This window comes from Leuconostoc carnosum, assembly GCF_014207505.1.
In the GTDB taxonomy this organism is placed as follows: Bacteria; Bacillota; Bacilli; order Lactobacillales; family Lactobacillaceae; genus Leuconostoc; species Leuconostoc carnosum.
Window position 1 is genome coordinate 39,644 of the sequence record NZ_JACHGL010000002.1, and the last position, 57,671, is coordinate 97,314.

Sequence of the window (57,671 nt, forward strand, 5' to 3'; positions counted from 1 at the left end):
ACAGAAACAGAAACAGAAACAGAAACAGAAACAGAAACAGAAACAGAAACAGAAACAGAAACAGAAACAGAAACAGAAACAGAAACAGAAACAGAAACAGAACAGCAAGTTTATAATAAAGGGTTAGAAAAATCTCGTACAGGTTTTGCAGCACGATTAAATAAATTTTTAGCTAATTTTCGTTCTGTTGATGAAGACTTCTTTGAAGATCTAGAAGAAACATTAGTCGGTGCCGATGTTGGTTTTGATATGGCGATTAAAATTTCTGATGAGTTGCGCGAGGAAGTTAAACTACAACATGCCAAACGTAAAGAAGATGTCCGTGATGTAATCATCAAAAAAGTTGTTGATATGTATGAAGCAGATGGTATTAATGAAGATGCCACAATGCATTTTAATACCAACGGGACCACGGTTATTTTATTGGTAGGTGTCAATGGTGTTGGTAAGACGACCACTATTGGTAAGTTATCGACAAAATATCAGCAACAAGGGAAGTCTGTTTTGCTAGCTGCGGCCGATACATTCCGTGCTGGCGCCACAAAACAATTACAAGAATGGGGTGATCGGGCACATGTGCCGGTCGTTGTTGGTAAAGAGAAAGCTGATCCGGCTTCAGTTGTGTTCGAAGCTGTTGCTAAAGCGCGTGATGAACATTATGATGTTTTGTTTGTGGATACCGCAGGACGTTTGCAAAACAATGTGAACTTAATGCAGGAATTAGAAAAAATGAAACGTATCATTCAGCGTGAAATTCCAGATGCACCACACGAAGTTCTGCTTGTACTAGATGCGACAACAGGACAGAATGCTTTACAACAAGCCAAGTTATTTAAAGATTCATCTGATGTTACTGGCATTGTCTTAACCAAAATGGATGGTACAGCGAAGGGCGGTATTGTATTTGCTATTCGTAATGAGATGCATTTACCTGTTAAATGGATTGGTTTTGGTGAAAAGGCAAGTGACTTACGTGAATTTATGCCGGAAGAATTTGTTTATGGCTTATTTAAGGACTTAGTTGAATGAAGTTTGAAAAAAAGAACTATATTAATGCCTTATTTGGTTTTTATGGCGAACTATTGACAACAAAACAACGTGATTATTTACAGTATTATTTTGAAGATGATTATTCAATTGTTGAAATTGCTGAGGTTGAAACTATTAGCCGTCAGGCAGTTTCAGACAATATTAAGCGTGCCATTGAACAGCTTGAAAAGTATGAATATGTTTTGCATTTGATGAAAGATTTTCAAGCGCGATCAGCCATTGAAAATCAGGTACGAGATTACATTGAAATGCATTATAATGAAGATATACAGTTAAAACAACTCGTGTCACAATTAATGGCACATGAAATTGAAGATTAACAAACTACTCTAAAAAGGGGAAGTGTGACATCATGATTTGTGATAACACACACTGATATTATGGCATTTGAAAACCTAACTGCACGCCTGTCTAAGGCAATGAAGAATTTAACAGGCCGTGGTCGCGTGAGCGAAGAAGACTTACGTGCAACAATGCGTGAAATTCGTTTAGCGCTACTTGAAGCCGATGTAAATTATGATACAGTCAAAAAATTTGTAGCCAATGTACGTGAAAAAGCGAGTGGCGCAGATATTTTAACTGGTTTGAATCCCGCCCAACAAATTGTTAAAATTGTTAATGATGAATTGACAATTACAATGGGAGAAGAAGCGGTACCATTAAATAAGTCGCCTAAAATTCCCACTATTATTATGATGGCAGGGTTACAAGGTGCTGGTAAGACAACAACGGTAGCAAAATTAGCTTATAAGTTAAAACAAGAACAAAATGCACGACCGTTGTTGATTGCTGCCGATATTTATCGACCAGCAGCGATTGATCAATTAGAAATACTAGGTCGTGATCTTGATATGCCTGTTTTTCAAATGGGAACGGATGTTAATCCGCGAGAGATTGTTCGCCAAGGTTTAGCCAAAGCTGCTGAAAATAAAAATGATTATGTGTTTATTGATACTGCTGGTCGCTTACAAATTGATCAAGAGTTAATGCAAGAACTAAAAGACATTGTTGAGATTGCGCATCCAGATGAAATTTTGTTAACTGTTGATGCGATGACAGGGCAAAATGCTGCTGAAACGGCCAAAGGTTTCTCCGAGGCGCTTGATTTAACTGGTGTTGTATTGACTAAATTAGATGGTGACACACGTGGTGGTGCGGCACTGTCAATTCGTGATGTGACAGGGAAACCAATTAAGTTTGTCGGTCAGGGTGAAAAACCAACTGACTTAGACGTCTTTTATCCAGAACGTATGGCTTCACGTATCTTGGGTATGGGTGATGTGCTAACTTTGATTGAAAAAGCGCAACGCGATTTTGATGAAGAAGCACAAGCTAAGCAACTTGAAAAAATGCGACAAAATACGTTTGATTTCAATGATTTTGTGGCACAACTTAAACAAGTCCAAAGTATGGGGCCCATGGAAGATTTGCTTAAAATGATTCCAGGTATGGCTAATAATCCAGCATTGGCGAATGTTAATATTGATGCCAAACAGTTTGCTCATTTAGAAGCTATTGTTAGCTCAATGACACCAGCTGAACGTGAAAATCCAGATTTAATCAATCCTTCAAGACGACGTCGATTGGCAGCGGGAGCTGGCCGTCCTATTGTTGAGGTAAATCGCATGATTAAGCAATTTGAACAGATGCGTAAAATGATGAATCAAGCGACAAATGGTAACTTTGGCGGTATTGATAAAATGATGGGTGGCGCTGGTATGGATATGTCATCTATGATGGGTGGTGCCGGAGGTGGGATGCCATCTGGTAACTTCGGTCAAAAAGTCCAAAATTTTGCAATGAAACAAGCAGCACGTCGTTTACAAAAAGCTAAGAAAAAGCGCGGTAAGAAGTGATGAACCGCTTAGAGTGGGTATTGCCCATATTTGTATTTGTGGTGATGTTGGGTTCAAATATCATCAATGCCGATCACCTAACGATATCATTATTTTTGATTGCCGTAATTGTAGCAGCAATTCCAAGTGTGATCGTGTTTGGTTTAATTAAATTTTTGGAGTGGTGGGTTTTCCACTAGACCATAGCTACCGTTTTTCTAGTTGATATGATACGAACAAATTGATTTGAAATTGAAGGAGAAATATGTCAATTAAATTGATTGCATCTGATCTGGATGCTACTTTTCTAAAGAATGATAAGACTTTTAATGAAGTGTTGTTTCAAGAAGTACTTGATAAATTACATGCACAGGGTGGTCAATTTGTCGTCGCAACAGGTAATCATGTTCAGAAAGTACGTGAATATTTTAAAAATTTTGACGGACAGTATCAGATGATTGCAAATAACGGGGCAGAAGTTATTTTAAATGGTGAGTTGACACATGTCTGGGCAGTACCAGAGAATGTGCCAGCAGTTGTTGATCAATTAGCAAATAAATATGTTAATCACTTGCAATTAGGTGTATCTTTTGTTGCGGCTCACAAAGCTTTTGCGATTATTAAACGTCCTAATGATGAACAGCTCGAATTTTCAAAAAAATATTTTGAAAATTTGGTTTTAATTGACTCAGTCGATGAAATTAATGAACCTATTTTAAAGATATCTCTCGTTTTGCCTAGTTTAGAATATGAATTTATGCGCGAAGTAAAAGCAATGCTTGGTAATAAAATTCATGTGACAACATCAGGCTATGGCGCTATTGATATTGTCAATCCTAATGTTAACAAAGCAAATGCGCTATCGTACATTGCTGATACATTGCAGATAGCATCATCTGAAATTATGGCCTTTGGTGATGGTTTAAATGATTTAGAAATGTTAGAGTATGTTGGGCAACCTGTTGCCATGACGAATTCGGACGAAGAACTATTTAAACATGATTTCGAACTTAGTGTAACAGACAATGATAATGATGGTGTTTTGAAGACAATTCTTGAAAAATTATAACACGCCTTGTGGCGTGTTTTTTATTACCACAAAATTAGCTATATAATTGTGATTATCAATGAGATGATTATTTCCGCAAACATGTGGAAAACATTTATCTAGAAATGTAAGCGCTTTCCTGATACACTTTGGGTAGTATAAGGAGGAATAAAAATGTCTAACGGTTTATCGAAAGAATTTCTTTGGGGTGGCGCTGTTGCAGCTCACCAATTAGAAGGTGGTTGGCAAGAAGGTGGCAAGGGACTGAGCGTGGCTGATGTCATGACAGTGGGTAAGCCAGGTCAAGAACGTGGCATTACAGATGGTATTATTTCAGGAGAGTACTATCCTAACCACGAAGCAATCGATTTTTATCATCATTATAAAGAAGATATTGCACTCTTGAAAGAGATGGGATTTAAATGTTTCCGGACATCTATTGCCTGGACAAGAATATATCCTACAGGGGAAGAAAGTGAACCAAATGAAGCAGGATTAAAATTTTACGATGATTTGTTTGATGAACTTTTGGCAAATGACATTGAGCCAGTTATTACATTATCGCATTTCGAATTGCCTTATCATTTAGTGACTGAATATGGTGGATTCCGTAATCGACAGGTGATTGATTTATTTGTTAAATTCGCTGAGACTTGTTTCAAACGTTATCAAGATAAAGTTAAATATTGGATGACTTTTAATGAAATTAATAACCAAGCAAATTATGATAGTGATTTCTTGGTATTTACTAATTCTGGTCTGCGATTTAAACCAGGTGAAAACCGAGAGGAGGGTATGTACCAAGCGGCACATAATGAGTTGGTAGCTAGTGCACGGGCGGTTAAATTAGGTCATGATATTAATCCTGATTTTCAGATTGGCTGCATGATTGCCATGGGACCAGTATATCCTGCAACAATGAATCCTGATGATGTTTTGGCGGCTCAGAAAGCGATGGAAAAAAATTATTTCTTTGCTGATGTGCATGTTAATGGCGTTTATCCAGACTTTTTAACAAAATATTGGGCACGTAAGGGATTTAATATTAATATAACGGCAGAAGATGAGGCCGATTTAAAATCAGGGACAGTCGATTATATTGGTTTTAGTTACTATATGTCACATGCTGTTAAGAAAGATAGTGAAATAGCATTTGATGATATGACGCCACAAAATAGTCAAGTACGTAATACCTACTTAGAGGCAAGTGATTGGGGGTGGCAAATTGATCCAAAAGGGTTACGCTATGCATTAAATTGGTTTACTGATAAATACCATCTGCCTTTATTTATTGTTGAAAATGGGTTTGGTGCTTATGATAAAGTCGCAGAAGATGGGGCCGTGCATGATGATTATCGTATTGACTATCTACGTGAGCATATTCGTCAAATGAAGTTAGCTGTTGTAGAAGACGGTGTTGATTTGATTGGATATACACCTTGGGGCTGCATTGATTTGGTATCAGCTGGAACAGGAGAAATGGATAAGCGTTATGGCTTTATCTATGTCGATAAAAATAATAAAAATGAAGGAACACTAAAACGTAGCAAAAAAGACTCGTTTGATTGGTTTAAAGAAGTTATCGCATCCAATGGTGAAAACTTAGATTAGAAAGGAAACGATTATGAAGAAAGCATTAATTATTTGCGCAGCTGGTATGTCATCGTCAATGATGGCTAAAAAAACAACAGATTATTTTAAAGAACAAAATGTTGACATTGAAATGGACGCGATTACAGCTACAGAAGGGGAAGAGGCTATTCGAGACGGAAATTTTGACTTATTTCTAATTAGTCCACAGACAACGATGTATCTTGATAATTTTCAAAAAATTGGTCAAGAGGTTGGTAAACCAGTTGTTTCGATACCATTTAACGCTTATATTCCGATTCCGACAGGAATTGAAAAAATGGCAAAATTAGTTGAGGACAATATTTAATAGTGTCAAGTGTAGGTTGTATGAGGTGTAATAAATGAAAGAAAAAGAAAGTGAGTTACTACGTTATTTATTAAATAATCAAGAACGCTTTGTGACCGGTGACGAATTAGCTAATATTTTGTCATTATCTTCAAGAACTATTCGAAATTACATCAAAATACTCAAAACAAAACTAAATTCACATGGTGCAACATTTGAAGCTAAACCTAGTTTTGGTTATCGACTACACATTTCACATCCTGTGACATTTGATCTATTCTTAAATAAGAATTACCAATTATCCCAATGGCAAGCCGACGATTCTGATGAAATTGATATTTCGGACCGTCAAAAATATGTTCTTAATAAACTGGTCATTGAAGATCAAACCATTCTAATTGATGATTTGGCTGAACGATTATTTGTTACGTCTGCAACGTTGTCCAAAGACTTATCCATGATTAGAAAAGAATTGATACCATATGATTTAACAATCGAAAACAAACCGAATAAAGGCCTTTTTATCCAAGGCTTAGAACGTGATCGATGTCATTTCATTTTGAATTATTTTTTCAGCCACAGTGGTAATTCATTTCAGCATTATATGGCTAATAAATCTTTTTTTAAAAAAATAAGTTTTGATGAAATAACCATTATTGTCCTTGATGAGTGTCGGGAAGCTGATATTCATTTAACAGATTTTACGATTCAAAATATTGTTTTATACATCGCACTTAGCGTACAGCGGATGGCTGGTGGATTTGAATTACAAACCATTCAACTTGATGATAATGCAGAGACTAAAGGTGTGCATGCTGTGGCTGCAAAAATAATTCATCGTATTGAAACGAGTTATCATTTGCAAGTACCAGCAAGTGAAGTTGCTTACTTAACAATTCAATTATTGTCCAAGGGGAGAAACATTCAAACAACTAGTGATGAATCACTGCCCAAGGATCTTCATGACGTGCTACAACAAATTGAATTGGAAACTGGGTATCCTGTATCTCAAGATTATGAATTACGAAAAAATTTGATTGAACATTTAAAGCCTATGATAATTAGACTTGAGCAGGGATTGCAGTTAAAAAATCCATTATTACAAGAAATTAAAACGAAATATGCCAATTATTTTTCAGACATCAAACGCTATGTTGCTTTATCGACTTATTTGTCTAAATTTGAAATAAGTGATGATGAAATTGCTTATTTGGCACTACATCTTATGGCAACAGCAGAAAAATATCGAGATTTGAATAAGCCAAGAGTTTTGATTATTTGCGCCACTGGTTATGGATCAGCGCAGCTGCTAAATAATCGTGTTGAAAAAGAGTTTGATAATGATTTCAACATTGTTGGTATCAAGGGCTACTATGAAGTTAATGACGCAGTACTAAAGGACGTTGATTTGATTATCAGTGCTATTGATTTATCGACACAATTTTTTAAAATGCCGGTGATTCAAGTCAGTGTTTTCCTAAATGAAATTGATATACAGAAATTACATCAATTTTTAAATGGCTTACGTCATCATGACAGTTCACATAGTTTGAGAACTAATGATGACTCAGATACTAATAGTAGTGAGAAATCAAATTATTTTGACCAATTTACATCTAGTTCGCGGTTTAAAATTTGGCATACACCAACTAACCGAGCGGAAGTTTTGGACCAATTAAGCGATATGCTATTAACGGATGAATCTGGCGAGTTTAAAAAAGAATTACTTGAACAAATTACGCAACGTGAATCCCTTAGTGCAATAACATTTAGTGACGTAATTGCGGTGCCACATCCAGCAACAGCAATCAGTCGCATTCCTAAAATTGCTATTGGCGTTATACCGGATGGCTTAAAGTGGTCTAATGATTATTCCCATATAAAACTTGTGTTTTTGTTATCACCGTCGTATTGGCATAATCAAGGACTGACCGAGATGACACAAACTATTGTTAAACTAGTAGAAAATCCACAACAACAATCAGACTTACTCTCCGCAAAGGGATTTTCTGATTTTCGACAAAAATTTATGTTGTTGATGAAAAGAGGTAAAAATATATGAACTCAGAAGAAATTCAAGTCATTGCATTTGAAATCATTTTACACAGTGGTAATTCACGTACAAATATACACGAAGCTTTTGCGGCTATGCGACACAAAGATTTTGAGTTATCTGAGAAGAAGTTAAAGATGTCGAATGATGAATTAATGTTGGCACATAAATCACAAACAAAATTACTCCAAAACTATGCTGCTGGCACTAAAATTGATATGGAAATTATTTTAGTTCATGCACAGGATCATCTCATGACTACAATGACTTTACGTGAAATGGCTATTGAAATGCAAAATCTATACAAGGAGGTAAAAGCTATTGAAGACAGCAGTCCATCAAGCGAAAAAAACATTACAGCCTAAAGAAAAAATATTAGCGGATAAAATTGAGAAAAACCGTAGAGATATGAGCCTTAAAAGTATGCAGTTTAATCGATTTATGCTGATTCGTTATTCAACGGCTTTCTTTTTCTTTGTTAACCTGTATTGGGCATTATTGATGCGGCAAACTTGGGTAATTATCATACCGTTAACAATTATGTTTGTTTCTGGGTTTGCCATCGTTGAACAAATAAAATTATTTGGTAACCATACCAACCGATTAATTTATTCAAAAGCATTTTTCACTGTACAATTAATTGTCAATATTTTTTTGATGATTAGTATCATAACACCCTTGTTTACACCATTATTTCAATTTGTAAATGACACGAATCAAAATCGATATATTGTTCTATTAATTTTGTTACTCGGTACTGGTTTGACACTGTTAGTTCGTAGGCGATTAGTTTTAATTGCAAGTAACCAAGATAAGTATTATTCGCGCTTGGTAGCTTATCAAGTGCTGTTTAAAAATAGCAAGGAGATGAAGTAGTTATGGAAAATGGACGTTTGTTTAACCTTCTACAAAAAACACTGCTTAAGCCGATGACAAAAGTGGCACAATATAGAATTGTGCGTGCCATTATGGCGGCAGGAATGGCTTCCATTCCGTTTACCATTGTAGGATCTATGATACTGGTTTTAAATATATTACCAACAGTATTTTCACCCCTAAGCAGTTTTTTCAATGCCACATTTTTTAGATTTAGTGATCTTTATATGATTGCTAATACGGCAACTATGGGTATTTTAGCAATGTACTTTAGTTTGGCTATTGGCTTTGAATTGACACGTATTATTCAGACAGAAGACAAGCTGAAAGTTGCACCACTGAATGGCGCTTTTCTGTCATTATTTGCTTTCTTCATGTGTTTACCTGAATTGGTGATGAAAGATGGTAAAATTGTTTTACTTAACGTCATGAATGATAAAGAGAAAGTCATTAATGGCTTCAGAATGACTGCTACAATTGATAGAATTGGAACGAGTGGTATTTTTACAGCGATTATTATGGCAGTTTTGGCAGTCTGGTTATATAGTTTCTGTGTGAGACATAATTGGACGATAAAAATGCCTGATGCTGTTCCTGAAGGCGTATCACGTTCCTTTACGGCTTTAATCCCAACATTTGTTATTGCCTTTGTTGTGTTAGCTATCAATGGTGGTTTGGTGTTACTTGGCACAGATATCTTTAAGATGATTGCTATCCCATTTGGTTTTGTTACGAGCATGACCAGTACTTGGTTGGGTATCATGGTGATTGAATTCTTAATCCATGCACTTTGGATTGTTGGTATTCATGGGGCAAATATTATTTCAGCATTTATTACACCCATTTTCTTAGCTAATATGGTGTCAAACTCACAGGGTGCTAATATACCTTTTGCCGGTGAGTTTAATAATTCATTTGCTATTTTAGGCGGTTCTGGTGCCACGTTGGGCTTGTGTCTGTTTATTGCATTACTGGCACGTTCAGAACAATTAAAAGTACTAGGCCGCGCTTCAATTGTACCGTCGCTGTTTAATATTAATGAACCATTAATATTTGGTTTACCTATTGTCTACAATCCTTATCTGGCTATTCCGTTTTTCTTAGCACCAATGGCTACGGCATCAGTTGCTTATGCAGCAATTAACTTTCACCTTATTCGCCCAATTGTTACGCAAGCACCTTGGCCATCACCAGTTGGTATTGGCGCTTTCCTTAGTACCGTCGATTGGCGTGCTGCGATATTGGCAGTACTTTGTGTGATCATTGCCTTCATAATTTATCTGCCATTTATTAAAATATATGACACAAAACTATATAATGATGAGCAGGGTGTGACTCAGTCTTAAATTCAACTTCTGCATTGTTAACTTGACAAATTATTTGTTACAATGTCCTGAAGGAGAGATAGTAGATGATTAAAAAAGATGGACATACGCATACACGCTATTCACACCATGGATCTGATGAACCATTGGAGAAATATATTGAACGTGCAATTGCATTGGGTTTCACAGAATACGTTGTCACAGAGCATGCACCGTTACCAACAAAATTTTTAGACAATTTTATTGGACCAGCTGGGGCACATGAAAGTTCAGCGATGCTATCCACAGAATTAGCAGACTATAAATTAGCAGTTGCACGTGTTCAATTAAAATACGCTAATCAGATCAAAATCAAAAGTGGATTTGAAATTGATTATCTACAAGGATATGAAAAAGAAATAGTCCAATTTATCATGTCACAAGTTGATTGGATAGATGAAATCGTTTTATCGGTTCATTTTTTACCAACTATGGATGGCTTACTGGCACCGATTGATTATGAGGCGGATACATTGGCTACTTATTTCCCGGAGATTAATGACAATCCACAAATTGTTTTTAAAAACTATTTTAAGGCAATACAACAAAGCTTAAATTTTGCTGAGACATTACCTGACGCATTTGTTGTTAGAATTGGGCACATCACATTGATTCGGAAGTACCAAAAATATTTCAATTTACCAGCATTTGATACTAGTAATCAAGCATATATTAACGAACTTTTATTACAAATTAAACAAAACCATTTTCAGCTGGATTTCAATACAGCAGGTATTAGCAAACCTTACAATGGAGAGGCTTATCCAACACCAGATATTGTTGAAAAAGCACAGCGCCTTGGTATTGAATTTGTTTATGGTTCGGATGCGCATCAAGTGAGTGCAGTTGGACAATTTTATGATATTGCAGAATCAATTGTTTCCAATGTTTAAAATAAGTATTGACATATAAAATAATGGGTGTATGATTAGTTTAATCTAATAAAAAACAGAACTGAAGTTGGACAAGTAATCAAAACCACATAGTACAGGAAGCGCTTAAGCTAACGCATTGAGATGAGCGCCTGTGTATTTGATGAAACACACCAATGAGTTGGATAATTAAAATTTATTCCGGAGATTCCCGATATCGAGTGCACCTGTGTTAGCAGGTGATTGAGCAGGTAAATGTAAGTTTATCTGAAAACAAGGTGGGAACACGTGAAAACGTCCTTTCAAATTATTAATTTAATTTGTGAGGACGTTTTTTTATTTGTTTTTAATGAGAAAAGGAAGGGATATATGAGCGAAAAAATGTTAGCAGCAGGATCGCGTGACGAATTTGGTGAGCGTTTAGTACAAAAACAACAAATCTCACAGATCATTAGTCAAACACTGAACGAAAAAGATTTTACCGCCATCAGCACACCGTTAATTGAACGTGAAAGCACCTTTGAACAATATCATCGTCGCAATATTTTTCATTTATATGACCAAATTGGTGAGAACTTAGTCTTACGTCCAGATTTAACATTGCCTATTGCGCGTTTCTTAGCTGCAAATCGGAGGCAAAGTCAAGTGACACAGCTTTATTATATAGGAGATGTTTTTCGTCAAACAGATCATTTATCTGGTGCTTATAATCAAGAAACGCAGGCAGGCATTGAACTAATTGGTGATGCGACATTCAATGCTGAAATGCAGGCATTAGATACGATGCTAAATTTTGCAGAACAATTTGGTATTGCAGAAGTACAAGTGGTTTTAAGTGATGCACGCTGGATTGATACTATTTTAAAGCAGTTGACAATGTCAGAGCAACAACGTCATGGGTTAAAAGAGGCTATTGAAGCTAAAAATCTAACAGCATTTGAAAAATTACGTGAAACAATTCCTGATTTTCCTGAAACATTGAAGCGTTGGCCATTGGCGTTTGGCGAAGATGGTGAAGATGTGATGTGGCAATTACAATACATTCCAGCAGCCAAAAAAATTATTGATAATTGGTTGCGACTTGCTGAATTTGTACACCAACATTATCCTGAAGTCACAGTAACAGTTGATTTAGCCGCTTCGTCTCCACAACCTTATTATACAGGTGCTATTATGCGTGGCTTTATTCCAAGCTTAGGCCGATATTTATTTAGTGGTGGTCGCTATGATCGCTTGTTAGAAAATTTTCAGAACGAAACGTTGCCAGCAGTTGGTATGGGTCTAGATATCGAAACAATTTTAAAAAAGTGGCGCATGGCACCAACAGACGATATCACAAGAGAACCAATTATCGTTGTGTTAGGTAAAGGCCGCATTGCCAAGGATGCTCAGAAATTATTGAAATTAGCAGGTATTGATACCTCACCACTAGATAAGCCTGAACGTAAATTAATCTTTTCAAGTCCTGATGGTGTCTATCGTTTCATTTTAGTTAAACCAACTGATGTGATTAAGTATTTAGATCGTGGTATTGGGGATATTGGTATTGTTGGTTCTGACACAATGGCTGAACAGGACCAAAATCATTATGATATGTTAGATTTAGAAACTGGTCAAGCGACCTTTGTAGTCGCAGCACCACCAAAATTTAATTTAAATGCAACACAAAGAAAACGCATAGCCACAAAATATCCGACTGTAACGACACAATATTTTTCAAAACGAGGGGAAGATGTGGAAATTATCAAATTAGAAGGCTCAGTTGAGCTTGGACCATTAACTAATTTATCTGATGCGATTGTCGATATCACTGAAACAGGTAATACGTTGCGTGAAAACAATTTAGTAATTTATGATAAAGTCGCTAAAGTATCGACCCATTTAATCATTCGTTCGGGCGCGCTCTTACAGTTTCAAACAGAGTTAAAAAGAGTTATTGAAAATATGATGACTATTTTAGGAGAAAAACAAAATGAAAATTATCCAAAATGAAACGCTTGATCAGATTAAAGCACGTATTCGACAACAAACGGAAAAAACCACGAATCCAATGATTGAATCGCAAGTTGCAGCAATCATTCAACAAGTTCGAGAGTTAGGTGATGAGGCATTAAAAGCGTATAGTAAAAAGTTTGATGGTGTGGTAATTGAAAACCTCAAGGTATCAGAAACAGCCATTGATGAGGCGTTTAAGACAGTTGATCCAAAAGTTATTGCTGCTTTAGAACAAGCTGCTGAAAATATTAGTAGTTTCCACCAATTAGAAGTGCAAAAATCATTTGAAGATACACCAAGAGCAGGTGTTTTACGCGGGACAAAAGTGACACCATTAGCAGCAGTGGGACTTTATGTACCAGGTGGTACGGCTGCTTATCCTTCCTCTGTCCTAATGAATGCTATTCCAGCTAAAATTGCAGGTGTTAAAAATATTATTATGGTGACACCACCACAAAAAGATGGTTTGAGTCCAACAGTTTTGGCAGCAGCTAAAATTGCAGGTGTCGATCATATTTATCAAGTAGGCGGTGCGCAGGCTATTGCTGCCTTAGCTTATGGTACCGCATCAATTCCGCGTGTGGATAAAATCACTGGTCCGGGTAATGCTTACGTGGCAACTGCCAAGCGTGCGGTCTATGGTCAGGTAGCAATTGATATGATTGCTGGACCATCTGAAATTGGTATTTTGGCTGATGAATCGGCGAATGCTAAGGATGTGGCTGCTGATTTATTATCACAAGCAGAGCATGATAAAAAAGCACGTGCCATTTTGATTACAAATTCGGAAAAATTGGCGCGATCCGTTTCAGATCAAGTTGAAAAGCAATTACAGACCTTACCGCGTGAAGATATTGCTAGAGCTGCAATTGAAGAAAATGGTTTTATTTATTTAGTTGACACAGTGACTGAAATGATTGATTTAATGAATGATGTTGCGCCCGAACATTTAGAAATTCAATTAAAAAATGCCTATGATTATGTGGATCAAATTCAAAATGCAGGTTCTGTTTTTCTAGGACGCTACGCTTCAGAGCCATTGGGTGATTACTTGGCAGGTCCAAATCATATTTTACCCACTGGTGGCACAGCTCGATTTAGTTCGGCATTAGGCGTTTGGGATTTCCAAAAGCGTATTCAGTACTTGCAATATTCACAAGAAGCTTTAGCTGATGATGCGAGCAACGTTGCAGTTTTGGCACGAGCTGAGGGCTTAGAAGCCCATGCTAGGGCAATTGAAAGTCGGGAGAATTAATCATGGTAAGATCAGCAACGATTAAACGTGACACACTTGAAACGAAAATTAATTTAACGCTTAATCTTGATGAACAAACGACTAGTGAGATTGATACCGGAATTGGTTATCTTGATCATATGCTGACCTTATTCGCAAAACATGGACGTTTTGGTCTGCAAGTTAATGTGAAAGGTGACTTAAATGTTGATTCACATCATACCACTGAAGATATTGGTATTGCATTAGGGGATGCTTTTACTCAGGCGCTGGGAGACAAGGTCAGCATCGAACGTTATGGGGCGCAATTTGTCCCAATGGATGAAACTTTAACACGTGCAGTAGTTGATTTATCAGGACGTGCTTATCTCGTTTTTATAGCTGAATTATCTGCACCAACTTTGGGTACTTTTGAAACTGAAGTGGTGGAAGACTTTTGGCAAGGGTTTTCTGATCAGGCTAAAGCCAATGTTCACATCGAAGTACTTTATGGTCGCAACACGCATCATAAAATTGAAAGTATGTTTAAAGCCATGGGAAGAGCAATGCGTCAAGCAGTGACACTGAATCCAGATATTCATGGTGTTAATTCCACTAAGGGTGTCATTTAGTTAATAAAGACACATTGGATGCTTAATATGTTAAGCAGAAAGAAAGGTGACTGTATGTCAATTGTAATTGTTGATTATGGTGCGGGTAATGTACGTAACGTCATTAAAGCAATGGCCTATGTTGGTTTATCAGCTAAATTAACACAAAATCCAACAGATATTTTATCAGCTGATGGCATAGTAATTCCTGGTGTTGGGGCATTTAAGTCAGCAATGGATCAAATTAATGATTATCAATTACTAAAACCTATACAACAAGCAGCTAAAAAAGGAATACCCATACTGGGAGTTTGTCTTGGCATGCAATTATTATTTGATTCATCGACAGAATTTGGGCAAACGACAGGATTCGGATTAATTCCTGGGACAGTCGAGCAATTGCCCAAAAATACGCCATTTAAGGTGCCACAAATGGGTTGGAACCAGAATAATGTGTCCATCAATAATGTTATGACATCAGGTATAAAAGATGAATATACTTATTTTGTACACTCATATTATGCTAAAACTGAAGCTAAATATATTGCTGCCAGCGTTGACTATGGGGTTATTGTGCCTAGTCTTGTGATCAAGGACAACATTATTGGTGCTCAGTTTCACCCAGAAAAATCTGGGGATGTCGGGTTACGTGTTTGGCAAGCTTTTGCTACGTTAGTTCAAGAAAAGGTGGCATCATCATGATTATTCCAGCAATAGATTTATTAGACGGGCAATCTGTTCGTTTGTTAAAGGGTGATTTTAATGCAGTGACGAAAATTAACTTAAATCCCGTGGCACAGGCCCAAGAAATTAATCGTGCTGGATTAAGCGCACTGCACGTGGTTGACCTAAACGGGTCAAAAGATGGGGCAGCAAGGAATTTTGAAACAATTTTAGCTCTGCGAAAAGAGTTTGTTGGTTTCATGGAAGTTGGAGGTGGTATTCGCACGCTAGAACAAATTGAAACATACTATCGTGCTGGTATTGATCGTGTGATTCTAGGTTCCGTGGCATTGAAAAATCCAGTTTTAGTAAAAGAGGCAGTAGCAAAATATGGTGATTTTATTGCTGTTGGTATTGATGGCGATAATGGCCGTGTGGCAACAGAAGGCTGGCTAGATCAATCGGATGTGACATTTGAGGCATTACTTGATGCCATGCTCACTATTGGTGTTAAAAATTTTATTGTCACAGATGTTGCCCGAGATGGTACATTACAAGGGCCAAATTTGTCAATGTTATCTGAATTACAGCATCAATTCTCAAAAGCCAATATCATTGCTAGTGGTGGTATTGCGCAAGTGAGTGATTTAGCTGACTTACATGATATTGGTATTCAAGATGTTATTGTTGGTAAAGCGCTAGCCACAGGAAATATTAAACTTGCAGAGTTAGTGGAAATGGAGGACTAGTGTATGGCATTAGCAAAACGCATCGTCCCCGCTTTAGATGTTAAAAATGGTCGCGTTGTGAAAGGTATTAATTTTTTGAACTTACAGGATGTTGGTGATCCAGTTGAAATTGCCAAAGCCTATCAAGATGCAGGTGCTGATGAACTCGTATTCTTAGATATTTCCGCAACCCTAGAAGGTCGTACAACAATGATTGATATGATCGAACGTGTGTCATCAGTCGTATTTATGCCATTGACTGCAGGCGGTGGTGTAACTGACCTAAATGGTATACGACAAATTATTAAAGCTGGTGCTGATAAGGTATTTTTAAATTCAGCAGCTGTCAAACAACCCAAATTAATTTTGCAAGGTGCGGAAGTTTTTGGTTCACAAGCAATTGTTGGTGCCATTGACGCAAAGTGGGACGAACCAGCTGGTATTTATCGTGTCTATATTGCGGGTGGGACAAAGCCTACAGACTTAAATGCATTAACGTGGGCACAAACCATGGTAGATTATGGTGCTGGTGAATTACTAGTGACAAGTATGGATGCTGATGGGACGAAAGATGGCTATGATGTTAAGCTTTATCAAGCATTAAATGATGTTGTGAAGGTGCCAATTGTAGCTAGTGGTGGTGCTGGTAAAATCCAAGATTTCACTGAAGTATTTCAGGATGGGCATGTAGATGCAGCCTTGGCTGCATCAGTATTTCATTACAATGAAATTGCTATACCATTTTTAAAACAACAATTATATGATGAAGGGATACCAATGAGAAGATGATGGAACAGACACCAAACTTTAATAAGGCCAGTCAAAACCATTTAGTTCCAGCCATTATCACTGATGTGGCTACCGGTACTTTTCTGATGCTAGGTTATATGAACGAAGAGAGTTATCAACTGACAAAGTCAACGCAAGAAACTTGGTTTTGGTCGCGAGAAAGAGCTGAACTTTGGCATAAGGGCGCAACAAGTGGGAACACACAACAAGTGGTATCAATGACTTTGGATTGTGATTTAGATACATTGTTGATACAAGTCAAACCTAATGGCCCAGCTTGTCATACTGGTGCTTATTCTTGTTTTTTTAATACAATCACAGGGCAAAATTTCACCAATAACAACCAAGCATTGGTCAAAAATCAGTGGACAACTGGTGGTTTTCCAATAAATTATCCCACATCATTACAAGAAAAATAAAATGAATTAGGAGGTCATATGCTCACCAAATAAGATATGGTGTAGTATAAAAAATATGCAACAAACAATTGAAGCACTTTATAAGCAAGCATTAGAACGTAAAGATAATCCGCAAGAGGGTTCTTATACAAATTACCTATATGACAAAGGATTAGATAAAATTCTGAAAAAAGTGGGGGAGGAAGCGACAGAAGTTATTGTCGGTGCTAAAAACACTAATGATGAATTAATTTATGAAACAGCTGATTTATTTTTCCATTTAATGGTATTATTAGTTGAAAAGGGTGTGTCCTTTGATGATATTAAGGATGAACTTGGTTCACGCCAAGGGCAACAATCAATATTGCATGAACGTGAAAACTGGCGTTAAAGAGAATGATAATGCTATTACGTGAAAATCCACTGTGCATAGGAAAGGCAACATGATGAAAGAATCGATTAAAAATCTGGCAGCATATGAAGCAGAAATACCAGCAGAAGTTGTAAAAGCCAAATATGGGTTACAACACTTAGCACGCTTATCAGCAAATGAGTCAGTGTATGGACCATCTCCAAAAGTAGCACAAGCCATCAAAGCGACCTCTGATGATATTTTAGGTTATTACCCTGATGGACAAGCTACTTTATTGCGGCAAGCAGTCGCCGAATTAGATGATGTTGATCCAGAAAATTTGGTTTTCGGTGTTGGTGCGGATGAGCTGATTCAATTATTAACGCGGACAATCCTGACACCCGGCACAAACATGATTGTGCCAGATCCGACTTTTGGAGAATATGCCTTACATGCACAAATTGAGCAAGCAGAGACTAAAAAAGTACCTGTTAATGTTAAATCAGGGCATGTTGATTTTAAGGCTATGCTCGCAGCGGTTGATGATAAAACAGCGATGGTTTGGCTCGCTAACCCAAATAACCCCACGGGTGTATTTGAACCAGTAGCAGATATCCTTGCCTTTCTAGATAAACTGCCAAAGTCCGTTGTATTAGTTGTGGATGAAGCTTATTATAACTTTGCAGACGAATCAGATGCAACAGTGGCTCAATATGTTAAAGATTATGCTAACTTAGTTGTTTTACGTACTTTATCAAAAGCCTATGGTTTGGCGAACTTACGCGTTGGTTATGGTATCATGACAGATCCATTGTATCCTGTCATGCAGGCAGTTAGACTGCCTTATAACCTCAACACTTATCAAATAATTGGTGGTACTGCTGCTGTTAAAGACCAAGCATACTTATCTGAAGTTGTTGCCAAGGTGCAGTCAGAGAGAATTAAGTTTCAAAAGTTTTTGCATCATAATGATGTGACGTTTTATGACTCACAAACTAACTTTATTTGGATTAAAGTTGGTGACACTAAAAAAGTTGGTGCTTATTTGTTGTCAAAAGGCTACCAAGTCAATGACAGGTTAAATAAAGAATGGATTCGCATAGCTTTAGGAACGCCAGAAGACAATGAGGGTATGCGACAGGCGCTACTGGATGTTATTGAATAATAGAATTGTATTAAAGGATAATTAATATCCTTTTTATTTTGTTATAAAAATATAATTGATAGTATTTTTGCCGTTTTTTTATATCATAATTTTACTGTGTATGTTAAAATAAAAAAGTAAAAGGCGTTTATTTATTTATTGTTCGCATTTTGCTAAAAATAAAATATATAATCTCAGAGGGACACTCACGGATAGGCGCAAACAAGTCATTGTTGATTAATCATCTCAGGACTTTCTCCGACAAACCTATCCCGTCTGAAAGCAGCTGGGGATGTACTAGGAGAAAGATATGTCTGGTGTAATTGTTGTTGGCTCACAATGGGGCGACGAAGGTAAGGGAAAGATAGTTGATTTTTTTGCGGAAAATGCTGATGCAGTTGTCCGCTATCAAGGTGGTAATAATGCTGGGCACACAATCTGGCATGGTGATACAAAGTTTGAATTATCAGCTTTGCCATCTGGTATTTTAACGCAAGGTCAGTTGGCTATTATTGGTAACGGTGTTGTTGTTAACCCTGAAGCACTACTAGCCGAAATCACTGAGGTTGAATCCAAGGGGATTTCAATTGATAATTTGCGTATATCCAACCGTGCACACGTGATCTTGCCGTACCACATTGCCCTTGATAAAGCAGCAGAATCATCATCAAATAATCGTATTGGGACAACCAAAAAAGGTATTGGACCAGCTTACACGGATAAAATTTCACGTGTTGGCATTCGTATGGCTGATTTGATTGATCCAGAAGTATTTGCTAAATTACTAAAAGAATATTTACCTTTTAAAAATGCGCAATTAACAAAATTATATGGCGAAGAAGCCTTGAATTATGATGATATATTCAACACCTATGTTGAATATGGGCGTCAACTGGCACCGTATGTTACTGATACATCATATTTGCTTGGTCAATTAATGGGTGATAAGAAACGAGTTGTTTTCGAAGGTGCTCAAGGTATTATGTTGGATGTTGATCATGGAACCTATCCTTACGTTACCAGCTCAAATCCAACTGCTGGTGGTGTCATGAATGGCGCAGGTGTGGGACCTAAACAGATTCAGGATGTTGTTGGTGTCATTAAAGCTTATACATCACGTGTTGGTGAGGGGCCTTTCCCAACAGAATTACATGATGATATTGCGGACCACATTCGCGAAGTTGGTCATGAATACGGTGTTGTGACGAAGCGCCCACGTCGTATTGGCTGGTTAGATGCTGTGGCTTTACGCCATGCTGTACAAGTTTCTGGGTTGACTAAGTTAGCTATTAATTCACTGGATGTTTTGTCTGGTTTGAAAGAATTAAAGATTGCAACATCATATACTTATAAAGGTGAAGAAATACATCATTTTCCAGCATCTGATACATGGTTTGAAGGTTTAGACATTAATTGTGAAACTTTACCTGGTTGGGATGAAGATATTACAGGTGTACAAACTTTTGAAGCATTACCAGTAAATGCTCAAAATTATCTTAAGCGTATTTCAGAATTATTGTCAGTCGACTTACTAAGTTTTGCTGTGGGACCAAAACCCGAAGAAACACATTTATTAAGCGAAGTTTGGGAATGATATTTGTTAATAGGGATTGTTTAAAGTGAGTAGTAATATGAAAATAAAGGCTGCAGACTTACTATTTGTTCGCAATCAACATGATGATTTGGATGAAGCGATTGCTGCAGCAACTGGTGATTACATTCATGTTGGCATTGCGCTAGACAATTATTCTGTTATTCATGCAAGTGGTCGTTATGGTGTTGTGATACAATCTTTAACTGAATTTATAGAAAATTCTGGACATGCTGACATCTATCGTCCAATGACCAACCAAGTTGATCGTGTGATTTCTCAAGTACAAGCATTTGAAGGATTACCGTATAATTTTTCATTTTATCCAGATGGTCCGGGGCTTTATTGTTCTCAATTAGTAGCTCTAGCTTTTAAGGGTGTGATTACATTTAATGAACAACCCATGCAGTTTGGTGATGGGCAACATGATATATCAGATTTTTGGTTAAACTATTATTTCAAATTAGGGCTTGCTGTACCTTTAAATCAACCTGGTACAAATCCTACTGATATGTCACATTCTGATCAATTAGAATATATTGGTCGAATATAAAAAAGCACGTTCTTAGAACGTGCTTTTTTTAAGCTTTAACATAGTCATTTTCAGAAATAACAATGTCGCCGGTTTCGGTATTCACATCTGCAAATAGTGTTGTACTTTCAGGGTGTGCGAGATAGTGGTCAGCCAAAGTATCGGCAATTTTATCTTGTAATACACGACGTAATGGTCGGGCACCAAGAGCGGGATTATAACCAAGTGCAGCTAATTTGATTTTAGCAGCATCACTGACGGTGACGTTTAAATTATTATCGGCCAAATTAGCATTCATATCAGCCAACATTAAATCAACAATTGTTAAGAGATGTTCTTGAGATAGCTGTTGAAATTCAATAATATCGTCGAAACGATTGAGAAATTCAGGTCGGAAATAGTTTTCTAGGCGTTGTAATAATCGACTTTTGGGGTCAGCTTGATTGAAACCTACTGGTGTGTTACCGGTATCTGTTGAACCAGCATTGGATGTCATAATAATTACTGTATCCTTAAAGCTGACAATATGACCTTGAGCATCTGTTAAACGACCATCATCCAAGATCTGTAAAAACATATTCATGACATCTGGATGTGCCTTTTCAATTTCATCAATCAAGACTAATGAATAAGGATGACGGCGAACTTGCTCAGTTAATTGACCGGCTTCTTCATAGCCAATGTAACCAGCTGGGGCACCAATCATTTTAGAAACAGAATGCTTTTCCATGTATTCTGACATGTCAAATCGAATTAAGGCATCTTTGCTACCAAACATTTCTTTAGCAAGTTGTTTAGCTAGCTCAGTTTTACCGACACCGGTTGGGCCGACAAATAAAAACGAACCTATTGGTCGACCTGATTTTGTTAAACCAATGCGATTTCGGCGAATAGCCTTGCTGACTGTTTGAACAGCTGAATCTTGACCAATCACATGTTTTGATAACTGTTTATCGAGATCTTGTAATTGGTTGACTTCATTTTCTTTCAAATCTCCAACTGGAATATCAGTTTTGTCTTCGATGATTTTCAGAATATCTTTTTCAGTGACGGGTTGTGGTTTAAACATTTCAGGATGAGCTTCAACTTGTGCTTTTTGAGACTCAAGTTGGTTTGTTTGATCCCGCCAGTAGCTGGCTTTTTCGAAATCTTCTTTATCGATGGCTTCTTGCTTTAACTGCTCAGCATTATCAATCTTAGTTTGAATAGATTTAGGATCAGCGATTGTCATTGTTAGGTTTTTACGTGAGCCGGCTTCATCAATCAAATCAATCGCCTTATCAGGTAAAAATCTTTCAGGAATGTAGCGATCAGAAAGTTCAACAGCGGATTGAATAGCGTCTTCTGTGAAGACGACGTGATGATAGTTTTCGTATCGCTTTTGGATACCTTTTAAAATCGTAACGGTTTCTTTCTTAGAAGGCTCTTCCACTTGTACAGGTTGAAAACGCCGTGCAATAGCACCGTCTTTTTCAATTTTACGGTACTCGTTGAGTGTTGTAGCACCAATAAGTTGGAATTCGCCTCGAGCCAATGCTGGTTTTAAGATATTACCGGCATCCATACCACCTTCCGCATTCCCGGCACCCATGATTTCATGAACTTCGTCAATGAATAGAATGACAGTATCATTGCTGCTAACTTCTTTCATCAATTGGCGCATACGTGCTTCGAATTGACCACGCATTGAAGTACCTTGCACGAGCGCTGACATATCTAAACGAATGACGTCTTTTGATTGTAACTTTTCTGGGACTTTATTGGCAACAATTGCTTGGGCCAAGCCTTCAACAACGGCTGTTTTACCAACACCAGGTTCTCCGATTAAGACAGGATTATTTTTGGTGCGGCGATTAAGAATTTCAATTGTCCGTGCGACTTCTTTATCACGTCCAATCACTGGATCAAGCTTACCTTCACGCGCCTGTTGTGTTAGGTTAATACCATACTCTTCCAAAAATGTTGGCCGTTTATTATTTTTGTTTTTGTTATTTTTTTGCTGTGGTCCAGTGGTATTTTGACCACCATTTTGTGCGTCTTGCATTTGTTCATTCATTGCGCGCATCATGTCATCAAAATTAATATTGTTAAAGCCAAAGGGGTCTTGTGCTGCCATAATTATCAGTAGTTTTTGTAGTGGTTAAATCATGTTGAAGATCGATATATTAGAGTGATTTAACACTACAAGAACATTTCCTTTCTATATATTATGTATTAATTATAACAGTTCAACATTAAATTGCAATTAAAGTTAGCACTCTGATAGTTTGAGTGCTAACTTTAATTATTGTATACTAGAAGTGAGGTGTATTATGGATTATAAACAACTATTAAATGATTTGCGTGATGGTAAAATTGATGAGATTAACATGACGCCAGAGGCATTTCCGGAATTTCAAAAAGTTTGGCGGGAATTTCCATCACAGAATCGTATTCGTGGTATAGCGGGTAAGCAGGGTCAAGTCAAGTATGTTCGTGTAAATTAATTAGTCAAAAAATGTGTTTCTATGCTACAATACTATCAGTTAAACATAAAATAAAATTGCGCATATTTTACATTCTAAGTATAAAAGGGGCAGCATTGTGGCATTTTCATTTGGACAACGTAACGTCGGTATCGATCTTGGTACGGCCAGTACATATGTATATATAGAGGGACGTGGTATCGTATTGCGTGAACCATCTGTAGTTGCACGTAATACAGAGACAAACGAAGTTGTAGCCGTTGGTTCTGAAGCAAAAGATATGTTGGGTCGCACACCAGCTAGTATTGCTGCAATTCGTCCAATGCGTGACGGTGTGATTGCCGACTATGATACAACAGTAGCAATGATCCGATACTACCTACAAAAAGCACTTGGTGGGCGTATTGGAAAACCATATGTGACAATTGGTGTACCATCAGGTGTCACAGCGGTTGAACGTCGTGCAGTTATTGATGCGGCTCGTGTTGCAGGTGCACGCGATGCGTATGTGATTGAAGAACCTTTTGCTGCAGCTGTTGGTGCAGGGCTACCAGTGATGGATCCAACAGGATCAATGGTTGTTGATATGGGTGGTGGAACGACTGATGTGGCCACTATTTCATTGGGTGGTATTGTGTCTAGTCGATCAATACGTATTGCTGGTGATAAACTAGATGAATCAATTGCTAATTTTGTACGTAATAAGTACAATGTGACAATTGGTGAACCAACTGCTAGTCGATTGAAGGTCGAGATTGGCGCTGCTTCTTTGGAATTAGCTAGAACTTTGCCAAATGCTTCCGTGCGCGGACGTGACCTGTTGACTGGTTTGCCAAAAACAATTGATGTGACTGCCGAAGATGTGGCAACTGCTATTCAGGAACCAGTTCAAGAAATTGTTGCTGCAATAAGAGAAACGTTGGAATCAACACAACCAGAATTAGCTGCTGATGTAATTGATCATGGTATGGTCTTAACAGGTGGTGGTGCATTACTTCGTGATATGGATAAAATTATTCAAGAAGCAACTAAAGTACCTGTTTTGATTGCTAATGAACCATTAGATGCCGTTGCAATTGGTACTGGTGAAGCACTAAAATCAATTGATGTTATGCGTCAAAACTAAATATAAGATGAGCTTAATTGAACACTAGCGTGGCGCTTGCGCTACGCTTTTATTTTTAAAACAAGGGGACAACAAAATGCGTAAAATATTTTCATCACGCACCGTTGTAACAATTATTATTGCCGTCATTGTGATTGTAGGGTTAATTGCGGGATCGAACTGGTGGGCGAAAAGAACGAATACACCACCATTTATACAACGCTTTGGTAATGATTTAGCTGGTGGCGTAAGCCGAGTGATTGCTATGCCGACAAATGCTGTTGGACGAACAGCTAATAGTATCGGGAATTTATTGGATACTTTTTCGGAAAATCGTGATTTGAAATCAAAAATTGATGAGTATGCGCAAAACAAAGTACGTTTGCAAACTATTGAAGAAGAAAATGCGTCACTTAAAAAGCAACTTAAGTTACAAGCAACGTTAACTGATTACAAAACAGTTTCTGCTGTGACGATTAGTCGTTCACCAACAACATGGCAATCACAGCTAGTTATTAATAAAGGATTAAATTCTGGGCTGAAAAAAGGCATGCCAGTGCTAGCTGGAGCAGGAATTATTGGTCGTATTAGTGAAGTAAATACCACGAACGCTAAAGTGGCTTTGATTTCTGATACGAGTGAAGAAGCTAATCGTTTTGCTATTACGATTAAAGGTGACGATGGCGATGTTAATGGTATTGTGACTAATTTTAATAGGGAAAAAAATCAGTTGATCATGGGCCAAGTTACCTCTGATAACAAAATTAAAAAGGGTGATTTGGTAAAAACTTCGGGTCTAGGTGGCATCATTCCAGCAGGCATATTTGTAGGAACAGTTACTAGCGTGACGAAAGATGATTATGGTCTATCTAAGCAAATCAATATTGAACCAGCAGCAGACTTAGGTAATATTACAACAGTTGTTGTTGCGGTATCAGAGATTGGAGCGCAATAGATGGCATTTTGGCAGTTAACACGCTTACGTGTTGTATATCCAATTGTATTATTGTTTTTATTATTTGTTGATGGTAGTTTAATGTCTGGAATGGGTGGTATATTTACTGCGTTTCCATGGCATATACTACCTGTATTAACCCTAGGATGGTTATTTTACGCTGTACAATTTGATGCTGAAACAGATATGCCATTCTGGTTATATGTCATCTTAATTGGCGTGCTGTTTGATATGTATTATACTGGTATTTTTGGGACATATACATTAGCATTTGTTAGTTCAGTGGCTGTCATGATGCAGCTTCATAAAGTATTAGATGAGCGCCTATTAAGTGGATTATTTATGTTTTTAGTTGGTCTGATTGTTTATCTGTTGGTCACTTATGTGGCAGGTTTTATTACAGGTGTATCAAGTGTTGGTTTAACGGCATTTATGTTATTTGAAGTGATGCCGACGGTTATTTTAAACGTAATGATTGCCGCAGTCGGTTATTATCCTGTTTGGTCGCTATTTCAATTTTTGAGATAGTTCTTGACAAATAACTTGAAAAGAATATAATAAGAAATATATTAAAAAACGTTGAGTAGAAGAGTAGGTTAATGTATCCTTCAGAGAGTTTGTGGTTAGTGCGAGCAAACGGTTATATTAAACGAAACACATCTGCGAGTGTGTGATTGAATTGAGTAGGTCATATCGGGAATGCCCGTTACCGCATACAGTCTTTTGACTGACTGAGATGTAACTAGTGATAGTTATATAATCAAGAGGTGGCACCGCGGAAAAACGCCCTCTAAATACGACTGTATTTAGAGGGCGTTTTCTTATTTTGGGTGGAAAGACTGACAGAGTGGTTTTGTGTGAGCAAAATCAAAATCTGAGGTGGTATCACGCTCAAGCGTCCTCTTGTAATTAATTTTGCAGGAGGATTTTTTTAATCAAAAAAATGAAATTAATGTTGTCAGTTAGAAGGAGATAAAGATGAATTATTTGATGGAAATATTGCCAAGCTTATTAGCCGGCTTGAAAATGACACTAGGTGTATTTTTCCTAACCATTATTGGCTCGGTGCCCTTAGGAATTATTGTTTCATTAGGCATGAAGTCACCTTATTTTACGATTCGTTGGATTATTAATGGCTATATTTGGATTATGCGTGGAACGCCACTATTATTACAGCTGATTTTCGTTTATTATGGTTTGGGTATGATAGGCATCACGTTTCCAAGATTTGAAGCAGCAGTGATTGCTTTTATTATTAACTATGCCGCTTATTTAGCAGAAATTTTCCGTGGTGGACTACAGTCAATGCCACGTGGACAATATGATGCTGCAAAAGTGCTTGGTTTTAATAAATTTCAAACTTTTTTCAAGATTATCCTGCCACAGGTGATTAAAATTATTGTGCCATCGTTTGGAAATGAAGTGATTAATTTAGTTAAAGATACGTCATTAGTCTATGTAATTGGCTTAGGAGATATTCTGCGTGCGGGAAACATTGCAGCGAGTCGTGATGTGACATTATTACCATATTTGTTGGTTGGCTTGATTTATTTACTCATGACAGCAATTGTCACAGTGGCATTGCGCCGTAGCGAAAAACGTTTAAATATTTGGAGATAAGCTATGTTAGAAATTAAAAAATTAACCAAAAAATATGATACGAATACAATTTTTAGAGATTTGAATTTAACGGTTAACGATGGCGAGGTGTTAAGCATTGTTGGCCCATCAGGTATTGGTAAAACAACCTTAATTAAAATTTTAGCCGGGTTAGAAACAGCTAATTCTGGTCATATTATGCTTAATGGTGATGAGCTGCCAGTAGACGGCACACGCTTTGATGCTAAAGTTGGTTTGATTTTTCAAGACTTTAACCTTTTTCCGCAATATACTGTGATAGAAAATATTACACTAGCACCCATTAATGTTAGAAAAACAGATAAAGTTGTAGCACGGCAACAAGCAAACAATATTTTGACGACTTTAGGTATGCTGGACAAAGCTGATTTATATCCATATCAATTATCTGGTGGACAAAAACAACGCGTGGCTATTGCCCGTGCATTGGCTATGAATCCGCAAATATTAGCTTATGATGAACCAACCAGTGGTTTGGATGAAGTGGCTACCAAGCAAGTCGGTGACATCGTGCAAACGTTAAAAGGGCAAGGGGTGACACAACTCATTATCACTCACGATCAAACTTTTGCAGAGATGGTGTCAGATCGCGTGTTTGATTTTGCAACGGAGGTACAACGTTAATGGTAACAAAGAAAAAGAAAATTATAGTTAATACAATTGTCGCTCTCATATTCTTTGCATTGATTGGTTGGGTTGCAATTGGACTAAATGAAAATTCAAAGAAGACATCACAAAATAATCAAACAACATCTCAAGTTGATGAGTGGAATCGTATTAAAAAGACAAAACAAATTACAATTGGTCTAGATGATACCTTTGTACCGATGGGATTTCGTGATAAAAATGGAAAACTTATAGGATTTGATGTTGACTTAGCAAATGCGGTATTTAAAACAATGGGTATCACGGTTAAATGGCAACCAATTGATTGGTCAATGAAAGAAACAGAATTAAACACAGGAAACATCGATGCCATTTGGAATGGCTATACTAAGACAGCTGCACGAGAAAAGCAGGTCGCTTTTTCTGAAACTTACCACAATGCGACACAAGTACTTGTAACGCTCAAAAAGAATAATATTAATCATTTTACTGATATGAAAGATAAAGTTCTTGGTGATCAAACAGCATCAAGTGGTGATGAAGGCTTTAGTAAGTATCCAAAGGTATTAAAGCAGTATGTAAAAGACCAAAAAGTCGTTGGTTACGATACGTTTGATAAAGCGTTTAATGATTTGAATGCTGGACGTATTGATGGTTTATTAATTGATGAAGACTATGCAAGGTATTATGTTGCCCACCAGCCAAATCCAAAAAATTATACAATAACGGTTGGTGACTTTCCGGTTGACCAAACTGGTGTCGGTTTCCGAAAATCGGACAATGGATTGCGTCGTGCTGTTAACAAAACATTGGCCGCATTTAAGGCTGACGGTCGTATGAATGAGATAGAAGATAAGTGGTTTTCAAAGTAATTGAATACGTTTTAATAAGCAATTAAGGTTGTCTGGTGACAATGCTAATTGCTTTTTTGTGCTTAATTATATAATTGATTATTTGATATAAAATAATGTAAAAAATGGTAAACTAGTAGTATTATGAAAATAGTAGATAGGGAGTGACATGCTAGAAAATTCCGTTCTAATCGTTTTATGGCTTATTTTGTTAGGTAATACAGCTGTTGCTATAATTGCTGTTTTCAGTCAAAAACGTGATATTGCAACAATTTGGGCATGGTTGTTAGTGTTAATATTGATGCCTGTTGTAGGCTTCTTTATTTTCTTTCTGGTGGGTAGCCGCATATCTAATAAAAAAATCTTTCGTTTACGCACACAAGAACAACGTGGGTTAGAACAAATTGCAGAAAATCAGCGTCAGCAATTAGAAGCAATTGAACAGTTATTACCAATTCCTGATTCAGCATCTGAACTAGTGAATTTATTTCTAACATCAGATGATGCAGTCCTAACACGTGGTAATGAAATTAATATTTACAGTAATGGTAAAGATAAATTTGCAGCACTATTTGACGACATTAAAAAAGCTACTAGCCACATCCATTTAGAATATTTTACAATTTATGATGATGAGATTGGCAATCAACTCGTTGATTTATTAACACAAAAAGCTGGTCAAGGTGTTGAAGTACGTGTGATTTTTGATCAATATGGCTCGCGTGGTCAACATCATGACATGTATAAAAGATTACGTGATGCTGGTGGTGTGGCAGAACCATTTTTAATGCGCCATTTTCAATTATTGACTATACGATTTAACTTTCGAAATCACCGTAAAATAGCTATTATTGATGGTAATGTGGGTTATATTGGTGGTTTCAACGTTGGAGACCAATATTTAAGCAAGTTTAAAAAATTTGGTCATTGGCGTGATACACATATTCGGATTCACGGTGACGCCGTACTATCATTACAGAGCCGTTTTTTAATGGATTGGAATGCTACTGCACCAGCTCAAGAATTACTCACTCAAACAGTTGATTATTTTCCAGAAATTACAGAATTACCTGGTCGTGCAATGGTTCAAATTGTTTCAAGTGGACCTGATAATGATTTAAAGCAAATTAAACAAGGTTTTATGCGCATGTTCGCTTCTGCACGCGAAGAAATTACAATTGAAACACCATACTTCATACCAGATGCAGCTATTCTAGAAACCTTACAAATGGCTATTATGTCAGGTGTACGCGTCAGACTAGCAATCCCAAACAAACCGGATCATCCGCTTGTCTATCGAGCAACACAATATTATGCTAGAGAATTAATCGAACTCGGAGCGGAAGTTTATCGATATGATGGTGGATTTTTACATAGTAAAGTTGTCATAATTGACCATGAAATTAGTACCGTTGGTTCAGCTAACATGGATATTCGCTCATTTGCTTTGAATTTTGAAGCAAATGCATTTATTTATGACCCAGATATTGCTGTACAATTAGAAAATTTATTTGAGAACGATATGCAACACGCTACATTATTAACAATTGAAGATTTCGAAAGGCAATCATTTTGGATGACTTGTTTACAAAAATTTAGTCGTCTATTCTCACCAATTTTATGAAAAAAATACAACTTAAATCTGGCGTGAACCTTGTCGTTCTGCCAACAACACAATTTAAAACATTGCACATTGCAGTTGATTTTGCAGCGCCGTTGCAGACAGATAGTGTATCTTCGCGTTCTTTATTATCTTATTTAACTGCAGTGAGCTCTAAAATTTATCGAAATCAACAAGCTGTTGCGCAAAAGACGATTGATTTATATGGTGCACAGTATGAAACTGATGTTATGCGCTTTGGACAAACACATCATGTGAGATATAGTATGCAGTTACCTGCACCGGTTTATCTTGAAAATACATCGTATTTACTCCATGATGCTTTTTCATTTTTAAGAGAAATGATTTTCAATCCATTAGCTGATGGGGCACAATTTGATCAAGAAACTTTTGAAAAAGAGCGACAGAGTTTGGTTAATGAATTGTCAAGTTTAATGGATGATAAGCGACGCTACGCTGTGACTAAGCTGCGTCAGTTAACTTATACCACGCCTGAGATGCGGGTATTATCATCAGGTGTTGTAGCAGATGTTGCGAAATTAACTGCTAGCGATGTATACGATGCATATCAGGATATGATTAACCATGATACAATGAACATTATCGTTTTCGGCGATATTGATGAAATGCAAGTATTGTCAGAGTTAGAATATTGGCCGCTTAAGCAACGTGAACCACGTCAATTGAAGCCATTTTATCGGCAACCGGTTCATACTTCAGTGGATGAATTATCTGAAAAACAACCAGATATTAACCAAGCCATTTTAACTTTAGGTTATCACTTGAACTTATCACCTGACGATCCTAGACGTTTTGTCGCCTTGGTTTTCAATACCTTGTTCGGTGGCTCACCCTTATCAAAGTTATTTACCAACGTACGTGAGAAAGAGTCATTGGCTTATAGTATTTATTCACGCTGGCAAAATGATACTGGTTTTATTACGGTAGCTGCTGGATTGGATAAAGCTAAAATTGCTCAAACAGAAAGCATGATTGCAGAACAAATTGCAGATATTCAAAATGGCAATTTTAGTGAAGAAACATTAGCAGCGATTAAAACGAGTCTGATTAATGATTATCTCAGCCAACAAGACTCACCAGCAAGTGAAATTGAACTTGTATTTTCACGTTTGCTAACACAACGTGAAACCCCAGTAGCACAATGGGTAGCTGAGGTTTCTGCTGTTACACCTGTTCAAGTTGCTGAACTCGCTCAACAATTAACGCTGCAAAGCCGGTTTATATTGCTGCCCAAAGGTTAATATGATAGAAAAAAATTATAAACAATTTAAAGAAAAAGTGATTACTGAAACACTAGCTAATGGGTTGAAAGTGATCATGATACCAAAACGAAATTATCACAAAACATTTGCTGTTATTACTACGCCATTTGGCTCCTTGGATCGTCAATTTCAAATTAATGACGAAGCACCCATCACGGTACCTGCTGGTACGGCACATTTTTTAGAGCATAAACTTTTTGAAAAAGAGCATAGTGATGCTTTTACACGTTTTGGCGAGTTGGGAGCAGATGCGAATGCATTTACTAATGCTTTCCAGACGAGTTATTTGTTCTCGACAACACAAAATTTGAAATTAGCTGTGACACATTTATTAGATTTTGTGCAGACACCGTATTTTAGTGACCAAACAATTGCTAAAGAGCAAGGGATTATTGGTCAAGAAATTCAAATGTATGATGATGATGCGAATTGGGCAGTGTATATGGGTTTGTTGCAACTATTGTATCCTGATTCGCCGTTGGCTGAGGATATTGCTGGTACGAAGCAATCAATTTCAAAAATCACGCCCCAACTGCTTTATAGTATTCATCGAGCATTTTATCAACCAAATCAGTTGACTTTACAATTAGTTGGTTGTTTTGACCCAGTTGAGGCATTGTCAGTCATTCGGGCTAATCAAGAGAGTAAACAATTTGAAAATGTTGCCGTGACACGTTTTGAAGCGCCAATTACTGTGTCTAGAAAAAAAGAAGTCATTCAATCATTTGATGTATCTCGACCCAAGATTGCTTTAGGTATTCGGTTAGAAGGTACGCAATTAACTGGTTCAGAAGCCACGAAGTTCATTTTAGCAACTGACATTCTAGCTGATATGTTATTTGGAGAGCAGACAGACTGGTACCAAAACCTGTATAATAAAGGTATCATTGATACGGAATTTACAACCTCTTTTGATTTACTTCATGGTTATCAATTTGTTAGTTTTTTCTCTGAAACAACTGAGTATGAGCTATTAACGAAAGCAATTTCAAATCAAATGGCTAGCTATGAAGATGTATTGTCACGCCAAGAAGAGACATTTGAAGCCTTACGTCGCGCGACATTGGGAGAAGGTATTCAACGTCTTAATTCTCTAGAAAGTATTGCTTTACGTGGGGATGATACATTATTTGGTACGAATTTGTTTGATAAAGTGATGTTATTACAAGAGTTAACGTATAATGATATATTAGAGAGCGCTAAAAAAATATACCAAAATGCGACTTTAAAACGTTTTATTTTGAAAAAATAATAATAGGAAAATCATGAACGAAACTTTAATAAATCAAATTGGGGAACAGCTAAAAGCTGCTCGGCTGAATCAAAATTTAACATTAGATGATATCCAAGCAACGACTAAAATACAAGTACGTTATCTGGATGCTATTGAAAATAATAATCTCAGCATTTTGCCGGGAGATTTTTACGTGCGTGCCTTTATTCGTCAATATGCACTAGCTGTAGGTTTGAATCCCGAAGATTTACTTGGTGAAGTAGCACCTGAATCTATTTCTCGAAGTCATGATTTGAGTCGTGCGCATCGTGATAATGATGGGATTGTGCGTGCAGGAATTGATCATCGTCAAACCGCGAAGTCGCGAATATCAGGTATGATGCCCACAATTTGGCTAGGCATTTTAGTCGTTGTGGTATTGATCATGATTTGGTTTGTTTTAACGCACATAGGTATTGGTAGTCAAAATTCGAGTAACGATACTGACAATGTATCAGTATCGACGTCGACTGTGCCAAGTTCGTCTTCTGCACGCGAATCCTCCTCTAGTGCATCATCATCTCGTAAACCAGCGAAGAAGGCAGCCACTAAATTAGATTTAGGAACCCCAGAACAAAATGCAGCATTACAAACTACAATTTATAATCTATCAGGTCAAGAAAGCAAAAAACACACTGTTAAAATTACAGCAAGAGGTACAGGGACTAATGTTAAGGTTAGTGTTGGCGCAAATGTCTTATTAGATGAAAATGTTACAACTGATCAAACAATTAGTATTCCGGCAGATAGTGAAGCAGTCAATGTTCAATTTACCAATGTGGTTAATGCAACAATGACATTTGATGGGCAAAAGGTCACCGTACTTGACACGGCAACCCCGTTTTGGAATGTGCTTTTTAACTTAGATAAGTGAGAAAAAAAGAATGAATCTACCTAATAAATTAACAGTTTTTCGTATCGTTTTAATACCCGTTTTTATTTTAGTATTATCTGTACCACATAATTGGGCTACACTCCTTTTTTCTGGTGAGGCAATTCCTGTGAATTGGATTATAGCGGCGATTGTATTTGCCATTGCTTCAATTACTGATTTTTTAGACGGGCAAATTGCTCGGCGCCAACATTTAGTGACTAATTTTGGTAAATTTGCAGATCCTTTAGCAGATAAGCTGTTAGTGATGACTGCCTTAATTTTTCTAACCAGCTTTAACGTTGTATCTGCTTGGATGACTGCAGTAATTATTATTCGAGAATTAGCCGTTACTGGTCTTCGTACACTTATTGTTGAAAATAATGGTAAAGTACTTGCAGCACAAATGCCTGGTAAAATTAAAACATTTTCACAAATGTTTGCTATCTTTTTCTTGTACTTAAAAGATATGCCATTTGCTGCTATTCATTTGCCAATTGGTCATATTTTAATTTGGATTGCTGTTATTTTTACTGTTTATTCAGGTCTTGATTATTTTTGGAAGAATCGCGATGTTTTTTCTGATGGGATGTAAAAGTGTCTTGCGTTGATTTTTCGTATCATCTATACAGAGAGCAAGTAGTGCGAACAATTGTTCGATAAATGCTTGCTTTTTATAGTAGAAACAGGTAAACTGATTGAGTAAGATAAAAGGAGTTAGCCGCAAATGGTAACGAAAAAAACGACTAAAAAAGAAGACAAAGAAAACCAAGCTAAGGGTCGCAAAGCAGCACTTGATGAGGCACTGAAGAAAATCGAAAAAAACTTTGGGAAAGGGTCTGTGATGTTGTTGGGTGAAAACGCAACAACGCAAGTGGACACTTACCCATCAGGATCAGTTAAATTAGATGTTGCACTTGGTGTTGGTGGTTATCCAAAGGGTCGTATTATTGAGATATATGGACCAGAATCATCAGGTAAAACGACACTGGCATTGCATGCTGTCGCTGAAGTACAAAAAGCTGGTGGCACAGCAGCGTATATTGATGCTGAAAACGCTTTAGATGTTAAATATGCTGAAGCATTGGGCATTCATAAAGATGAATTATTGTTATCACAGCCAGATACTGGTGAACAAGGATTGGAAATTGCCGATGCTTTGGTACAATCTGGAGCAGTTGATATTATCGTTATTGATTCAGTTGCAGCATTGGTGCCTAGGGCTGAAATTGAAGGCGAGATGGGTGATGCCCATGTCGGATTACAAGCTCGTTTAATGAGTCAAGCGTTACGTAAATTAGCCGGTACATTAAATCGTACAGGAACGATTGCTATCTTTATTAACCAAATCCGTGAAAAGATTGGGGTGATGTTTGGTAATCCTGAAACAACACCTGGTGGTCGTGCGCTAAAGTTTTATTCAACGATTCGTTTAGAAGTACGTCGATCAACACAAATTAAAGATGGTACAGATGTTACAGGAAACTTAACTAAGGTCAAAGTTGTTAAAAATAAGGTAGCACCACCATTTAAAGTTGCTGAAGTCGATATTATGTACGGAAAAGGAATTTCACAAACTGGGGAAATTCTTGATTTAGGTGCTGATACAGAAATTATCCGTAAAGCTGGGGCATTCTACTATTATGATGATGTCAAAATAGGGCAAGGACGTGAAAAGGCGAAGGAATTTTTGGATAGTCCTGAAAATGCCGAGATGCGTCAAGAAATTTATGCTAAAGTACGTGATATTTTTGGTATCGGTGATGGTAGTACAACTGAAGTCGCACCAGAAACAGAAGAATCAGTGGATGAACCAGATACATTGGATTTGGGGAATAATGATGATTTGACTGACGAACCAATTGTATAAATCCTGTAAAGGTAAGGAGAAGTGCTAGGGCATTTCTCCTTTTTTTGTTACAATGCAATTAAGAAAACAAATGGAGGATGGCACTTTAATACGTTAAAGTGTATACATGTCATGACAAGTATTTTAGTGGTGGATGATGAATTAGCGATTGCAACGTTGTTAAAGTATAATCTAGAGCAAAATGGATTTGACGTCACTTTAGCCGAAACAGGTGATCAAGCCTACGAACTTGCTTCTAAACAGGCATTTGATGCTATTCTATTAGATTTGATGCTACCAGTGATGGATGGCATGACAGTATTAAAAAATTTACGGCAAGATAAAATTAGCACACCAGTAATTCTGATTACAGCTAAGGGTGATGAATTTGATCGTATTTTTGGTTTAGAATTAGGTGCAGATGATTATATTACCAAACCTTTTAGTCCACGTGAAGTTATTGCCCGACTAAAAGCCGTGTTACGCCGTTCGCAGCAAACAAAACAGCAGAATGCGACACAGCTTGATGTGATTGAGATTCAAAATTTAACGATTGATGATAGTAAAAAAGTAGTGACTAAAGATGGTGTGATCTTAACTTTGACACCTCGAGAATATGAGTTATTATTGTATTTTGCCCAACGGCTAGGACGTGTGATTGATCGTGAGACAATTTTGACAGCAGTATGGGGTTATGAATTCACTGGTGAAAGCCGCATGGTTGACATGCATATCAGTAATTTACGGGAAAAGATTGAGCGTAATCCAAAGACACCAAAGTTACTCAAAACTGTACGTGGCTTTGGCTATACGATGGTTGTGTAGATTTGTAAAGACACATTTACATCTATTTACACAATAGTGACCGTTTTATGAAGCTTTCTCTTACATAGCGTGTGTAGTATATAAATTGTAAACAAGGAACGGTTACCAAGAACTGCTACTACAAACCTTGTTTACATCATATAGACTTCTGCGATATAAAAAGGGAGAATGCGTTATGAACAAAAAAGTTGTTGGCATTATTGGCGGTCTTGTTGTGATTGCGGCAGGAATGATATTGTATACTAGTTCTGGTGCAAACCAAAATGCTAAAAAAGCAGGTGATTCAACGTCTAGTGGTGCGAGTGTCGGTGGGAAAGTGTTGGCACTAGGATCTACTGCGTTACAACCATTGGCTGAGCAAGTTAGTAAATCTTTTCAAGATAAGAATCCAGGAGTCACAATTACCGTACAGGGTGGTGGATCAGGTGCTGGATTAAGTCAAGTATCTGATGGTTCAGCTCAAATTGGTAATTCTGATGTTTTTGCTGAAGAAAAAGAAGGTGTAGATGCTTCTAAATTGATGGATCATAAGGTTGCGGTTGTTGGTATTGCACCTGTTGTTAATTCTGATGTACAAGTATCAAACCTGACGAAAGCTCAACTACGTGATATATTTACGGGTAAAATTACGAACTGGCAAAAAGTCGGCGGTAAAGATCAAAAAATTGTGGTAGTTAATCGTGCTACTGGTTCAGGAACGCGTGCAGTCTTTGAGAAGAATATTCTAGACAATCAAAAAGCCGTCCAGGCTACCGAACAAGATTCAAATGGCACGGTTCAAAAAATTATTGCTACAACACCGGGATCAATCTCATATCTGGCTTTTGCTTATCTTGATACCTCAGGTATCAAGGCGTTGAATATTGATAAGGTACTACCAGAAAAGAAAAATGTTGAAGATAACACTTGGCCAATATGGGCCTATGAACATATGTATACTAAAGGAGAACCCAAAGGTGCAACCAAAGAATTCTTGAATTATTTTATGACAAAAGAAGTTCAAAAATCAATTGTGCCCAAGTTAGGTTATATCGGTTTAACTGATATGCAAGTGACACGTGATGCTAAGGGCAATGTGAGTGAAAAGTAACCTTAATTAGGACTAAAGCCGTCGATTTAGACGGCTTTTTTGTTATGATAGATGTATTGGAGTAATGTTATGAAAACAGTGATACTTAAATTTATATCGTTTTTAGTAATAAATATTGTTTGTTTAGTATTAGTTAATCATGTCATGTTATTTAGTGGTCAACAGTTACTTGCACTTTTTTTTATGATATTGATTAGCACTACGGGTGTTGTTTGGGTAGCTGATTTATGGGTGTATTATCAAAAAAAAGAATTAAGAGTGATGCAACAGCGAATGGCTTTAACGATTAAAGGGGATTCACCACGTATCGTATTGACCGAACCCAATCTACCCTACTATGATGTTATTCGACAGTTCAATGCACTGCAAAGTTATATTCGCGACGAACAACTCTCAGCTAGACGTGATATTAATAATTATCAATCATTACTAGCGAGTCTACCGGTTGGTGTGATTAATGTTAACCGTCAACACGTTGTTGATGTATTTAATCAAACGGCAGCAGACTTATTAGGTGTTGAATTACGCCAAACGCCAGTTACAGAAAGTTTAGTCATACAGCAATTTACTTTGTCAGAATTAATTAATCAGACATTCAATGCACAAAAGAATCAACGGTCTGTTTTAAATTTACAAATTAATGGTGAAACTAAACAATTTGAAGCAAGTACACTTTATCACAAAAATGATTCACAATATGCCGAGGTGATGGTGATTTTATATGATCTTACCTCAGTTTTACAAATCGAGCGTATGCAATCAGACTTTTTGGCAAATGCTTCTCATGAATTGAAAACACCATTGACAGCTATTACTGGGTTTGTAGAGACCTTGCAGGGTAAGGCAGGTGAGGATCCGACGGTACGTGCACAGTTTTTAAAAATTGTGGCCGATGAAACCAGCCGGTTAGCATTGTTAGTTAATGATATTTTATCCATATCACGATCATACCAGAATAGCGATGATAAGCAGGTATCATTAGCTGTTCATACTATTGTCACAGACCAATGGCAACATATGAAAACTATAGCTGCCTCTAAGAACGTGACCTTTATAAATAATGTACCACAGGACTTTACGATTTATGGTTTCAAACATGATTTGCAAACGATTTTGCAGAACTTGATCGGGAATGCCATTAAATATAATGTGTTAAATGGTAGTGTTACGGTTTCAGCGTACCAACATGATAGTTATTGGCAATTGGAAGTTAAGGATACAGGTATTGGCATTCCAAAGCAGCAACAGTCGCGTATTTTTGAACGCTTTTATCGTGGTGATGAATCACGACAAAGGCATATCGCTAGTGGTACTGGGTTAGGTTTAGCAATTGTCAATGAACTTGTTTCGAAACACCACGGTGAAATCAATGTTAACTCTCAAGTAGCTGTGGGGACAACGATAGTTATCAAATTACCGCTATAAAAATAGTCTTTACACAACCTTTACAAAACCATGCTTTTACATTTACATAACTTTAAGATAATAAAAGGGTAGTAGTTTAATCTTGGGAGGCATCATAATGTCGAAATCGCATCGCGCAACAATTGTAGCTACAGTTGTTGCGGTGGGTATTGTTGCGGCGCTTGGAACCGCTTATGCAACACGTGATCAGGGGTCAAGTGGTACATCAATTACTGCTGTTGGCTCTACAGCACTTCAACCATTTGTTGAAGCAGCTGGTGAGGAATACGCTAAAACTAATGTCGGCACATTTGTTAATGTGCAAGGTGGCGGTACCGGTACAGGATTGAGCCAAGTATCGCAAGGCGCTGTTGATCTTGGTAATTCTGATGTTTTCGCGGAGGAAAAAGAAGGTATTGATGCTAAGTCTTTAGTTGATCATCGCGTAGCTGTTGTAGGAATTACACCATTGCTAAACAAAGATAATGGTGTCAAAAATTTGACCACAGCACAGTTAAAATCAATTTTTACTGGGAAAGTAACTAATTGGAATCAAGTTGGCGGGAGAAATCAAAATATTGTGATTATCAATCGTGCAACTGGTTCTGGTACAAGGGCTACTTTTGAAAAATGGGGACTACAAGGTGCTAAGAGTACTGAAGCACAAGAACAAGATTCATCAGGAATGGTACGTTCAATTGTGTCCACGACACCAGGAGCTATCTCATATGCTGCTTTTGGTTATATCGACAAAAGCGTACTAGTACCTTCTGTGAATGGTGTTGAACCAAATAACAAAAATGTTGCTAATGGTCAATATGGTATTTGGTCATATGAGCATATTTACACAAAGGGTCAACCTACTCGACACGTTGCAAAATTTTTAGCATATCTAACCTCTGATAATATTCAACGTACATTAGTTCCAAAGTTGGGCTATATTTCCATTCATGATATGAATGTCGAACGTAGTGCCACTGGTGAGCTTGTCAAAAAATAAGTCATTGCATACTTAATAAACTTATCTATGGCTATGCCATATTTTATAGAATATAAAATAGAGTTTAATGACTTAAACATTTTGGAGAAAAAATGGATAATATTACAAAAAAGTTGATGCAAAAATCTGAATCAACAAAAAAAGATTCGATGGGACGAGCTATTAGTTTAGCTGCTTTAGCCTTGATTGTCATTGTTGTTGTCTCAATTTTTGCTTTTGTTATGAGCAGAGGTTTATCAACCTTTGTTCGTGATGGTGTGAGTGTTAAAGATTTTTTATTTGGCACAACATGGAATCCGTCCGTTGTTAATCCACAAACAAAACAACCATACATTGGTGCACTGCCAATGATATTAGGGTCATTTTTGGTTACTTTTTTAGCTGCCATTGTTGCAACACCATTTGCTATTGGTACGTCATTGTTTATGACTGAAATTGCCCAAAAAAAAGGTGCCAAATTGATGCAACCAGTGATTGAATTATTAGTTGGTATTCCGTCAGTTGTTTATGGATTCATTGGCTTGACAGTTGTTGTACCGTTCATTCGTCATTTATTTGGTGGTTCTGGATTTGGTATTTTATCAGGTACGATTGTTTTGTTTGTTATGATTTTACCAACAATTACTTCGATGACTGTTGATACATTGAAGTCTGTGCCGCGCCATTATCGAGAATCTGCGCTAGCTATTGGCGCAACTCGTTGGCAAATGATTTACAAAGTAGTGCTGAGAGCAGCAACACCAGGTATACTGACAGCTATTGTGTTTGGCATGGCACGTGCCTTTGGTGAAGCACTAGCTGTACAGATGGTTATCGGTAATGCAGCTTTGATGCCAAATGATTTGATTTCACCGGCATCAACATTAACATCAGTATTAACTATGGGTATTGGTAATACTGTCATGGGCTCTTTGCAAAATGACGTTTTGTGGACATTGGCTATGATCTTATTGTTGATGTCATTAATCTTTAATTTGATTGTACGTGCCATTGGTCGTAAAGGAGAAATGAAATAATGAATGCAAAAACTGCTGATAAACTAGCAACTGGTGTGATTTATGCTATTTCTGGTACAGTCGCTTTGATCTTAATTGCCATGTTGTCTTTCATTTTAGTACGTGGATTACCTCATCTATCGTGGCATTTTTTAACCACGCCTGCTAAAGCCTTCGAAGCAGGTGGTGGTATTGGTATACAGTTATTTAATTCGTTTTATTTACTTATTTTAGCTATGTTGATTAGTTTTCCAATTGCTTTGGGTGCCGCAATTTACTTGAACGAGTACGCTAAAAAAGGACCGATTACAACAATTGTGCGTACAGCAATTGAAATTTTGAGTTCTTTACCATCAGTTGTTGTGGGGTTGTTTGGTTTTCTGTTGTTTGTTGTTAAGCTACATTTAGGTTTTTCAATTTTATCTGGTGCCATTGCATTGACTTTATTTAACTTACCGCTACTCACACGATCAATTGAGACAAGTTTAGCGCAAATCCCTAATTTACAACGTGAAGCTGGATCTGCACTTGGTTTATCAAGATGGGAAACGGTTATTCATGTTATTTTACCAGCAGCAGTGCCTTCAATTATAACAGGAGTTGTTTTATCTGCTGGTCGCGTATTTGGAGAAGCCGCTGCCTTAATTTATACAGCTGGTCAATCAGCACCAGCACTTAATTTTTCAGACTGGAATCCATTCAATATATCTAGTCCGCTAAGCCCAATGCGTCCAGCTGAAACTTTAGCTGTTCATATTTGGAAAATTAATTCTGAAGGAATTATGCCAGATGTATCTGCTGTATCTGCTGGCGCTTCAGCTGTTTTGATTATAGTTGTACTTTTGTTTAATTTCAGTGCGCGTAAACTTGGCGCAAAACTGCATAAGAAATTAACAAGTGCTTAATTTTTAGAAATCTGAATTGATTGAATATGAAATAGTAAATACTTAACATTTGCTAAATGAGTGATGAAGAAAGTGTGGCAAGCCTTATGGAGTTAAAACCAGTTAGTGAGTTTATCACTGATGACGCCCCAGAGCGTTATATCTATGATATGCAATCAAAAAAGCATGAAATTGCTTTATCAACAAAAGATTTACAAGTTTATTATGGCGACAATTTAGCCCTCAGTGAAGGGGATTTATCATTTGAACGGTATAAGATCACAAGCTTGATTGGTGCCTCTGGTTCAGGAAAATCAACTTTCTTGCGGTCGTTAAACCGTATGAATGATGGTGTGGCAACAGTCAAAGGGAATATTATGTATCGTGGGGTGGATATTAACACCAAGGCAATTGATGTTTATGAGATGCGCCGTCACATTGGGATGGTATTCCAGCGACCTAATCCATTTGCCAAGTCAATTTATAATAATATTACGTTTGCGTTGACACAACGAGATCACTATACAAAAGAAGCACTTGATGAAATTGTTGAAACGAGTTTAAAACAAGCTGCTTTATGGGATCAAGTAAAAGATGATTTGAATAAATCAGCCCTTGCATTGTCAGGTGGGCAAGCGCAACGCTTAGTAATTGCCCGTGCATTGGCGTTAAAACCAGACATCTTGTTATTGGACGAACCATCGAGTGCGCTTGATCCAATATCATCAGCTCAGGTAGAAGATACGTTGCTTGAATTAAAAAAGCAATATACTATCATTGTAGTGACGCACAATATGCAACAGGCTGCACGAATTAGTGACTATACGGCATTCTTCCATATGGGTAAAGTGATTGAGTATGATTTAACGCGTAAAATTTTCACACGACCTAAAGTTGCACTTACTAATGATTATATTTCGGGGAATTTCGGATGACAGATAATAATCACAAAAATATACTAGAAACGCGTGATGTCAAGTTGTGGTATGGTCACGCAGAAGCGCTACATGGGATTAATTTAGATTTTCCAGAAAAAGGAATTACCGCACTTATTGGTCCCTCAGGCTCTGGTAAGTCAACTTACCTGCGTGCGTTAAACCGTATGCATGATTTGGAAGACAATGTCACAGTGACGGGTTCATTTAATTTTAATGGGCAAGATATCTATGCACCAACGACAGATACGGTAGATTTACGTAAACGTATTGGCATGGTATTTCAACAGCCCAATCCTTTTCCGTTTTCAATTTATGAAAATGTTATTTTCGGATTGAAATTAGCCGGTGTGAAAGAGAAGGCTGTGCTTGACGAGGCGGTTGAACGCTCATTAAAACAGGCATCAGTTTGGGATGAAGTAAAAGATGATTTACATAAATCAGCATTAGGATTGTCAGGTGGGCAGCAACAGCGTGTTTCACTTGCCCGTGTTTTGGCCACAGCGCCAGAACTATTATTACTAGATGAGCCAACATCTGCCCTTGATCCAGTTTCTAGTCACAATATCGAAGAAACATTGTTGAATTTACGTGACGATTATGCGATGATAATTGTGACACACTCTATGTCCCAAGCCTCACGTATTTCAGATCGAACAGCCTTCTTTTTGAGTGGTGATTTGGTTGAGGTTGATGCGACAAAGCATATTTTTTTAAATCCAACAAAGCAGGAAACACAAGATTATGTGAGTGGTCGATTCGGTTAATTATGAAGAATACTAACAGATGATGCATACGTTAACAGAAAAAGGAGCAAGAACATGCGACGATTATTTGATGAAGAATTAGCAGATTTAGATAATTCATTTACAGAAATGGGCATGCTCGTTGCCCAGACGATTCAAAGGTCTGTGCAGTCATTTGTGGATCATGATCGCGAAGGTGCCAGAGACATCTTAGAAAATGATCACCAAATCAATGAACGTGAAGCAGCAATTGAAAAGAAAACATTTGAAATGATAGCACTCTATCAACCAGTGACAACAGATTTACGAGAAATTGTCACCATCTTAAAAGCTGTATCTGTTTTAGAACGTATGGGAGATCAAGCACGTAACATTGCCAACTCAACTATACGAGTAAAAGGTACGAAACATATTTCTGGGGTTGAACAAGAGCTTGGTAAAATGGGCGAACAAGTTGCGAAAATGGTTGCTGAAGTCATGGATTATTATATTAAAAATGATGCTCATGGTGCTCAGACTATTGCTGATGAAAACCAATCGTTATCAAAGCGGGCAGCTAAAGTACGTTCTGATGCTTTGGAGGGAATGAAAGAGGATGCAGAATTAGTTGATTCAGCTGCAGACTATTTAGTTATTGCTGGATATCTTAAGCGTATTGGTGATTACACAACTGACATTGCAGAATGGATTGTTTATAAACGTACAGGTAAAATTATTGAATTAAACCCTGGTTATAATTATTTTATTTAATCGGTAGTTAATTCTTGTAAAAACAGCTAAACAAATATTGTTTAGTTGTTTTTATTTCTCATAGTGTCTAAATTTTGGTATAATATAGATATTAGTCAGATTCATAAGTGCATGATAACAACACATTAAGCGCTTACATAACCATCCAAGGAGGAAACAATGCGATTCATTGCAAGATTAGCAACAACGATGCTAGTTTTCTTGATTTTATCATCTTTGTTTTATGATGCGTTACGCGTTGACAATTGGCTAGTTGCACTTGGATCTGCACTAGTCTTATCCATTCTAAATACCATTATTAAACCAATTTTAATTATTTTAACCTTACCGTTAACTTTGATCACATTTGGTTTATTTACAATTATTGTAGATGCCATTATGCTTGAAATAACAGCAGGTTTTATTCAAGGTTTCGAGTTTTCTAGTTTTGGCTGGGCAATATTCACAGCTATTATTTTGTCTATTGTGAATGCTTTATTGACACCTAATATACGTATATATACAGAAAGAAAGTAAAATGGCAAAAAATTCAGTGACAGTAAAACAATTAATCGAGAACACACGTTTAGAGATTATATCTGGTAAAGAATATCTAGAAAGGCCAATTACAACCGCAGATATTTCTCGCCCCGGTCTTGAAATGACAGGATATTTTAATTACTATGCACCAGAACGTGTGCAATTATTAGGTATTACGGAAACATCGTTTTCAGAGCGTATGGATCATGATGAGTTACTGATGGTTTATCGACGAATGGCTGACCAAAAGACACCAGCATTTGTGGTGTCAACAGGATTAGAAATTAGCGAAGAATTAAAACAAGCGGCAAAAGAAGCACATATTCCTATTTTAACGTCTACTTTAACATCGTCACGTATCTTATCAAATATGACCTATTATTTAGGTGGACAGTTAGCACCTAGAGAAAATGTACATGGTGTTTTGATTGATGTTCATGGCTTAGGTGTGCTAATTACTGGTGATGCAGGTATTGGTAAAACTGAAGCTGCCTTAGAATTAATTCAGCAAGACAAAGCACGTTTAGTTGCTGATGATCGTGTTGATATTTATCAAGAGGACGAAGAACGTTTAATTGGCGAACCCAGCGCAGTTTTGCGCAATATGATGGAAGTTCGTGGGGTTGGAATCATTGACGTGCAGCAAGTTTACGGTGCTGTTTCTGTGCGTTCTCATGCAACGATTGCACTTAATATTCATCTTTCTAGTGGCAAAATCGGTGAAGCCAATTTTGATCGACTAGGGAATGATAATGATACCTTGGAAATCTTAGGTGTTAAAATTAAGCGTATGATTGTGCCAGTAACACCTGGTCGTAACACGGCAAGTGTAATTGATGCCGCCGCAGTTAAGTTTAGGACTGCCAATATGGGAATTGATGCATTAAAAACGTTGGAAGAACGTATGACCGCAGAGATGGTTAAAAATGAGAAGATAGATTTGGAGAATAAAAATGACTAAAATAGCAGTGCTGGGTGCTGGCTCATGGGGGACTGCGTTAGCTAATACTGCTGCAGAAAATGGACATGATGTACGTTTGTGGACACATAATACGGATCAAGCAGAAGAGATAAACACACAGCATACAAATACAAAGTATTTACCCCAAGCTAAATTGATCGATAAACTTATGGCAACTAGTAATATGGCTTTAGCAGTTTCGGATGTCGAGATTGTTTTGAGTGTTGTACCAACAAAAGCAGTCCGTGAAGTGGCTAAACAGCTGGGTGAAGTTTTAAAGAAACAATCCCATACTGTTATTTTAGCTCATGCAACTAAAGGATTAGAACAGGGCACGTATAAGCGTATTTCAGAAATGTTAGCAGAAGAAGTGCCAGCGTTATATCGTTCAGCTTTGGTTGTGGTCTCTGGACCATCCCATGCTGAAGATGTTATCAAACATGATTTGACAGCGGTGTCTATTGCTAGTTCTGATGAATCAGCAGCGCGCTTGCTGCAAAAAGTTTTATCCAATAATACATTCCGAGCATATACAAATGATGATTTATTAGGTTCAGAGTTATTTGCGGCATTAAAAAATATAGTAGCTATTGGTTCAGGTGCATTAATTGGCTTAGGCTATGGTGCCAATGCACAAGCAGCTTTACTAACTAGAAGTTTGGTAGAGATGCGTGCTTTAGGTTTAGCCATGGGAGCGAAAGAAAAGACATTGTACGAGTTAGCTGGTATCGGTGATCTTATTGTGACGGGTATGTCACCGAATTCTAGAAATTATCGTGCAGGTCTAGGATTAGGACAAGGAAAGACTTTAGAGCAGGTTGAAAGTGACATGGGTATGGTCATTGAAGGTGTCAATACAACAAAAGCTGTATACGACTTTGCTCAGGATTACAAAGTAGACATGCCAATTACCGTTGCTATTTATCAAGTCTTGTATGAAAATAAACCTATTCGCGAAGCTATTTCTGATTTGATGGGACGACCGCTAAAATCAGAAGACTAATGTCGGTCTATTATTTCTAAACTTTGAATATAGAAAGAGAGTATTATAATGAAACCAGTACGTAAAGCAATTATTCCCGCAGCCGGATTAGGCACACGTTTTTTGCCAGCTACAAAGGCATTGGCAAAGGAAATGTTACCAATTGTTGACACACCAACAATTGAATATATCGTTCGTGAAGCAATTGCCTCAGGTATTGAAGATATTGTCATTGTTGATGGTAAGTCAAAGCGATCAATTGAAGATCATTTTGACTCAAACCCTGAGTTGGAAAATAATTTACGAGAAAAAGGCAAGGAAGAGCTGTTAAAGGTAGTCGAAGAAACAACAGATATCAATATATACTTCATTCGCCAATCACATCCTAAGGGCTTGGGGGATGCTGTTCTAACAGCGAAAGCATTTATTGGCGATGAACCATTTGTTGTTCTCCTCGGTGATGATTTAATGGAAGATGATGTACCACTAACAAAGCAGTTGATACAACGTTATGAAGAAACTGGTGAATCAACCTTGGCAGTGATGCAAGTACCACGTGATCAGGTCTCAGAATATGGTGTTATTGATCCAGCCGCCGAAGCATCTGACGGACTGTACCGCGTTAAGTCATTTGTTGAAAAGCCAAAGCCCGAGGATGCACCATCAAACTTAGCTATTATCGGTCGTTATTTGTTAACACCAGAAATTTTTGAAGAGTTAGAAAATACACAACCTGGTAAGGGAAATGAAATCCAGTTAACTGATGCTATTGATTCATTAAATAATCGTCAACATGTTTACGCGCATGAATTTAAGGGTAATCGTTATGATATTGGATCAAAGATTGGCTTTTTGGAAACTAATATTGAGTTTGGCTTAAAGCACCCTCAAACAAAAGATAAGTTACGTGCCTATATTAAAGAAATCGCTTCAAAATTATAATCAATAAATTAGAATCGGGCTAATCTCGATTTTTTTAGTTAACTTGGCTTTTAAATAATCAGGTTACTCGACAAAAGAATTAAACACGTGTAGACTAAATGTAACTAAAAGTAAGTAAAGCGAGGCCACTTAAATGGTAGAATACAAACAATATGATGTGATCATTATTGGTGCTGGACCTGCAGGTATGACAGCAGCAACATATGCATCACGTGCTAATTTATCTGTTTTGATGTTGGACCGTGGTATTTATGGTGGTCAAATGAATAACACAGCCGAAGTAGAAAATTATCCAGGATTTAATTCAATTATGGGACCAGATTTGGCAGAAAAAATGTATGCCTCATCTACTCAGTTTGGTGCTGAATATGGTTTTGGTACCGTTGAAAGTATCGAAATGGCTGGTGATTTAAAGATAGTTCACACAGATATGGATCATTATATTGCTAAAGCAATTATCATTGGTACTGGATCAGAACATATTCATTTAGGTGTTACCGGTGAAGAAGATTATCAAGGCCGTGGTGTGAGTTATTGTGCAGTTTGTGATGGGGCTTTTTTCCGTGATGAGGATGTGCTGGTTATTGGCGGTGGTGATTCGGCTATCGAAGAAGGATTATATTTAACTAATTTAGCCAAGTCTGTTACTGTATTACATCGACGTGATAAATTACGTGCACAACAAATCATTCAAGACCGTGCATTTGCTAATGATAAAATTAATTTTAAATGGCATACTGAAGTTGTGGGAATTATTGGTGATAAAGAAAAGGTTACTGGTGTAACAGTCATTAATAACCAAACACAGGAAAAATCACATATTGATGCCAGTGGTATTTTCATTTATGTTGGTTTGGAACCCAATACACAAGTTTTTGGCAATTTAAATATTACTAATGATGAAGGTTGGATAATTACAGACGAACATATGCAAACAAGTATTCCTGGCATTTTCGCTATTGGGGACGTACGTGCCACAGAATTACGTCAAATTACCACAGCAGTTGGTGATGGCGGTGTAGCTGGTCAGGGTGCTTATGATTATATTAGTCAATTATCAGTACAAGATACAGATAAAGTGAAATAATCGTAAAAGCAGAAACAGGATACGCTGTTTCTGCTTTTTTGTGATTTTATCAAATAATAGTATAAAATTAATATAAAAAATTTTTTCTAATAAAAATAGTAATAAAGGTGTAAAAATAATATTGTAACTCTAATGAAAGTTTCTGTAAAGTGATTTTATAAGTTACATTCTATAAAACGTTTGACAATTAAACTGCAAGCGATTACAATTATTTGTGTTAACTTGCACAAGTAATTGTTTTGCGCAAAAAAGGAACCGGTTCTAAACCGGTATACTCAAGGAGAATAATAATGCAAAGTCAAGATAAGTGGATAACCAAAATTGCGTTTCTTGGTATTTCATTCATGTTAACCAGTGCATATGCGATTAATGGGGCTATGCCTCATATGACCAAAGCACTTGGTGTTTCAGCAACAGAGGTACAAGCGCTGGCAACGACACCATCAATTGTGGTAACTGTATTTGTGTTACTCAGTTCATTTATTGCTGCGAAGTTAGGTGATAAGCGCACAATAATGCTTGGTATGTTGTTAGTTGGTTTTTCTGGTGTAGTGCCATTCTTTGTTACATCATACCCAGTTATTCTTATATCTCGTATGGTTTTAGGTGCCGGTTTTGGTATTTTTAATTCATTAGCTGTATCAATGATCGCGGTGATGTATCAAGGTAACACACGAGCTACAATGCTTGGCTGGCGTGCGGCAGTTGAACAAATTGGACAGGCAGTGTTAACTTTTGTTGCTGGTTTATTGCTGAACTTTGGTTGGCAAGCTACTTTCTTAGTTTATTTATTAGCTTTTCCAATTTTATATCTCTTTTATATCCGCGTACCTGACACAACAGAAATGTTGGCAGAAAATCAAAATAAAAAAACAGGAACTAATATTCCAGTATCATCACCTGAATCAATTAGCCCACTTGTTTGGGTATTAACACTATTTGCTGCTTTCCTAGTGATTGATTATATGGCAATTCAATTGAGTTTTCCATTTATGGCACAAAACTTGGGTGTTGGTGGCTTGCTTGTATCAACTATCTTGTCTTTGATGCTTGTGGCAGCTATGGTCGGTGGACTTGTTTACGGTGGTATTCAAAAAATATTTGGTCGTTTTACATTGCAAGTTGGGTTACTACTCATGGCAGTTTCTAACGCACTAGTGATGTTGTCAGATGGTAATTTTATTATACTAACCATTGGTGTGTTACTAATTGGATTCCCAATGCAGTTAATTTCACCATTCATATTTAGTCAGTTACCTAATTTGGCACCGTTGAAAAAACAGCCATTTGTGACTTCAATTGTGTTAATTGGATTTAACGTCGGCGTGTTCATTGAACCATTTGTTATTTCATTTTTGGCAGGGGTCATGGGACATCCAACAACTAGTGTATCTGCTGCTGCTTATACAACACTTCCATTATTGATCGTTATTTTGCTTATCATAACAGTAGTAACATTTATAGTAGGTCGTAAAAAAAGTTAATAAAGTTTGCGCGGCAGGTGGCGCACTATAAGTAACCTTAAATTGATTGAAAAATTATATAACTTACACAAGGAGAACAAAAAATCATGAAAAAGCTTACAAATGAAGCGATGCTTATCACATATGCTGATTCACTCGGTAAGAACTTGAAGGAATTAAACCAAGTTTTGTCAAACGAATTGGATGGTGTTGTTGGTGGTGTGCACGTCTTACCATTCTTCCCATCAACAGGGGATCGCGGATTTGCACCTGAAGAATATGAAACAGTTGACCCAAAGTTTGGTGACTGGTTTGACATCGATAAGTTGGCAGATAAGTACTACTTGATGTTTGATTTTATGTTGAACCATATTTCACCACAATCAAAGTACTTCCAAGACTTTTTGGAAAAGAAAGAGGAATCAGAATATTATGACATGTTCTTGAAGTATTCTGAATTCTGGCCAGAAAACCGCCCAACTGAAGCGGATATTGACATGATTTACAAGCGTAAGGATAAAGCACCATTTGCACCTGTTACTTTCGCTGACGGCACAACAGATCAAGTTTGGAATACATTTGGTGATCAACAAATGGATTTGGATGTAACCAAAGAAGTTACAAAAAAGTTCATCAAGGATTCATTAGTTAACTTGGCACATCATGGTGCTTCTGTTATCCGTTTAGATGCCTTTGCTTATGCTATTAAGAAGTTGGATACAAACGATTTCTTCGTTGAACCTGAAATTTGGGAAATATTAGATGAAGTCCGTGCTATCTTAACTGCTGAAGGTTCAGAAGTTTTGCCTGAAATTCATGAACATTACACTATTGTTCGTAAGATTACAGAACATGACATGTATTCATATGACTTTGCTTTGCCATTGATTACATTGTATTCATTGTACTCAGGTAAGACGAATCGCATTGCTGACTGGTTGCGTCAAAGCCCAATGAAGCAATTCACAACATTAGACACGCATGATGGTATTGGTGTTGTTGATGCTAAGGACTTGTTGACGCAAGAAGAAACTGACTTTACTACTGAAGAAATGTACAAAGTTGGTGCTAATGTTAAGAAGATTTTCTCTTCAGCAGCATACAATAACTTGGATATTTACCAAATTAATACAACTTACTATTCAGCATTGGGTAACAACGATGCATCATACTTGCTAGCCCGTGCAACACAAATTTTCGCACCTGGTATTCCACAAATTTACTATGTTGGTTTACTTGCTGGTGAAAATGATATTGAATTATTAGAAAGTTCAAAAGAAGGTCGTAATATCAACCGTCATTATTATGATTTGGCTGAAATTGCTGAAACAACAAAGCGTCCTGTTGTTTCAAACTTGTTTGATCTATTGCGTTTCCGTAACACAAGTGCTGCCTTTGACTTGGATGGTTCAATCGAAGTTGTTAACAACGGCGAAAATGAATTAACTGTTACACGTACATCAGCAGATGGTAAGACAACTGCCACACTAGATGCTAACTTTGCAACTAAAGAATTCACTGTGACTGAAAATGGTGAAGAAATTTTTGCAACAAAGTAATAGGTTAAAAAAGCGCTTCGGCGCTTTTTTGGTAGAAATAGAAATGATTGTTTGTTGATTACGTATTATAAACATTGCAGAAAGATACGTATAGGGCTATTATTACTGAGTGATTTGAGCGCAAGTAAGTCGAACTTTGTTATAATTAAGTTTAGAAATATAAATAGGAGAAAAACATGAGCTATCAAAAAAAATTAGCACTATGGCAGGCTGCACAACTACCTGATTATTTGGCTAAAGATTTAGAAAAGTATACACCAGAAGAACAAGAAGATGCATTTTATCAGAACTTGAGTTTTGGGACAGCTGGTATGCGTGGCGTTTTGGGTGCGGGTACGAATCGTATAAATATTTTTACAGTTCGTCAAGTAACAGAAGCGTTAGCTCGTTATATTGATGCACAAGGTGTAACAGCTCAAAAACGTGGTGTAGCAATTAGTTTTGACTCACGTCATTTTTCACCGGAATTTGCTTCAGATGCAGCAGCTGTTTTATCAGCGCATGGGATCAAATCATATTTGTTTAGCAGTTTACGACCAACTCCTGAACTATCCTTTGCTGTTCGTGAGCTAAATGCTTTTGCTGGTATTATGATCACTGCATCACATAATCCTAAAGAATATAATGGCTACAAGGTCTATGGTGAAGATGGCGGACAAATGGTACCAGAAGCTGTTAATATCGTAGTCGAAGAACTTGAGAAAGTGTCTGATGTATTTAGCATAAAACTTGATGAATCAAGAGCTAATGTTGAAATCATTGATCAAGTCATTGATGATAAATATTTGGAAAAGATGACCACAGTCACAGTGGATAAAGCTCTAGTTGCCAAAGAAGGTGCTTCATTAAAGTTTGTTTATTCGCCACTTCATGGTACGGGTCAATATATCGGTGAAAAAGCGCTGCAACAAGCAGGATTTACCAACTATTCAATTGTTAAAGAACAAGCAGTCATTGATGGTGATTTTCCAACTGTTAAAAAGCCAAATCCTGAAGATGCAGCTGCATTAGAATTAGCGATTGAATATGCTAAACGTGACGGGGCAGATGCGGTTGTCGCCACAGATCCTGATGCTGATAGAATGGGTACTGCTGTTAAATTAGCTGATGGTACATTCCAAGTATTAACTGGTAATCAAATTGCGGCAGTCTTGGTTAATTATTTGTTAACTGCTAAGAAAAAGACTAATACATTACCTGCTGATGGTGCAATTGTGACATCTATTGTATCTTCACGATTTGCTTCAACAGTTGCTGAGAGCTTTGGTGTAACAACTGCTGATGTATTAACAGGATTTAAGTATATCGCTGCAACAATTGATGAATATGAAGCTACAAAATCAAACACATTTTTGTTTGGCTTTGAGGAGAGTTTTGGTTATCTTGTAAAGCCATTCTCACATGATAAAGATGCTATTCAAGCGTTGGTATTGTTTGCAGAAGTGGCAGCTTATTATAAGTCACAAGGTAAGACATTTGCAGATGGGGTACAAGAATTATTTGAAAAGTTTGGTTATTTTGAAGAAAAGACAATCAGTTTAGACTTCCCAGGTATTCATGGTAATGATGAAATGGCCGCAATTATTGCCAAATTCCGTGATAATCAACCAGAAACCATTGGTGGCGTGGCAGTTACGCGCATTCAAGACTTTTCAACTGCTACTGAAACACGGGCTGACCGCACAAGCATCACGTTACCACAACCTAAAGCAAATGTTTTGAAGTATTGGTTAGCTGATGGTTCATGGGTTGCTGTACGACCATCTGGAACAGAACCAAAGCTAAAATTCTACATTGGGGTTGTATCAGATACACAAGAAAAATCACAGGCAAAAATCAATGTGATTGCTGATGATTTGATGTCGTACGCTAAATAACATTAGACAAATTATTTAATATTTGATATAATTAAAGACGGCTTAGTTGCCAAATTAACGGTAATCCGCTGTGCGTTAAGCCCAAGGGCAAGTGTAAGATTATCGACTAGGAGAAGACCATGCGTCAAAATAGTATTTTAGAAAATGTTACCTCAGTACAGTTACGTTCAGACATTCCTGAGTTCCGTGCTGGTGATACTGTTAAAGTATTCGCCAAGATTGTCGAAGGTTCACGTGAACGTGTTCAATTGTTTGAGGGTGTTGTTATTAAGCGTAAGGGTGCTGGAATTCAAGCAACTTACACTGTACGTAAGATTTCATCAGGTGTTGGTGTGGAACGTACTTTTGCATTGCACTCACCACGTGTTGAAAAGATCGAAGTTACTCGCTTTGGTGCCGTACGTCGTGCCAAGTTGTACTACTTGCGTTCATTGCAAGGTAAAGCAGCTCGTATCAAGGAACGTCGTCGCGACGTATAATCTTTCTAAAAATATCCCTCGGGATATTTTTTGTTTGACCAATTAAATGATGATTTTTATATAGTTATTTATGTTTTGTCATTTTCATGTAATCAAATCGCAAGATTTATGATATATAAATTGTAACGTAAGGGTATATAATTAATACATACTCAAATAACATTTGAGTTTCATTACTCCCCCCAGTAATGCTTCAATCAGCTCCCCCAATTACTGATTGATTCAATTGATAGTTTCGGCTATCATCCCCCTGACCATTGCCCTCTTCGGTCAGGGGTTTTTTTTGTAAAAATATGAATAGTAGTTGTTTGAACAGAGTTTTGAGCGAACTTTTGTTCGCTTTATGCTAAAATAGGATTATGCCAGAGTTTTTGATAACAACTGATACCCGTAAAATTCTACACGTAGATCTTGATGCTTTTTATGCGCAGGTTGAAATGCGGGACAACCCGTTTTTGCGGGACAAGCCGTTAATTATTGCACGTAATCCAGAAGAATCAGGTGGACGTGGTGTCGTGGCGACAGCGAATTATATGGCACGACAACTTGGTGTACATTCAGCAATGAGCTCAGTTGAAGCCAAAAAATTAGCGCCCAATGCAGTGTTTTTATCGCCGAATTTTGTTAAATACAAAGCAATTTCTAAACAAGTGCATGATATTTTCTATCAAGTGACAGAAAAAGTTGAACCTGTAGCTTTCGATGAAGCCTATTTGGATGTGACAGCATTACCGCAATCAGGTGCAAGCATTGCTGCAAAGATACGCCATGAAATTTTTAAAATCACACATTTGACTAGTTCAGTTGGGGTATCTCATAATAAGTTATTAGCTAAGTTAGGATCGGAATATAATAAACCAAATGGCGTCACGGTCATTACAATCGATAACATGTTAGCGTTTCTCGATGACCTACCTATTGGTGAATTTCGTGGTGTCGGTAAAAAAACTGAAGCGCACTTTGAAAAATTGCATATTAACAATGGGGCACAGTTACGTCAGATGTCACATGAGAATCTACGTGCTTTATTTGGTAAAATGGGTGAACATTTCTATTGGCAAGCACGTGGGGTTCATTTTGGAGAAGTTCAGTGGCAACGTCAGCGTCAGTCTATAGGTAAAGAAGAAACGTTTGATAAAATGTTACACCGAGAATTTGAAATCCAATCAGAATTTAGAAAATTAGCTTTTGGTGTGATTAAGATTATGACAGAACGACACATTGTTGGTCGTACACTCAATATTAAAATACGTGATGATATGTTCAATACAGTGACACGTGCTATAACTTTGACAGAACCATGGCAACTCTCGGAAGATGTGTTAGTCAAACAAGCACAAAATATTTTTGATGAAGTGATGGGGACATCATTTTCGATTCGATTATTAGGTATTTCCATGAGTAATTTACAATCGAATACATTTGAAGAAATGACGTTGTTTTAAACATGGTATACTAATATGTAGTAATAAATATACCTCTAAATTTAGAAAGATAAAATAATGGCAACGATTGAAGAACAGTTACTTGAACAAATTAAACACTATGATACAATTATTATTCATCGACATCAGCGACCTGATCCAGATGCATATGGGTCACAATTAGGACTTAAGGCATTGTTGAAAGCCAGTTTCCCAGAGAAAAACATTTACGCAGTTGGTAAGGCTGTGCCTGGTTTATCTTGGATGAGTGATGATGAGCACTTCATGGATGACATACCAGATAAAACTTATCGTAATGCTTTGGTTATCATGGTTGATACAGCTAATGCACCACGTATCGACGATCAACGGTGGCAAAATGGTTTAGAAACAATCAAAATTGATCACCATCCAAATGATGATGCTTATGCTGATTGGCAGTGGGTCAAAGAGGGTCATTCGGCGACCAGTACAATGATATACGAATTTTATGAAGTCCTAAAGAATCAAGGATTGGTTATGACGGCTGAAGCAGCCAGGTTGCTTTATATTGGTATTTTAGGTGATACAGGTCATTTCATGTACAGTATGGATAAGGAAACATTTCGTGTAGTTTCAGAGTTATTTGGTTATAATTTTGATTATGAATCAATTCACCATAATATGGCAACAATTTCTGAAAATGCCGCAAAATTGTCAGGTTATGTTTTACAAAATCTAACACTGTTACCATCCGGATTAGCATATATTGTGTTAACTAAAGAACTTGTAAAGCAGTTTGATTTAGGCGAGGCAGGCACTTCTTTTGTTGTGTCATTACCTTCTAAAATTGATCGTGTCAAGGCATGGGCGATATTTGAAGAACAAGATGAGGGAAATTATCGTGTGCGCCTACGATCACGTACAATTGTGATTAATAAAATTGCTAATCAATTTGAGGGTGGCGGACATCCGATGGCTTCAGGTGCTTGGGCACAGACCAGCGAGGATATTGATCGTCTACTCCATGTGTTAGACAAGTCACTCGTTGCAACATATGGTGTAGAATAGAAAGAAACAAGCGATGAGGGTATCGTTTGATAAGACTGAAAGTAGAGAAAATTGATGGCAGAAGCTGCAAACCAATTTGGACAATTTAACTTAAAACCAGAAATTATTAGTGTATTAACAGCGATAGGTTTTACAACACCAACACCAGTGCAAGCAAAATTAATTCCTGATGTATTACAAGGACGAGATGTGGTTGGACAATCACAGACTGGTTCAGGAAAGACACATACTTTTTTGATACCAATTTTTAATCAATTAGAAAGTGATCAACATTATGTGCAGGCAGTGATTACAACCCCTTCTCGTGAATTAGCTGCACAGATTACTAAGGCAACAAAGCTTTTTGCCGAAAAATTAGACCAAAACATTACCATTTCGGAGTTTGTCGGGGGTACAGATAAATTACGACAAATTAAGCAACTTGAGAAGCAACAACCACAAATTGTCATTGGTACACCAGGGCGAATTAAAGATTTAGTTACATCTGGGGCATTGAAGTTACATGCCGTTAAGCAATTAGTTGTAGATGAAGCTGATATGACGCTAGATATGGGATTTTTAAGTGAAGTAGATTTCATTGCAGGTGCCATGCCAGAAGCTCTACAAACTTTAGTATTCAGTGCAACTATGCCAGAAAAGCTCAAACCTTTCTTAAAAAAGTATCTAGATAATCCTCATTTTGAATCAATCCCAGTGTCAACGGTTATTGCTGACACAATTGATAATTGGTTATTAGCCACTAAATCAAAAGATAAAAATGACGTGATTTATCAGGTTTTGACTACTGGTAATCCTTATTTAGCTTTAGTTTTTGCCAATACTAAAGAACGTGTTAAAAACATTGCATCAAACTTACGTGGTCGCGGATTAAAAGTAGCAGAAATTCATGGTGATATTGAACCGCGTGAACGTCGTCGCGTCATGAAGGCTATTCAAAATTTGGAATATCAGTATGTGATTGCAACTGATTTGGCAGCGCGAGGAATTGATATTGCAGGTGTTTCTCATGTAATTAATGACGAGATTCCTGATGAGCTTGAGTTCTTTGTCCATCGTGTTGGTCGTACCGGACGTAATGGGTTACCAGGATTAGCTATTACGTTATATGGACCTGATGAAGAAGCGGAAGTTGCTGAGTTAGAGGCATTAG

General features: G+C 37.2%; 58 protein-coding genes and 1 other annotated feature (1 of these 59 cut by a window edge). Of the genes, 57 read left to right on the forward strand and 1 reads right to left on the reverse strand.

Annotated features, from left to right (window positions below):
• From ftsY to HNQ98_RS02415, 23 genes are all read left to right on the forward strand, one after another.
• The coding region (ftsY, locus tag HNQ98_RS02305; protein ID WP_184284916.1) for a signal recognition particle-docking protein FtsY at positions 1-1,029 on the forward strand (1,029 nt) is incomplete at its 5' end.
• On the forward strand, positions 1,026-1,370 hold the full coding sequence (gene ylxM, locus HNQ98_RS02310) for a YlxM family DNA-binding protein (RefSeq protein WP_014973968.1): 345 nt from the start codon (positions 1,026-1,028) through the stop codon (positions 1,368-1,370). The genes ftsY and ylxM, both read left to right, overlap by 4 nt.
• Before the next feature lie 60 nt (positions 1,371-1,430).
• On the forward strand, positions 1,431-2,906 hold the full coding sequence (ffh, locus tag HNQ98_RS02315; RefSeq protein WP_041773187.1) for a signal recognition particle protein: 1,476 nt from the start codon (positions 1,431-1,433) through the stop codon (positions 2,904-2,906).
• Entirely contained in the window at positions 2,906-3,085 is a 180-nt protein-coding gene (locus HNQ98_RS02320; protein ID WP_014973970.1) for a BC10 family protein, read from the forward strand. The genes ffh and HNQ98_RS02320 overlap by 1 nt, the downstream gene beginning before the upstream one ends.
• Positions 3,086-3,150: 65 nt before the next feature.
• Complete coding sequence (locus HNQ98_RS02325) at positions 3,151-3,954, forward strand: Cof-type HAD-IIB family hydrolase (RefSeq protein ID WP_014973971.1); 804 nt, start codon at positions 3,151-3,153, stop codon at positions 3,952-3,954.
• A gap of 153 nt (positions 3,955-4,107) precedes the next feature.
• Positions 4,108-5,544 (forward strand): 6-phospho-beta-glucosidase, encoded by a 1,437-nt coding sequence (locus HNQ98_RS02330; protein WP_014973972.1) that lies wholly within the window; start codon positions 4,108-4,110, stop codon positions 5,542-5,544.
• A gap of 13 nt (positions 5,545-5,557) precedes the next feature.
• Positions 5,558-5,872 carry a PTS cellobiose transporter subunit IIB gene (locus HNQ98_RS02335; RefSeq protein WP_014973973.1) on the forward strand — a complete coding sequence of 105 codons (315 nt, stop codon included), beginning with the start codon at positions 5,558-5,560 and terminating at the stop codon, positions 5,870-5,872.
• 34 nt (positions 5,873-5,906) lie between these two features.
• A complete protein-coding gene (locus HNQ98_RS02340) occupies positions 5,907-7,913 on the forward strand; it encodes a BglG family transcription antiterminator (RefSeq protein WP_184284917.1) in 2,007 nt (668 codons plus the stop codon).
• Complete coding sequence (locus HNQ98_RS02345) at positions 7,910-8,269, forward strand: PTS cellobiose transporter subunit IIA (protein ID WP_014973974.1); 360 nt, start codon at positions 7,910-7,912, stop codon at positions 8,267-8,269. The genes HNQ98_RS02340 and HNQ98_RS02345 overlap by 4 nt, the downstream gene beginning before the upstream one ends.
• Positions 8,226-8,780 carry a hypothetical protein gene (locus HNQ98_RS02350; RefSeq protein ID WP_014973975.1) on the forward strand — a complete coding sequence of 185 codons (555 nt, stop codon included), beginning with the start codon at positions 8,226-8,228 and terminating at the stop codon, positions 8,778-8,780. Before HNQ98_RS02345 ends, HNQ98_RS02350 begins: the two co-directional genes overlap by 44 nt.
• Before the next feature lie 17 nt (positions 8,781-8,797).
• The gene (gene celB / locus HNQ98_RS02355) at positions 8,798-10,126 is read left to right on the forward strand and encodes a PTS cellobiose transporter subunit IIC (protein WP_172601010.1); all 1,329 of its coding nucleotides are present in this window, start codon (positions 8,798-8,800) and stop codon (positions 10,124-10,126) included.
• A 65-nt stretch (positions 10,127-10,191) separates the two neighbouring features.
• Entirely contained in the window at positions 10,192-11,037 is an 846-nt protein-coding gene (hisJ, locus tag HNQ98_RS02360) for a histidinol-phosphatase HisJ (RefSeq protein WP_014973977.1), read from the forward strand.
• Between the two features lie 348 nt (positions 11,038-11,385).
• Complete coding sequence (hisG, locus tag HNQ98_RS02365; RefSeq protein ID WP_135197241.1) at positions 11,386-13,008, forward strand: ATP phosphoribosyltransferase; 1,623 nt, start codon at positions 11,386-11,388, stop codon at positions 13,006-13,008.
• Positions 12,989-14,266, forward strand: coding sequence for a histidinol dehydrogenase (hisD, locus tag HNQ98_RS02370; RefSeq protein ID WP_014973979.1), 1,278 nt, complete (start codon positions 12,989-12,991; stop codon positions 14,264-14,266). The genes hisG and hisD overlap by 20 nt, the downstream gene beginning before the upstream one ends.
• A gap of 2 nt (positions 14,267-14,268) precedes the next feature.
• Positions 14,269-14,856, forward strand: coding sequence for an imidazoleglycerol-phosphate dehydratase HisB (gene hisB / locus HNQ98_RS02375; RefSeq protein ID WP_014973980.1), 588 nt, complete (start codon positions 14,269-14,271; stop codon positions 14,854-14,856).
• Between the two features lie 54 nt (positions 14,857-14,910).
• Positions 14,911-15,537 (forward strand): imidazole glycerol phosphate synthase subunit HisH, encoded by a 627-nt coding sequence (hisH, locus tag HNQ98_RS02380; protein ID WP_014973981.1) that lies wholly within the window; start codon positions 14,911-14,913, stop codon positions 15,535-15,537.
• Positions 15,534-16,247: a 1-(5-phosphoribosyl)-5-[(5-phosphoribosylamino)methylideneamino]imidazole-4-carboxamide isomerase gene (gene hisA, locus HNQ98_RS02385; protein ID WP_014973982.1), complete on the forward strand. Its 714-nt coding sequence runs from the start codon at positions 15,534-15,536 to the stop codon at positions 16,245-16,247. The genes hisH and hisA overlap by 4 nt, the downstream gene beginning before the upstream one ends.
• Positions 16,248-16,250: 3 nt before the next feature.
• The gene (gene hisF / locus HNQ98_RS02390) at positions 16,251-17,015 is read left to right on the forward strand and encodes an imidazole glycerol phosphate synthase subunit HisF (protein WP_014973983.1); all 765 of its coding nucleotides are present in this window, start codon (positions 16,251-16,253) and stop codon (positions 17,013-17,015) included.
• The gene (hisI, locus tag HNQ98_RS02395; protein WP_014973984.1) at positions 17,015-17,434 is read left to right on the forward strand and encodes a phosphoribosyl-AMP cyclohydrolase; all 420 of its coding nucleotides are present in this window, start codon (positions 17,015-17,017) and stop codon (positions 17,432-17,434) included. The genes hisF and hisI overlap by 1 nt, the downstream gene beginning before the upstream one ends.
• A gap of 55 nt (positions 17,435-17,489) precedes the next feature.
• Complete coding sequence (gene hisE, locus HNQ98_RS02400) at positions 17,490-17,804, forward strand: phosphoribosyl-ATP diphosphatase (protein WP_014973985.1); 315 nt, start codon at positions 17,490-17,492, stop codon at positions 17,802-17,804.
• A gap of 55 nt (positions 17,805-17,859) precedes the next feature.
• Positions 17,860-18,930 carry a histidinol-phosphate transaminase gene (gene hisC, locus HNQ98_RS02405; protein ID WP_041773189.1) on the forward strand — a complete coding sequence of 357 codons (1,071 nt, stop codon included), beginning with the start codon at positions 17,860-17,862 and terminating at the stop codon, positions 18,928-18,930.
• Between the two features lie 289 nt (positions 18,931-19,219).
• On the forward strand, positions 19,220-20,503 hold the full coding sequence (locus HNQ98_RS02410) for an adenylosuccinate synthase (protein WP_014973987.1): 1,284 nt from the start codon (positions 19,220-19,222) through the stop codon (positions 20,501-20,503).
• A 37-nt stretch (positions 20,504-20,540) separates the two neighbouring features.
• The gene (locus HNQ98_RS02415; RefSeq protein WP_014973988.1) at positions 20,541-21,053 is read left to right on the forward strand and encodes a YiiX/YebB-like N1pC/P60 family cysteine hydrolase; all 513 of its coding nucleotides are present in this window, start codon (positions 20,541-20,543) and stop codon (positions 21,051-21,053) included.
• A 28-nt stretch (positions 21,054-21,081) separates the two neighbouring features.
• On the opposite strand, the gene HNQ98_RS02420 is transcribed toward HNQ98_RS02415, so the two are convergent.
• Positions 21,082-23,148, reverse strand: coding sequence for an ATP-dependent Clp protease ATP-binding subunit (locus tag HNQ98_RS02420; protein WP_014973989.1), 2,067 nt, complete (start codon positions 23,146-23,148; stop codon positions 21,082-21,084).
• A 196-nt stretch (positions 23,149-23,344) separates the two neighbouring features.
• Between HNQ98_RS02420 and ykzS the strand changes: the two genes are divergently transcribed.
• The 34 genes from ykzS to HNQ98_RS02590 all read left to right on the forward strand — a co-directional run.
• Positions 23,345-23,518: a protein YkzS gene (gene ykzS, locus HNQ98_RS02425; protein ID WP_014973990.1), complete on the forward strand. Its 174-nt coding sequence runs from the start codon at positions 23,345-23,347 to the stop codon at positions 23,516-23,518.
• 97 nt (positions 23,519-23,615) lie between these two features.
• Complete coding sequence (locus tag HNQ98_RS02430) at positions 23,616-24,623, forward strand: rod shape-determining protein (protein WP_014973991.1); 1,008 nt, start codon at positions 23,616-23,618, stop codon at positions 24,621-24,623.
• A 76-nt stretch (positions 24,624-24,699) separates the two neighbouring features.
• Positions 24,700-25,557 carry a rod shape-determining protein MreC gene (gene mreC / locus HNQ98_RS02435; protein WP_014973992.1) on the forward strand — a complete coding sequence of 286 codons (858 nt, stop codon included), beginning with the start codon at positions 24,700-24,702 and terminating at the stop codon, positions 25,555-25,557.
• Positions 25,558-26,085, forward strand: a complete 528-nt coding sequence (gene mreD / locus HNQ98_RS02440; RefSeq protein WP_014973993.1) for a rod shape-determining protein MreD — start codon at positions 25,558-25,560, stop codon at positions 26,083-26,085. It abuts the gene before it with no gap.
• Positions 26,086-26,127: 42 nt separating this feature from the next.
• Positions 26,128-26,351: a binding site (T-box leader), on the forward strand.
• Between the two features lie 184 nt (positions 26,352-26,535).
• Positions 26,536-27,177, forward strand: a complete 642-nt coding sequence (locus tag HNQ98_RS02445; RefSeq protein ID WP_014973994.1) for an amino acid ABC transporter permease — start codon at positions 26,536-26,538, stop codon at positions 27,175-27,177.
• Positions 27,178-27,180: 3 nt separating this feature from the next.
• The gene (locus HNQ98_RS02450) at positions 27,181-27,819 is read left to right on the forward strand and encodes an amino acid ABC transporter ATP-binding protein (RefSeq protein ID WP_014973995.1); all 639 of its coding nucleotides are present in this window, start codon (positions 27,181-27,183) and stop codon (positions 27,817-27,819) included.
• Positions 27,819-28,673, forward strand: a complete 855-nt coding sequence (locus HNQ98_RS02455; protein WP_014973996.1) for an amino acid ABC transporter substrate-binding protein — start codon at positions 27,819-27,821, stop codon at positions 28,671-28,673. The genes HNQ98_RS02450 and HNQ98_RS02455 overlap by 1 nt, the downstream gene beginning before the upstream one ends.
• A gap of 148 nt (positions 28,674-28,821) precedes the next feature.
• Entirely contained in the window at positions 28,822-30,276 is a 1,455-nt protein-coding gene (cls, locus tag HNQ98_RS02460) for a cardiolipin synthase (protein ID WP_014973997.1), read from the forward strand.
• Positions 30,273-31,535, forward strand: a complete 1,263-nt coding sequence (gene yfmF, locus HNQ98_RS02465) for an EF-P 5-aminopentanol modification-associated protein YfmF (RefSeq protein WP_014973998.1) — start codon at positions 30,273-30,275, stop codon at positions 31,533-31,535. The genes cls and yfmF overlap by 4 nt, the downstream gene beginning before the upstream one ends.
• 1 nt (position 31,536) lies before the next feature.
• Positions 31,537-32,808, forward strand: coding sequence for an EF-P 5-aminopentanol modification-associated protein YfmH (gene yfmH / locus HNQ98_RS02470; RefSeq protein WP_014973999.1), 1,272 nt, complete (start codon positions 31,537-31,539; stop codon positions 32,806-32,808).
• 13 nt (positions 32,809-32,821) lie between these two features.
• Entirely contained in the window at positions 32,822-33,703 is an 882-nt protein-coding gene (locus tag HNQ98_RS02475; RefSeq protein ID WP_014974000.1) for a helix-turn-helix domain-containing protein, read from the forward strand.
• A gap of 10 nt (positions 33,704-33,713) precedes the next feature.
• The gene (gene pgsA, locus HNQ98_RS02480; protein ID WP_014974001.1) at positions 33,714-34,295 is read left to right on the forward strand and encodes a CDP-diacylglycerol--glycerol-3-phosphate 3-phosphatidyltransferase; all 582 of its coding nucleotides are present in this window, start codon (positions 33,714-33,716) and stop codon (positions 34,293-34,295) included.
• A 132-nt stretch (positions 34,296-34,427) separates the two neighbouring features.
• The gene (gene recA / locus HNQ98_RS02485; RefSeq protein ID WP_014974002.1) at positions 34,428-35,570 is read left to right on the forward strand and encodes a recombinase RecA; all 1,143 of its coding nucleotides are present in this window, start codon (positions 34,428-34,430) and stop codon (positions 35,568-35,570) included.
• Positions 35,571-35,681: 111 nt separating this feature from the next.
• Positions 35,682-36,374 carry a response regulator transcription factor gene (locus HNQ98_RS02490; RefSeq protein WP_014974003.1) on the forward strand — a complete coding sequence of 231 codons (693 nt, stop codon included), beginning with the start codon at positions 35,682-35,684 and terminating at the stop codon, positions 36,372-36,374.
• Between the two features lie 175 nt (positions 36,375-36,549).
• The gene (locus HNQ98_RS02495; protein ID WP_014974004.1) at positions 36,550-37,464 is read left to right on the forward strand and encodes a phosphate ABC transporter substrate-binding protein; all 915 of its coding nucleotides are present in this window, start codon (positions 36,550-36,552) and stop codon (positions 37,462-37,464) included.
• Between the two features lie 69 nt (positions 37,465-37,533).
• Positions 37,534-38,889: a sensor histidine kinase gene (locus tag HNQ98_RS02500; protein WP_135197245.1), complete on the forward strand. Its 1,356-nt coding sequence runs from the start codon at positions 37,534-37,536 to the stop codon at positions 38,887-38,889.
• Between the two features lie 97 nt (positions 38,890-38,986).
• Positions 38,987-39,868 (forward strand): phosphate ABC transporter substrate-binding protein PstS family protein, encoded by an 882-nt coding sequence (locus tag HNQ98_RS02505; RefSeq protein ID WP_014974007.1) that lies wholly within the window; start codon positions 38,987-38,989, stop codon positions 39,866-39,868.
• A gap of 92 nt (positions 39,869-39,960) precedes the next feature.
• Complete coding sequence (gene pstC / locus HNQ98_RS02510; protein ID WP_014974008.1) at positions 39,961-40,884, forward strand: phosphate ABC transporter permease subunit PstC; 924 nt, start codon at positions 39,961-39,963, stop codon at positions 40,882-40,884.
• Positions 40,884-41,768 carry a phosphate ABC transporter permease PstA gene (gene pstA / locus HNQ98_RS02515; RefSeq protein ID WP_014974009.1) on the forward strand — a complete coding sequence of 295 codons (885 nt, stop codon included), beginning with the start codon at positions 40,884-40,886 and terminating at the stop codon, positions 41,766-41,768. The genes pstC and pstA overlap by 1 nt, the downstream gene beginning before the upstream one ends.
• Before the next feature lie 86 nt (positions 41,769-41,854).
• Positions 41,855-42,682: a phosphate ABC transporter ATP-binding protein PstB gene (gene pstB, locus HNQ98_RS02520; protein ID WP_014974010.1), complete on the forward strand. Its 828-nt coding sequence runs from the start codon at positions 41,855-41,857 to the stop codon at positions 42,680-42,682.
• Positions 42,679-43,449, forward strand: a complete 771-nt coding sequence (gene pstB / locus HNQ98_RS02525; RefSeq protein WP_014974011.1) for a phosphate ABC transporter ATP-binding protein PstB — start codon at positions 42,679-42,681, stop codon at positions 43,447-43,449. The genes pstB (HNQ98_RS02520) and pstB (HNQ98_RS02525) overlap by 4 nt, the downstream gene beginning before the upstream one ends.
• Positions 43,450-43,503: 54 nt before the next feature.
• Positions 43,504-44,178, forward strand: coding sequence for a phosphate signaling complex protein PhoU (gene phoU, locus HNQ98_RS02530; protein WP_014974012.1), 675 nt, complete (start codon positions 43,504-43,506; stop codon positions 44,176-44,178).
• Between the two features lie 159 nt (positions 44,179-44,337).
• Positions 44,338-44,694, forward strand: a complete 357-nt coding sequence (locus tag HNQ98_RS02535; RefSeq protein ID WP_014974013.1) for a phage holin family protein — start codon at positions 44,338-44,340, stop codon at positions 44,692-44,694.
• Position 44,695: 1 nt separating this feature from the next.
• Entirely contained in the window at positions 44,696-45,658 is a 963-nt protein-coding gene (hprK, locus tag HNQ98_RS02540) for an HPr(Ser) kinase/phosphatase (RefSeq protein ID WP_014974014.1), read from the forward strand.
• Positions 45,651-46,661: an NAD(P)H-dependent glycerol-3-phosphate dehydrogenase gene (locus tag HNQ98_RS02545; protein WP_014974015.1), complete on the forward strand. Its 1,011-nt coding sequence runs from the start codon at positions 45,651-45,653 to the stop codon at positions 46,659-46,661. Before hprK ends, HNQ98_RS02545 begins: the two co-directional genes overlap by 8 nt.
• A gap of 48 nt (positions 46,662-46,709) precedes the next feature.
• A complete protein-coding gene (gene galU, locus HNQ98_RS02550; protein ID WP_184284918.1) occupies positions 46,710-47,582 on the forward strand; it encodes a UTP--glucose-1-phosphate uridylyltransferase GalU in 873 nt (290 codons plus the stop codon).
• Positions 47,583-47,715: 133 nt separating this feature from the next.
• Positions 47,716-48,669: a thioredoxin-disulfide reductase gene (gene trxB / locus HNQ98_RS02555; protein ID WP_014974017.1), complete on the forward strand. Its 954-nt coding sequence runs from the start codon at positions 47,716-47,718 to the stop codon at positions 48,667-48,669.
• 290 nt (positions 48,670-48,959) lie between these two features.
• Positions 48,960-50,153, forward strand: a complete 1,194-nt coding sequence (locus tag HNQ98_RS02560) for an MFS transporter (protein ID WP_014974018.1) — start codon at positions 48,960-48,962, stop codon at positions 50,151-50,153.
• A gap of 86 nt (positions 50,154-50,239) precedes the next feature.
• Positions 50,240-51,691, forward strand: coding sequence for a sucrose phosphorylase (gtfA, locus tag HNQ98_RS02565; RefSeq protein WP_014974019.1), 1,452 nt, complete (start codon positions 50,240-50,242; stop codon positions 51,689-51,691).
• A gap of 176 nt (positions 51,692-51,867) precedes the next feature.
• Positions 51,868-53,568, forward strand: a complete 1,701-nt coding sequence (locus HNQ98_RS02570) for a phospho-sugar mutase (protein ID WP_014974020.1) — start codon at positions 51,868-51,870, stop codon at positions 53,566-53,568.
• A 119-nt stretch (positions 53,569-53,687) separates the two neighbouring features.
• Positions 53,688-54,047 (forward strand): 50S ribosomal protein L19, encoded by a 360-nt coding sequence (rplS, locus tag HNQ98_RS02575; RefSeq protein ID WP_014974021.1) that lies wholly within the window; start codon positions 53,688-53,690, stop codon positions 54,045-54,047.
• Between the two features lie 359 nt (positions 54,048-54,406).
• Entirely contained in the window at positions 54,407-55,492 is a 1,086-nt protein-coding gene (gene dinB, locus HNQ98_RS02580) for a DNA polymerase IV (protein ID WP_014974022.1), read from the forward strand.
• Positions 55,493-55,549: 57 nt separating this feature from the next.
• On the forward strand, positions 55,550-56,521 hold the full coding sequence (locus HNQ98_RS02585; RefSeq protein ID WP_014974023.1) for a DHH family phosphoesterase: 972 nt from the start codon (positions 55,550-55,552) through the stop codon (positions 56,519-56,521).
• A gap of 54 nt (positions 56,522-56,575) precedes the next feature.
• Positions 56,576-57,671, forward strand: the 5' portion of a protein-coding gene (locus HNQ98_RS02590) for a DEAD/DEAH box helicase (RefSeq protein ID WP_014974024.1). Its footprint extends 272 nt past the window's final position; 1,096 of the gene's 1,368 nt are visible here — the first part of the coding sequence; the start codon lies at positions 56,576-56,578; its stop codon lies beyond the right edge, outside the window.

What these genes read in the sequence shown, in the direction of transcription:
- ylxM (WP_014973968.1), top strand. Translation starts at nt 1,026, where the DNA reads ATGAAGTTTGAAAAAAAGAACTATATTAATGCCTTATTTGGTTTTTAT.
- ffh (WP_041773187.1), top strand. Translation starts at nt 1,431, where the DNA reads ATGGCATTTGAAAACCTAACTGCACGCCTGTCTAAGGCAATGAAGAAT.
- HNQ98_RS02320 (WP_014973970.1), top strand. Translation starts at nt 2,906, where the DNA reads ATGAACCGCTTAGAGTGGGTATTGCCCATATTTGTATTTGTGGTGATG.
- HNQ98_RS02325 (WP_014973971.1), top strand. Translation starts at nt 3,151, where the DNA reads ATGTCAATTAAATTGATTGCATCTGATCTGGATGCTACTTTTCTAAAG.
- HNQ98_RS02330 (WP_014973972.1), top strand. Translation starts at nt 4,108, where the DNA reads ATGTCTAACGGTTTATCGAAAGAATTTCTTTGGGGTGGCGCTGTTGCA.
- HNQ98_RS02335 (WP_014973973.1), top strand. Translation starts at nt 5,558, where the DNA reads ATGAAGAAAGCATTAATTATTTGCGCAGCTGGTATGTCATCGTCAATG.
- HNQ98_RS02340 (WP_184284917.1), top strand. Translation starts at nt 5,907, where the DNA reads ATGAAAGAAAAAGAAAGTGAGTTACTACGTTATTTATTAAATAATCAA.
- HNQ98_RS02345 (WP_014973974.1), top strand. Translation starts at nt 7,910, where the DNA reads ATGAACTCAGAAGAAATTCAAGTCATTGCATTTGAAATCATTTTACAC.
- hisJ (WP_014973977.1), top strand. Translation starts at nt 10,192, where the DNA reads ATGATTAAAAAAGATGGACATACGCATACACGCTATTCACACCATGGA.
- hisG (WP_135197241.1), top strand. Translation starts at nt 11,386, where the DNA reads ATGAGCGAAAAAATGTTAGCAGCAGGATCGCGTGACGAATTTGGTGAG.
- hisD (WP_014973979.1), top strand. Translation starts at nt 12,989, where the DNA reads ATGAAAATTATCCAAAATGAAACGCTTGATCAGATTAAAGCACGTATT.
- hisB (WP_014973980.1), top strand. Translation starts at nt 14,269, where the DNA reads ATGGTAAGATCAGCAACGATTAAACGTGACACACTTGAAACGAAAATT.
- hisH (WP_014973981.1), top strand. Translation starts at nt 14,911, where the DNA reads ATGTCAATTGTAATTGTTGATTATGGTGCGGGTAATGTACGTAACGTC.
- hisA (WP_014973982.1), top strand. Translation starts at nt 15,534, where the DNA reads ATGATTATTCCAGCAATAGATTTATTAGACGGGCAATCTGTTCGTTTG.
- hisF (WP_014973983.1), top strand. Translation starts at nt 16,251, where the DNA reads ATGGCATTAGCAAAACGCATCGTCCCCGCTTTAGATGTTAAAAATGGT.
- hisI (WP_014973984.1), top strand. Translation starts at nt 17,015, where the DNA reads ATGGAACAGACACCAAACTTTAATAAGGCCAGTCAAAACCATTTAGTT.
- hisE (WP_014973985.1), top strand. Translation starts at nt 17,490, where the DNA reads ATGCAACAAACAATTGAAGCACTTTATAAGCAAGCATTAGAACGTAAA.
- hisC (WP_041773189.1), top strand. Translation starts at nt 17,860, where the DNA reads ATGAAAGAATCGATTAAAAATCTGGCAGCATATGAAGCAGAAATACCA.
- HNQ98_RS02410 (WP_014973987.1), top strand. Translation starts at nt 19,220, where the DNA reads ATGTCTGGTGTAATTGTTGTTGGCTCACAATGGGGCGACGAAGGTAAG.
- HNQ98_RS02415 (WP_014973988.1), top strand. Translation starts at nt 20,541, where the DNA reads ATGAAAATAAAGGCTGCAGACTTACTATTTGTTCGCAATCAACATGAT.
- HNQ98_RS02420 (WP_014973989.1), bottom strand. Translation starts at nt 23,148, where the DNA reads ATGGCAGCACAAGACCCCTTTGGCTTTAACAATATTAATTTTGATGAC.
- ykzS (WP_014973990.1), top strand. Translation starts at nt 23,345, where the DNA reads ATGGATTATAAACAACTATTAAATGATTTGCGTGATGGTAAAATTGAT.
- mreC (WP_014973992.1), top strand. Translation starts at nt 24,700, where the DNA reads ATGCGTAAAATATTTTCATCACGCACCGTTGTAACAATTATTATTGCC.
- mreD (WP_014973993.1), top strand. Translation starts at nt 25,558, where the DNA reads ATGGCATTTTGGCAGTTAACACGCTTACGTGTTGTATATCCAATTGTA.
- HNQ98_RS02445 (WP_014973994.1), top strand. Translation starts at nt 26,536, where the DNA reads ATGAATTATTTGATGGAAATATTGCCAAGCTTATTAGCCGGCTTGAAA.
- HNQ98_RS02450 (WP_014973995.1), top strand. Translation starts at nt 27,181, where the DNA reads ATGTTAGAAATTAAAAAATTAACCAAAAAATATGATACGAATACAATT.
- HNQ98_RS02455 (WP_014973996.1), top strand. Translation starts at nt 27,819, where the DNA reads ATGGTAACAAAGAAAAAGAAAATTATAGTTAATACAATTGTCGCTCTC.
- cls (WP_014973997.1), top strand. Translation starts at nt 28,822, where the DNA reads ATGCTAGAAAATTCCGTTCTAATCGTTTTATGGCTTATTTTGTTAGGT.
- yfmF (WP_014973998.1), top strand. Translation starts at nt 30,273, where the DNA reads ATGAAAAAAATACAACTTAAATCTGGCGTGAACCTTGTCGTTCTGCCA.
- yfmH (WP_014973999.1), top strand. Translation starts at nt 31,537, where the DNA reads ATGATAGAAAAAAATTATAAACAATTTAAAGAAAAAGTGATTACTGAA.
- HNQ98_RS02475 (WP_014974000.1), top strand. Translation starts at nt 32,822, where the DNA reads ATGAACGAAACTTTAATAAATCAAATTGGGGAACAGCTAAAAGCTGCT.
- pgsA (WP_014974001.1), top strand. Translation starts at nt 33,714, where the DNA reads ATGAATCTACCTAATAAATTAACAGTTTTTCGTATCGTTTTAATACCC.
- recA (WP_014974002.1), top strand. Translation starts at nt 34,428, where the DNA reads ATGGTAACGAAAAAAACGACTAAAAAAGAAGACAAAGAAAACCAAGCT.
- HNQ98_RS02490 (WP_014974003.1), top strand. Translation starts at nt 35,682, where the DNA reads ATGACAAGTATTTTAGTGGTGGATGATGAATTAGCGATTGCAACGTTG.
- HNQ98_RS02495 (WP_014974004.1), top strand. Translation starts at nt 36,550, where the DNA reads ATGAACAAAAAAGTTGTTGGCATTATTGGCGGTCTTGTTGTGATTGCG.
- HNQ98_RS02500 (WP_135197245.1), top strand. Translation starts at nt 37,534, where the DNA reads ATGAAAACAGTGATACTTAAATTTATATCGTTTTTAGTAATAAATATT.
- HNQ98_RS02505 (WP_014974007.1), top strand. Translation starts at nt 38,987, where the DNA reads ATGTCGAAATCGCATCGCGCAACAATTGTAGCTACAGTTGTTGCGGTG.
- pstC (WP_014974008.1), top strand. Translation starts at nt 39,961, where the DNA reads ATGGATAATATTACAAAAAAGTTGATGCAAAAATCTGAATCAACAAAA.
- pstA (WP_014974009.1), top strand. Translation starts at nt 40,884, where the DNA reads ATGAATGCAAAAACTGCTGATAAACTAGCAACTGGTGTGATTTATGCT.
- pstB (WP_014974010.1), top strand. Translation starts at nt 41,855, where the DNA reads ATGGAGTTAAAACCAGTTAGTGAGTTTATCACTGATGACGCCCCAGAG.
- pstB (WP_014974011.1), top strand. Translation starts at nt 42,679, where the DNA reads ATGACAGATAATAATCACAAAAATATACTAGAAACGCGTGATGTCAAG.
- phoU (WP_014974012.1), top strand. Translation starts at nt 43,504, where the DNA reads ATGCGACGATTATTTGATGAAGAATTAGCAGATTTAGATAATTCATTT.
- HNQ98_RS02535 (WP_014974013.1), top strand. Translation starts at nt 44,338, where the DNA reads ATGCGATTCATTGCAAGATTAGCAACAACGATGCTAGTTTTCTTGATT.
- hprK (WP_014974014.1), top strand. Translation starts at nt 44,696, where the DNA reads ATGGCAAAAAATTCAGTGACAGTAAAACAATTAATCGAGAACACACGT.
- HNQ98_RS02545 (WP_014974015.1), top strand. Translation starts at nt 45,651, where the DNA reads ATGACTAAAATAGCAGTGCTGGGTGCTGGCTCATGGGGGACTGCGTTA.
- galU (WP_184284918.1), top strand. Translation starts at nt 46,710, where the DNA reads ATGAAACCAGTACGTAAAGCAATTATTCCCGCAGCCGGATTAGGCACA.
- trxB (WP_014974017.1), top strand. Translation starts at nt 47,716, where the DNA reads ATGGTAGAATACAAACAATATGATGTGATCATTATTGGTGCTGGACCT.
- HNQ98_RS02560 (WP_014974018.1), top strand. Translation starts at nt 48,960, where the DNA reads ATGCAAAGTCAAGATAAGTGGATAACCAAAATTGCGTTTCTTGGTATT.
- gtfA (WP_014974019.1), top strand. Translation starts at nt 50,240, where the DNA reads ATGAAAAAGCTTACAAATGAAGCGATGCTTATCACATATGCTGATTCA.
- HNQ98_RS02570 (WP_014974020.1), top strand. Translation starts at nt 51,868, where the DNA reads ATGAGCTATCAAAAAAAATTAGCACTATGGCAGGCTGCACAACTACCT.
- rplS (WP_014974021.1), top strand. Translation starts at nt 53,688, where the DNA reads ATGCGTCAAAATAGTATTTTAGAAAATGTTACCTCAGTACAGTTACGT.
- dinB (WP_014974022.1), top strand. Translation starts at nt 54,407, where the DNA reads ATGCCAGAGTTTTTGATAACAACTGATACCCGTAAAATTCTACACGTA.
- HNQ98_RS02585 (WP_014974023.1), top strand. Translation starts at nt 55,550, where the DNA reads ATGGCAACGATTGAAGAACAGTTACTTGAACAAATTAAACACTATGAT.